At 40.0% G+C, this 57671-nt stretch carries 60 protein-coding genes (1 of these 60 cut by a window edge); 27 read left to right on the top strand and 33 right to left on the bottom strand.

What is annotated here, in order from left to right:
- From KUL10_RS01050 to KUL10_RS00955, 20 genes are all read left to right on the top strand, one after another.
- On the top strand, positions 1-45 hold the final stretch of the coding sequence (locus tag KUL10_RS01050) for a phage portal protein (RefSeq protein ID WP_110427061.1). It extends 1527 nt beyond the left edge of the window; 45 of the gene's 1572 nt are visible here — the last part of the coding sequence; its start codon lies off the left edge, out of view; it ends in the stop codon at positions 43-45.
- Between the two features lies 1 nt (position 46).
- A complete protein-coding gene (locus KUL10_RS01045; RefSeq protein WP_110427060.1) occupies positions 47-1942 on the top strand; it encodes a phage major capsid protein in 1896 nt (631 codons plus the stop codon).
- Between the two features lie 90 nt (positions 1943-2032).
- A complete protein-coding gene (locus tag KUL10_RS01040; RefSeq protein WP_110427059.1) occupies positions 2033-2287 on the top strand; it encodes a hypothetical protein in 255 nt (84 codons plus the stop codon).
- 3 nt (positions 2288-2290) lie between these two features.
- Positions 2291-2569 carry a hypothetical protein gene (locus tag KUL10_RS01035; protein WP_110427058.1) on the top strand — a complete coding sequence of 93 codons (279 nt, stop codon included), beginning with the start codon at positions 2291-2293 and terminating at the stop codon, positions 2567-2569.
- Positions 2570-2571: 2 nt separating this feature from the next.
- The gene (locus KUL10_RS01030) at positions 2572-3129 is read left to right on the top strand and encodes a hypothetical protein (protein ID WP_110427057.1); all 558 of its coding nucleotides are present in this window, start codon (positions 2572-2574) and stop codon (positions 3127-3129) included.
- Positions 3129-3524 carry a phage tail terminator protein gene (gpU, locus tag KUL10_RS01025; RefSeq protein WP_110427056.1) on the top strand — a complete coding sequence of 132 codons (396 nt, stop codon included), beginning with the start codon at positions 3129-3131 and terminating at the stop codon, positions 3522-3524. The genes KUL10_RS01030 and gpU overlap by 1 nt, the downstream gene beginning before the upstream one ends.
- Positions 3525-3527: 3 nt before the next feature.
- Positions 3528-3947 carry a phage tail tube protein gene (locus KUL10_RS01020; protein ID WP_110427055.1) on the top strand — a complete coding sequence of 140 codons (420 nt, stop codon included), beginning with the start codon at positions 3528-3530 and terminating at the stop codon, positions 3945-3947.
- Positions 3947-4408: a hypothetical protein gene (locus KUL10_RS01015; RefSeq protein WP_110427054.1), complete on the top strand. Its 462-nt coding sequence runs from the start codon at positions 3947-3949 to the stop codon at positions 4406-4408. Before KUL10_RS01020 ends, KUL10_RS01015 begins: the two co-directional genes overlap by 1 nt.
- A 29-nt stretch (positions 4409-4437) precedes the next feature.
- Positions 4438-4719, top strand: coding sequence for a hypothetical protein (locus tag KUL10_RS01010; protein ID WP_110427053.1), 282 nt, complete (start codon positions 4438-4440; stop codon positions 4717-4719).
- Positions 4716-6935 (top strand): phage tail length tape measure family protein, encoded by a 2220-nt coding sequence (locus tag KUL10_RS01005; protein ID WP_110427052.1) that lies wholly within the window; start codon positions 4716-4718, stop codon positions 6933-6935. Before KUL10_RS01010 ends, KUL10_RS01005 begins: the two co-directional genes overlap by 4 nt.
- On the top strand, positions 6932-7501 hold the full coding sequence (locus KUL10_RS01000; RefSeq protein WP_110427051.1) for a hypothetical protein: 570 nt from the start codon (positions 6932-6934) through the stop codon (positions 7499-7501). Before KUL10_RS01005 ends, KUL10_RS01000 begins: the two co-directional genes overlap by 4 nt.
- Complete coding sequence (locus KUL10_RS00995) at positions 7498-8100, top strand: hypothetical protein (protein WP_110427050.1); 603 nt, start codon at positions 7498-7500, stop codon at positions 8098-8100. The genes KUL10_RS01000 and KUL10_RS00995 overlap by 4 nt, the downstream gene beginning before the upstream one ends.
- Positions 8100-11630 (top strand): hypothetical protein, encoded by a 3531-nt coding sequence (locus KUL10_RS00990; protein ID WP_110427049.1) that lies wholly within the window; start codon positions 8100-8102, stop codon positions 11628-11630. The genes KUL10_RS00995 and KUL10_RS00990 overlap by 1 nt, the downstream gene beginning before the upstream one ends.
- The gene (locus tag KUL10_RS00985) at positions 11630-12322 is read left to right on the top strand and encodes a hypothetical protein (RefSeq protein WP_110427048.1); all 693 of its coding nucleotides are present in this window, start codon (positions 11630-11632) and stop codon (positions 12320-12322) included. The genes KUL10_RS00990 and KUL10_RS00985 overlap by 1 nt, the downstream gene beginning before the upstream one ends.
- A gap of 46 nt (positions 12323-12368) precedes the next feature.
- Entirely contained in the window at positions 12369-16913 is a 4545-nt protein-coding gene (locus KUL10_RS00980) for an immunoglobulin-like domain-containing protein (RefSeq protein ID WP_110427047.1), read from the top strand.
- 284 nt (positions 16914-17197) lie between these two features.
- Positions 17198-18061 (top strand): sulfurtransferase, encoded by an 864-nt coding sequence (locus KUL10_RS00975; protein ID WP_158525290.1) that lies wholly within the window; start codon positions 17198-17200, stop codon positions 18059-18061.
- A 3-nt stretch (positions 18062-18064) separates the two neighbouring features.
- Positions 18065-18697, top strand: coding sequence for a LysE family translocator (locus tag KUL10_RS00970; protein ID WP_110427045.1), 633 nt, complete (start codon positions 18065-18067; stop codon positions 18695-18697).
- Between the two features lie 21 nt (positions 18698-18718).
- Complete coding sequence (locus KUL10_RS00965) at positions 18719-19468, top strand: stress protein (RefSeq protein WP_110427044.1); 750 nt, start codon at positions 18719-18721, stop codon at positions 19466-19468.
- Positions 19461-20249, top strand: coding sequence for a glucosaminidase domain-containing protein (locus tag KUL10_RS00960; protein ID WP_110427043.1), 789 nt, complete (start codon positions 19461-19463; stop codon positions 20247-20249). Before KUL10_RS00965 ends, KUL10_RS00960 begins: the two co-directional genes overlap by 8 nt.
- Positions 20239-20889 carry a DUF2987 domain-containing protein gene (locus KUL10_RS00955; RefSeq protein ID WP_110427042.1) on the top strand — a complete coding sequence of 217 codons (651 nt, stop codon included), beginning with the start codon at positions 20239-20241 and terminating at the stop codon, positions 20887-20889. The genes KUL10_RS00960 and KUL10_RS00955 overlap by 11 nt, the downstream gene beginning before the upstream one ends.
- A gap of 10 nt (positions 20890-20899) precedes the next feature.
- Here the strand turns inward: KUL10_RS00955 and rssA are convergent, their stop codons facing one another.
- The 11 genes from rssA to ccoN form a co-directional block, all read right to left on the bottom strand.
- Positions 20900-21802, bottom strand: coding sequence for a patatin-like phospholipase RssA (gene rssA / locus KUL10_RS00950; RefSeq protein WP_110427041.1), 903 nt, complete (start codon positions 21800-21802; stop codon positions 20900-20902).
- Between the two features lie 16 nt (positions 21803-21818).
- Positions 21819-22718 (bottom strand): tRNA 2-thiocytidine(32) synthetase TtcA, encoded by a 900-nt coding sequence (gene ttcA, locus KUL10_RS00945; RefSeq protein WP_110427040.1) that lies wholly within the window; start codon positions 22716-22718, stop codon positions 21819-21821.
- Positions 22719-22831: 113 nt separating this feature from the next.
- The gene (gene fnr, locus KUL10_RS00940; RefSeq protein WP_110427039.1) at positions 22832-23569 is read right to left on the bottom strand and encodes a fumarate/nitrate reduction transcriptional regulator Fnr; all 738 of its coding nucleotides are present in this window, start codon (positions 23567-23569) and stop codon (positions 22832-22834) included.
- A gap of 28 nt (positions 23570-23597) precedes the next feature.
- Complete coding sequence (locus KUL10_RS00935) at positions 23598-24266, bottom strand: sulfite exporter TauE/SafE family protein (protein ID WP_110427038.1); 669 nt, start codon at positions 24264-24266, stop codon at positions 23598-23600.
- Positions 24259-24447: a cbb3-type cytochrome oxidase assembly protein CcoS gene (ccoS, locus tag KUL10_RS00930; protein ID WP_110427037.1), complete on the bottom strand. Its 189-nt coding sequence runs from the start codon at positions 24445-24447 to the stop codon at positions 24259-24261. Before ccoS ends, KUL10_RS00935 begins: the two co-directional genes overlap by 8 nt.
- A gap of 46 nt (positions 24448-24493) precedes the next feature.
- Positions 24494-26911 (bottom strand): heavy metal translocating P-type ATPase, encoded by a 2418-nt coding sequence (locus KUL10_RS00925; protein WP_110427036.1) that lies wholly within the window; start codon positions 26909-26911, stop codon positions 24494-24496.
- A 7-nt stretch (positions 26912-26918) separates the two neighbouring features.
- Positions 26919-27410, bottom strand: a complete 492-nt coding sequence (locus tag KUL10_RS00920) for a FixH family protein (RefSeq protein WP_110427035.1) — start codon at positions 27408-27410, stop codon at positions 26919-26921.
- Between the two features lie 121 nt (positions 27411-27531).
- A complete protein-coding gene (gene ccoP / locus KUL10_RS00915; protein ID WP_110427034.1) occupies positions 27532-28533 on the bottom strand; it encodes a cytochrome-c oxidase, cbb3-type subunit III in 1002 nt (333 codons plus the stop codon).
- Positions 28534-28537: 4 nt separating this feature from the next.
- Positions 28538-28711 (bottom strand): cbb3-type cytochrome c oxidase subunit 3, encoded by a 174-nt coding sequence (locus tag KUL10_RS00910; RefSeq protein ID WP_110427033.1) that lies wholly within the window; start codon positions 28709-28711, stop codon positions 28538-28540.
- Entirely contained in the window at positions 28711-29316 is a 606-nt protein-coding gene (ccoO, locus tag KUL10_RS00905; RefSeq protein ID WP_110427032.1) for a cytochrome-c oxidase, cbb3-type subunit II, read from the bottom strand. The genes KUL10_RS00910 and ccoO overlap by 1 nt, the downstream gene beginning before the upstream one ends.
- A gap of 11 nt (positions 29317-29327) precedes the next feature.
- Positions 29328-30761 (bottom strand): cytochrome-c oxidase, cbb3-type subunit I, encoded by a 1434-nt coding sequence (gene ccoN, locus KUL10_RS00900; protein WP_110427031.1) that lies wholly within the window; start codon positions 30759-30761, stop codon positions 29328-29330.
- A 221-nt stretch (positions 30762-30982) separates the two neighbouring features.
- On the opposite strand from ccoN, the gene KUL10_RS00895 reads away from it, so the two are divergent.
- Complete coding sequence (locus tag KUL10_RS00895) at positions 30983-31417, top strand: hypothetical protein (RefSeq protein ID WP_110427030.1); 435 nt, start codon at positions 30983-30985, stop codon at positions 31415-31417.
- Positions 31418-31439: 22 nt separating this feature from the next.
- Here the strand turns inward: KUL10_RS00895 and bfr (KUL10_RS00890) are convergent, their stop codons facing one another.
- From bfr (KUL10_RS00890) to KUL10_RS00870, 5 genes are all read right to left on the bottom strand, one after another.
- Complete coding sequence (gene bfr, locus KUL10_RS00890; protein WP_110427029.1) at positions 31440-31907, bottom strand: bacterioferritin; 468 nt, start codon at positions 31905-31907, stop codon at positions 31440-31442.
- A gap of 1 nt (position 31908) precedes the next feature.
- Positions 31909-32382, bottom strand: coding sequence for a bacterioferritin (bfr, locus tag KUL10_RS00885; protein WP_110427028.1), 474 nt, complete (start codon positions 32380-32382; stop codon positions 31909-31911).
- A gap of 128 nt (positions 32383-32510) precedes the next feature.
- Positions 32511-34112, bottom strand: coding sequence for a cation:proton antiporter family protein (locus KUL10_RS00880; protein ID WP_110427027.1), 1602 nt, complete (start codon positions 34110-34112; stop codon positions 32511-32513).
- A 70-nt stretch (positions 34113-34182) separates the two neighbouring features.
- The gene (locus KUL10_RS00875) at positions 34183-35043 is read right to left on the bottom strand and encodes an alpha/beta fold hydrolase (protein WP_110427026.1); all 861 of its coding nucleotides are present in this window, start codon (positions 35041-35043) and stop codon (positions 34183-34185) included.
- A 47-nt stretch (positions 35044-35090) separates the two neighbouring features.
- On the bottom strand, positions 35091-36578 hold the full coding sequence (locus tag KUL10_RS00870; protein ID WP_110427025.1) for an NAD(P)/FAD-dependent oxidoreductase: 1488 nt from the start codon (positions 36576-36578) through the stop codon (positions 35091-35093).
- A 125-nt stretch (positions 36579-36703) separates the two neighbouring features.
- Here KUL10_RS00870 and KUL10_RS00865 point away from each other — a divergent pair, with 125 nt between their 5' ends.
- Positions 36704-37348: a leucine-rich repeat domain-containing protein gene (locus KUL10_RS00865; RefSeq protein WP_110427024.1), complete on the top strand. Its 645-nt coding sequence runs from the start codon at positions 36704-36706 to the stop codon at positions 37346-37348.
- A 1-nt stretch (position 37349) separates the two neighbouring features.
- Here KUL10_RS00865 and KUL10_RS00860 read toward each other — a convergent pair whose 3' ends face one another.
- The 4 genes from KUL10_RS00860 to KUL10_RS00845 all read right to left on the bottom strand — a co-directional run bounded on the left by KUL10_RS00860 (position 37350) and on the right by KUL10_RS00845 (position 40737).
- Positions 37350-38615 (bottom strand): alginate export family protein, encoded by a 1266-nt coding sequence (locus KUL10_RS00860; RefSeq protein ID WP_110427023.1) that lies wholly within the window; start codon positions 38613-38615, stop codon positions 37350-37352.
- Between the two features lie 26 nt (positions 38616-38641).
- Entirely contained in the window at positions 38642-39421 is a 780-nt protein-coding gene (locus KUL10_RS00855; protein WP_110427022.1) for an anti-sigma factor domain-containing protein, read from the bottom strand.
- Positions 39406-39963 (bottom strand): RNA polymerase sigma factor, encoded by a 558-nt coding sequence (locus KUL10_RS00850; protein WP_158525289.1) that lies wholly within the window; start codon positions 39961-39963, stop codon positions 39406-39408. Before KUL10_RS00850 ends, KUL10_RS00855 begins: the two co-directional genes overlap by 16 nt.
- 522 nt (positions 39964-40485) lie before the next feature.
- Positions 40486-40737, bottom strand: a complete 252-nt coding sequence (locus tag KUL10_RS00845) for a hypothetical protein (RefSeq protein WP_110427020.1) — start codon at positions 40735-40737, stop codon at positions 40486-40488.
- 125 nt (positions 40738-40862) lie between these two features.
- On the opposite strand from KUL10_RS00845, the gene KUL10_RS00840 reads away from it, so the two are divergent.
- The 3 genes from KUL10_RS00840 to KUL10_RS18575 are packed head-to-tail and all read left to right on the top strand — an operon-like array spanning position 40863 to position 44015.
- A complete protein-coding gene (locus KUL10_RS00840; RefSeq protein WP_110427019.1) occupies positions 40863-42182 on the top strand; it encodes a site-specific integrase in 1320 nt (439 codons plus the stop codon).
- 36 nt (positions 42183-42218) lie between these two features.
- Positions 42219-43847 carry an AAA family ATPase gene (locus KUL10_RS00835; protein ID WP_110427018.1) on the top strand — a complete coding sequence of 543 codons (1629 nt, stop codon included), beginning with the start codon at positions 42219-42221 and terminating at the stop codon, positions 43845-43847.
- Between the two features lie 15 nt (positions 43848-43862).
- Positions 43863-44015, top strand: coding sequence for a hypothetical protein (locus tag KUL10_RS18575; RefSeq protein ID WP_158525288.1), 153 nt, complete (start codon positions 43863-43865; stop codon positions 44013-44015).
- Here KUL10_RS18575 and KUL10_RS00830 read toward each other — a convergent pair.
- The 9 genes from KUL10_RS00830 to KUL10_RS00790 form a co-directional block, all read right to left on the bottom strand.
- Positions 44005-44604, bottom strand: coding sequence for an isoprenylcysteine carboxylmethyltransferase family protein (locus KUL10_RS00830; RefSeq protein ID WP_110427017.1), 600 nt, complete (start codon positions 44602-44604; stop codon positions 44005-44007). The genes KUL10_RS18575 and KUL10_RS00830 overlap by 11 nt on opposite strands.
- Positions 44605-44729: 125 nt before the next feature.
- Positions 44730-47840, bottom strand: a complete 3111-nt coding sequence (locus tag KUL10_RS00825) for an efflux RND transporter permease subunit (protein ID WP_110427016.1) — start codon at positions 47838-47840, stop codon at positions 44730-44732.
- Between the two features lie 78 nt (positions 47841-47918).
- Entirely contained in the window at positions 47919-48860 is a 942-nt protein-coding gene (locus tag KUL10_RS00820) for an efflux RND transporter periplasmic adaptor subunit (protein ID WP_110427015.1), read from the bottom strand.
- Positions 48857-50212 carry a TolC family protein gene (locus KUL10_RS00815; protein WP_110427014.1) on the bottom strand — a complete coding sequence of 452 codons (1356 nt, stop codon included), beginning with the start codon at positions 50210-50212 and terminating at the stop codon, positions 48857-48859. Before KUL10_RS00815 ends, KUL10_RS00820 begins: the two co-directional genes overlap by 4 nt.
- 67 nt (positions 50213-50279) lie before the next feature.
- The gene (locus KUL10_RS00810) at positions 50280-50678 is read right to left on the bottom strand and encodes a hypothetical protein (RefSeq protein WP_110427013.1); all 399 of its coding nucleotides are present in this window, start codon (positions 50676-50678) and stop codon (positions 50280-50282) included.
- A 74-nt stretch (positions 50679-50752) separates the two neighbouring features.
- Entirely contained in the window at positions 50753-51664 is a 912-nt protein-coding gene (locus tag KUL10_RS00805) for a cation diffusion facilitator family transporter (RefSeq protein WP_110427012.1), read from the bottom strand.
- Positions 51645-52016, bottom strand: coding sequence for a DUF3703 domain-containing protein (locus KUL10_RS00800; protein ID WP_110427011.1), 372 nt, complete (start codon positions 52014-52016; stop codon positions 51645-51647). The genes KUL10_RS00805 and KUL10_RS00800 overlap by 20 nt, the downstream gene beginning before the upstream one ends.
- Complete coding sequence (locus KUL10_RS00795) at positions 52013-52648, bottom strand: cation transporter (protein WP_110427010.1); 636 nt, start codon at positions 52646-52648, stop codon at positions 52013-52015. Before KUL10_RS00795 ends, KUL10_RS00800 begins: the two co-directional genes overlap by 4 nt.
- A 55-nt stretch (positions 52649-52703) precedes the next feature.
- A complete protein-coding gene (locus tag KUL10_RS00790) occupies positions 52704-52898 on the bottom strand; it encodes a hypothetical protein (protein WP_110427009.1) in 195 nt (64 codons plus the stop codon).
- A 115-nt stretch (positions 52899-53013) separates the two neighbouring features.
- Here KUL10_RS00790 and cadR point away from each other — a divergent pair, with 115 nt between their 5' ends.
- Entirely contained in the window at positions 53014-53403 is a 390-nt protein-coding gene (gene cadR, locus KUL10_RS00785; protein ID WP_110427008.1) for a Cd(II)/Pb(II)-responsive transcriptional regulator, read from the top strand.
- A 307-nt stretch (positions 53404-53710) separates the two neighbouring features.
- On the opposite strand, the gene KUL10_RS00780 is transcribed toward cadR, so the two are convergent.
- From KUL10_RS00780 to KUL10_RS00770, 3 genes are all read right to left on the bottom strand, one after another.
- Positions 53711-54577, bottom strand: a complete 867-nt coding sequence (locus KUL10_RS00780) for a hypothetical protein (protein ID WP_110427007.1) — start codon at positions 54575-54577, stop codon at positions 53711-53713.
- Between the two features lie 136 nt (positions 54578-54713).
- Positions 54714-56108, bottom strand: a complete 1395-nt coding sequence (locus KUL10_RS00775) for a DEAD/DEAH box helicase (RefSeq protein WP_110427006.1) — start codon at positions 56106-56108, stop codon at positions 54714-54716.
- Complete coding sequence (locus KUL10_RS00770) at positions 56108-56620, bottom strand: hypothetical protein (protein WP_110427005.1); 513 nt, start codon at positions 56618-56620, stop codon at positions 56108-56110. Before KUL10_RS00770 ends, KUL10_RS00775 begins: the two co-directional genes overlap by 1 nt.
- Before the next feature lie 120 nt (positions 56621-56740).
- Between KUL10_RS00770 and KUL10_RS00765 the strand changes: the two genes are divergently transcribed.
- Positions 56741-56947, top strand: a complete 207-nt coding sequence (locus KUL10_RS00765; RefSeq protein WP_110427004.1) for a helix-turn-helix domain-containing protein — start codon at positions 56741-56743, stop codon at positions 56945-56947.
- Positions 56948-57291: 344 nt separating this feature from the next.
- Here KUL10_RS00765 and KUL10_RS00760 read toward each other — a convergent pair whose 3' ends face one another.
- Positions 57292-57525: a hypothetical protein gene (locus KUL10_RS00760; protein WP_110427003.1), complete on the bottom strand. Its 234-nt coding sequence runs from the start codon at positions 57523-57525 to the stop codon at positions 57292-57294.
- Between the last annotated feature and the right edge of the window lie 146 nt (positions 57526-57671).

The following is a 57671-nucleotide window of genomic DNA, read 5'->3' as shown; positions in this document are numbered from 1 at the left end:
AATTTAACAAACCCTCCGCCGTCAGACGCTGAAAGTAAGGAATAATATGTTTGAACAAAGTCAAATCACCCGCGACATGCTTGTCGGCGGTCAGATACCTATTGCCTATCGTTTTGCAGAAGTAAAACCAGATTCAGTTGACGTGGAAAATCGAACTGCTGTTATTTCATTTTCAAGTGAATATGAAGTTGAGCGTTATGGATGGTTTGAAACACTTGGTCATAATCGTGATGAAGTCGATTTATCCAGGATAGAACAAAACGGCCCCTTCCTTTGTGATCACGATTGGAAAGACCAACGCGGTGTTATCACCAAAGCGTGGGTTGAAGGTGGTCGAGGTCATGCAGAAATTAAATTGTCTCGTAACCCAATGGGTGAGCAATTGCTCATTGATATGCAAGACAGTATCCGCACAAACATCAGCGTAGGTTATCGCATCTTAGAAGCTACGCTCACAAAAACCAGTGGCGATGATGAGCACTACCGCATCACGAAATGGCAGCCACTTGAAATATCTTCCGTTTCTGTACCAGCCGACCCCACTGTCGGGGTGGGACGATCAGATGAAAACCGCAACTCTGTAAAAATAAAAGAGGAAAAACCAATGGATGAAGTAATCCAAACTCAAGAAACCCCGACAGATGAAATTGAACGTTCTGTGTCGGATGTCGAAAAACCGCAGATTCGTAGCGCAAGCACTCAGGAAACTTTAGTTCCTTCTGCCAGCGTTCCTAGTGATGCACAACGCATTGCATCTACTGGTGCGCAATATGGTGCTGATGCTCTTGCAAACGAACATATTAGAAATAATAAATCGTATGAAGAGTTTAACAGCGCATTGTTAAGAACTATGCAAGAAAAGCGTAAATCACCAGATGCAGAAAGCACCATGTTTGACATGGATGTACCTGCTCAAGATTTACAGCGCTACAGTGTTGTTAATCTGTTTCGTGCAATTGCAACAGGCAACTTCAAAAAAGCAGGCCTTGAGCGTGAAATTTCAAATGCATTGGCTGAGCGTTCTGGAAAAGATCCCGATGGTTGTTACATTAGCGCCGAAGCATTAGGGTTTGGTATTCGCCAACAAATGCAACGTCAAATGATGTTCCGTCAACAAGCTGCGGGTACATCCGGTAAAGGTGCTGAGCTTGTCGCAACTGAATTGCACTCAGAATTGTTTATTGAAGCACTTCGCTCAATGGCAATGTTAGGTGGTTTAGGTGCGCGTTTTATGTCGGGCCTTGTTGGTAATGTCGATATTCCAAAGCAATCTGGAACTTCAAGCTTCTACTGGGTAGGCGAAGACGGTGAAGCAACTGATTCAGATATTAGTTTTTCTACTGTTCAACTATCACCACATACAGTTGCAACAGCGGTACCTATGACCCGTCGTATGATGATCCAATCTACTCCAGATATTGAAGCATTAGTCCGAAATGACATCATGCTTAACTTGGCATTGGCAATGGATAGCGCAGGCATTAAAGGTAGCGGTTTGAGTAATGAGCCTACAGGTATTATCAATACATCGGGTATTGGTGCTGTTGACCTAACTGGCGGTGTGACAAACGCGAAGATTGTTGAGTTTGAAACCGATGTAGCAGAGGCCGATGCATCAGCTGAGTACATGGCTTATTTGATGCGTCCTTCGATGCGAGGAACACTTAAAACAACTGAGCGTGCCACTGGAACTGCAAAGTTCTTATGGGGTGACGATAATCGCGTTAATGGTTATGACGCATTTGCAAGCACTCAGATGGATGCAGGCAACATACTATTTGGCGACTTTTCACAAGTCATGTTTGGTATGTGGGGCGCATTAGATGTAGTAGCCGACAGAAGCACTAAAGTTAAGTCGGGTGGTTTAGTGATGCGTTTATTCCAAGACGTCGACGTTGCAGTTCGTCATGCTCAAGCCTTTAGTCTTGGCACAACAAGCTAGGTAAACAGCTTAATTTTTCCAACAAGTAATTTATACATAAGGCGGTACAACTGCCTTGTGTATTTAAAATTTTTAAAAAGGTACATAGTTATGGCTAAGCAAGTCAAAAAAACATCTTTTAAGGTGTTACGTGGTATTCGTATAAACGGTGAATCAATCTTTCCTGCAAAGGGTAAAGCTAAGCCGGTTGTCATTAGCATCAGAGAATCATTAGCGCTAGAGCTTCAAACGGCTAATAAAGGCGTGATTGTAGATGCGAAAGCAAACAAAGAAATCAAAGAAGTGAATGATGAAGACGCAGAACTAGACGCTATCTTTGGTTCTGAAGATTCAGACGGAGAGTAACTTGTGTTTTCCGATGACCTTAATACTGATCTTGAAAATGTGTTTTTTACTGATTTTAAACACAGTGCAACGATAGATGGTAATGAGGTTGTCGGTTATTTAGATACAAATGCTTATCGTTGGGCAGACATCGATAGTACTCAATATATTTTTATTGCTAGTCAAAACATTACACCTCAGTTAGAGCGTGGTCAGGAATTAAATATCCAAGGACAGCAATACAAATATGTTCGACATTATTACCAATCACAAACTACTCATATAGTTGTTGCTAGGGACTAAATATGGCTGCGGTATCATTAAATCATCGAGACGTTAGTCGTTCGCTTGATAAGCATAGCGCTGCGCTTAATAAAATGAAAAGTGGTGAAGCGGATAGGGCACTGCAGTCAGTCTTAAATCGTGGGATTACAAAGATACGTAAGTCTGCACTCAAACAAACCTCTAATGAACTTGGTGTTCCGCAAAAAGTAGTAAAAGGTAGGTTTGCAAAACCTAAACGAGCAAGACCAAAAGATTTAAGTGTTAGGCAAAATGCTTATTCTCGCTCAATAAATGCAGTCGCTTTAGGTGCCAAAAAAGTAGATTCAGGCCTTTCCAAAGGGCCTTATCACTGGGATCAAGCTTTTATTGTTACTTCTCCATATAGCGGTCGTGATGTCGCGATTCAGCGTAAAGGAAAAAAACGATACCCAACAAAAGCAGCTGAATTAGATAAACGTTTTGTTGGTCGAGTTACAAAAAAAGCACTTAATACTGCAGGTGACAAATTTGTTAGAAGTGAGTTATCACGCGACTTAAAACAAGAATATGAAAAACGATTTAATAGGCTGGTTAGATAATGGCAACACGTCAACAAATAAGACTGGCAGTTAAGCGCCTTATCGCAAATAGAGTAAAAACGTGCTTTGACTTTAGACCAGGACAATTACACGAAACCGAATTACCTGTTGCGTCAATATTTTTTGAAAACGGTGATACTGACCGAGACTATCAAGAACAAGGCGTTACGACTGGTCGATTGCTAATTGAAATCAATGCAAGAACATCTGGTGCGATAGATATTGAATTGGATCTCATGGGCTCACTAATTGAAAGTGATATTCGCTCTGTTGTAAATCTAGATGGCCTTGTTCACCTTATTCAGCGAAACGGATTCCAATATGATCGCGATCCAGAGTCGCTGGACGCATCACTTACACTATTTTTTAATGTCATATATGACGACGAGGACTAAAACATGTTAGGTAAAGAGATCACACTTCATCGCTCTTCTGATAGCGGCAGTACTTTTGGCAGTGCCATTGCAGATGTCTGGAGCATTCAAATTGGCGAGATAACAGCAGAAACTATTGAAAACCAAGCTCATGGTGCATCTACTGATTTTAAAGAATATGAATATGGCATGAAAGACGGCGGTGAAACCGCTATTGTCATCAGATATAAAGCGGGTCAGACAGATGCTGAAGCACTAGCAGATGCTTTACATAATAGCACAAAAGAGCATTTACAACTTCAGTTTCCTGCCCCAATTAATAAGTCTGTATCGTTTAGATGCTTGGTTACAAAGGTAGGTGTAGCCACTGAACAAGGTGCTTTGGTAGAGCGAAGCTTTACTCTAAAAGTAGACGGCGCACCAACTGAAGCAACAATAAGCTAATGATTAGCTATATCAAGCAATTAATAAAAGGGTTCTTTTTAACGAAAGATCCCCTTTTTTCAAGACGGCCAGTCTCAGACGTAAAATTTGGTGCTTGGCTACTTGTTGAAATTAGCGCCAATGATTACACAATTTTATTGGATATGCTCAATACCATTAGGCTTAGTGACAGCGATGATGAAACGAAAGGCCGTCAAATTATTGGGCTTAGATATTGTGCACTAGCAATGTCGTTAAGAACTAAATCAGGTCGAATACCGCTTAATTATAATGAGCAAAAAGATTTATTGTGGCTGGGTTCGTTGCCGTTTTCTCAAATTGATATCGCGCTGCGTGCCATTGCTGAGCTTTCTGATATCCCATGGTTAACGCCTGATATTGAACAAACAGCTAACACTGAAAGCAACGAGACAACTCAACCTGTAATTGATAAAGAAGCGTTAAAAGCAAACCCCTCTTAGGCCAACCCAATCGAAGGTTCGCAATTCGGTTGGCCGTCAAATTAGGTAATCACAATGTTGATCACATGCTGTCAGATTTGCTGGCAAGTGACTTTGTGGAGTTTCAGCGATTCTATGCGTTAGAGCCCTTCGGTTCAAAGTTTGAAGAACTTCACTTAGCGGCATTGCGTTGTCAATTAACTAATTACTTGCGTTCCAAAGAGCAGCCTGCTTATTCGTTCAATGACTTTTTATTGAGCGCTGTTGAAAAAGTCGAAACTAGAAAGCAGTCGATTACTGAAGCCTATCGAATATTGAGTAGCTTAAAATGACCAAACATACCGTCGAAATAAATGCGAACACAAAAAAGCATCGCGTTGAATTTGGTAAATCGGTAAAAGCAAACAAAGCTTTTTCTGACTCATTGCAAGGAGTCGCGCAGGGTACTGCTGCCATAGATGGTCCTTTAGGTGGTGTATCCAGTCGAATATCAGTAATGACGTCAATTGTTCGCGGTGGCAATTTGGCTATTGTGGGGTTTGGTGCAGCGATTGCGGGTTTGACGGCTGGTACCATAAAATCGATAAAGGTATTTGATCAATACGAAAAACAACAATTAAGAACTGAAGCACTTGTTAAAGCGACCGGAGCTGCTGCTGGTTTTAGTGCCCAACAACTGGCTCAACAAGCAGACGAGGTTGCGTTAAATACTTTGGCGAGTGTTGGCGGTATTGTTGAAGCTCAAAATGTACTACTGACCTTTAAAGCTGTAAGTGGTGAATCATTTAAGCAAGCAATAAGACTTTCACAAGACATGGCTGCTACGTTCGGCGGCAGTGCAAAAGATAAAGCGTTGCAATTAGGTAAGGCGTTAGAAGATCCCATTAATGGACTAAATGCATTGAGACGTTCAGGGGTAAGTTTTACCGAATCTGAAAAAGACATGATTCGTTCAATGCAAGAAGCCGGAGATATAGCAGGCGCCCAAGCAGAAATTTTATCAAAATTAGAAAGCCAAGTTGGTGGTGCTGGCTCTGCAGAAGCGGGAGGACTATCAGGCGCTGTTGATACGTTAAGCCAACGTTGGGATGAGTTACTGCTTAGTTGGTCTGAAACCAGCTCATCAGGTTCAATTGTAACGTCTTGGATTAATGATATTGGCAATGGCTTAAAGAGTTTGCGTGGCGAAATAGCACCAACCGTAAGTGAGTTAGAGCAACAGCTTGCTAAGCTTGAGGCTTCACGCGGTCAATCAAAAATGACGAAGCGCGGCAGAAGAGGCCAATCAGACGAATCCTTAAATGCTGAAATCGCTACTCTCAAAGAGCAAATATTAATAGCAAAAGCTGAAAGCGAAGACTTAGATGCTATTCAGCAATTAATTTCTGATCGTCGTCAACGAATTGCTGAGCTTGATGAAAAACTTGAAACTGCATCTTCCAGAAGAAAACGGGGAGGCGAATCTGACAAAGTTATTTTGCAAAGACAAAAACAAGCATTTGAAAATGAAATTGCTCTATACCAGGAACAAACTAAACGTATAGAAGAGCTTGAAGAAACCAAAGCAATTACACAACAAAAAATCAAAGATGAACAAGCCATAGACGCTGAAAAATCAGCAGCAAAAAAAGCAGAAGTAGCCGCGAACACTGAAACAAAACAGCTTGAATCTGATGCCAGAGAAATTGAAAGAAGACGTAGTCTTTATGATCAGATTCATCAAGAATCACTTGCTGTTCTCGGGCGTGAAAAAGAGCTTGAAGAATTTAAGTATCAGCGCAAAGTTGAACAAATGGAAAAAGAACTTCAGCTGCTTAGAGATAAAGGTTTATTAACGCAAGAAATTGAAGCTGAACATAAGGCAGCACTTGAAGATTTGGAAACCGCACACCTTGGTCGAATCTCACAAATAAGACTGGATGAGCAAGAAAAGCTACTTGAAGCAGACAAAGAGAAAAAAGCACAAGAACTCGCAGAGGAAGAAAACCGACAAGGCGTAATGACAGAGAGTTATCAGAACTTACTTGGTGTAATGGGTAACTATTTTGATGGCATGGAAGGTAAGCGCGCGAAGTATGCAAGTGCAGCGGTATCTATCGGTCAAACCTTGTTAGATGAAGAAAAACGAAATTCAATACAATCAATATTTGCTAACACTTATGAAACCGCAATGAAAGCCTATAAGTCACTGGCACCTATTCCTGTTGTTGGTCCAGCATTAGGTGTAGCTGCGGCGGGTCTTGTTATTGCAGCGGGTACTGGTTATGCGGCAAAAGTAAGTGGTCTTGCTTCATATGACGGCGGCGGATATACCGGTGATGGCATACGTTCGGGTGGCTTAGACGGAAAAGGCGGCATGCTTGCTATGGTCCACCCAAGAGAAACAATTATTGATCATACCAAGCAACAAAACCTTGCATCTCAGAGCAATATCAATATGAATTTATCTATTGTGAGTCGTCGCGAGGGTGACATTATGGATGAATTCAACATGGTTAAAAAGCCGATGATGAGAATGATTCAGTCTCTTCTAGGGGCGCCAATATGAATTACCCTTATCACCCAAATAGTAAAATTGAAATTACTCAAGTCAATGATACTCGAATATCAAAAGCGAGATACTACCGCAATAGAGCAAGGGGCAACCGAGCTAGCTATTATATGATTTCAATTACAAGTCCTTCATTGCCCTATGATCAATATATGGAGCTTTGCGCTTTGTATGAGAGTCTAGAAGATGGTCTTGAAATATTTAAGCTACCCAATCCTCTTAGGCCACTTGCGGCTTTTAGCGGTCACACTGTTGAAAGTGCAACTCAAGCCGGTTTAAAACAAATCAATATTGATACAAACGAACCATACAAAGTGGGTGACTTTATTCAGTTTGATAATCACGTCAAAGTCTATCGTATCGCTGGTGTGCTCGTTGACGGTGCCATACTTACTATCACATTGGCATGCCCGTTATATACCTCTGTTCCTGCAAATACGCTTGTGAAGTATGGCGCTGATGTTGAATTTCAATGTTCTTTATTAAACGAATTTAGATCAACGATTAATGCAAATAAATCCGATCGCGGAGTCATCGACGTGGAGTTAATTGAACAAGCATGATTTCTCATACAACAGAGCAACTAGTAGCATTGAAAGGAATTACTAAGATTGTCTATTTATTGTCATTTGAAATTGGGAATACAACGTATCGATTCAGCTCGGGTGATGCTGAGGTGTACCATGCAGCGAATCCATATTACCCAGGTTTTATTGATGAAATGCCAGATATTGAAATAACTTCTCAACCAACAACAAACGATATCTCAATTGATTTTTATGACGAAAGCAAAGTCTTATCAACTGCGCTTCTCTCTCAAAATTGGATGAATAAACCGTTGAAGGCCACAAAGCAGATACTTGATGCTAATGGTAATGTGATCCTAAATAAAATAGCGTTTCAAGGGTATTTGTCTGACTTCTCAATAGATGCTCAAAAATCGATTACAGAAATCACTGCATCAAGCATCTGGGCTGACTTTGAAAAAACATCTGGCATTAAGACAAACGCAAAATCACAGCAACGATACTATCCAAATGACACTGCGTTTGAGCATAGCCAGTCAGCTGTAGATAAAGTTTATTGGGGTAAAGACGGACCTAAAACACAAGGTTCAACGGTGCCCAGTTCTCCATACGGTTCTCCAAGAGTACAACCATAATGGTATTAAAAATATTAGGTGATTTATTATTTGGTTGGTTAATACCAGAAACGCCAGAACCAAAACTTCAAGGTACAGAGCTAACAAAGGCAGCCACGGATAATTATATTCCTAAAATATATGGAAAGGTGAAAAAACACACTGGCACCATTATTTTTAAATCAACAAATGATGATGATAATGATGATATTAAAAACGATCTTTTTCATCTGGTAATCGTTTGGTCCGAAGCTGTTCATAGTATTGATACTGTTTATGTTGATGACATTGATATTGAAAGCAACAACAGCTTGTTTGTTGCGGATAATGGTACTAGATATGCTTATGCTAGAAGCTTTCCAAATGGCATGGCAGGGTATGATGATCCTATTTTAAGAGCAGCTGGTTGGCGCCCCTCTGATATCTGCGAAAATAAAGCATGTACTTATATTCGTTTAGAGTATGGCAGCGGTGAAAATTTGCTGCGCAGTGAGCCCGAATTCACTGCTGATATTACCGGTACGACATATACAAATAATGTTACCGCGCTAAGTGATTATCTTAGAGCAAGTAAATATGGAAAGGCACTTGATTCAAATCTACTTAATTTAACTGGACAAGCATCGGTTTGCGATACAGTCACAACTAATCCTGATGGAAGTACACGCCCTCTATTTAGTATTAATACCGCAATTGACACGAGTAACACTGTTTTAGAAAACACCAACACGATACTTAAGTCGATGCGTGCTTTGCTCCCTGTAAGCAATGGAAAGCTTAGATTGGTTGTTGAAAAAGATGATCCGCCAGTTTCACTCGATATTGTAGAGCAAGATATTATTAAAATTGCGCCGGTAACCAATTCAAACAAGTCAAATCGTTATAACCGTGTTGTCGTTTCTTATAATGATGCTGACGCGAACAGTACGTCTCAGGACGCAGTTTACCCACCAAAAGACAGTGATGAAGAGGCGCTTTGGCTAGAGCAAGATAATAATATTCTGCTTGAAAAAAGTATAAAACTAGATACTTGCGATAACTACTTTGAGGCTTTAGCGTTTGCAAAATCATTTGCGCAAATATCTAGAGAGCAACTTTCGACATCTATTACGATGCCATTGTGGGCTACATTATATGAAGTAGGTGACATCGTTAATGTGACCCATTCATTATTAGGCTTTGAAAGCAAGCCCTTTAGAATAATTGCTACTACTGAAAATGACTCGCAAGTAACATTAAAAGTAAGAGAGCATCAACCGTACGTTTATGACCCTAGCAATACAGGCACAAAACCGAGCTATCCCGATACCACCAATATTATTACGCGCCCTGCAAGTGTGACAGGCTTAACCGCAACGGCTGTTTATTCAAGTATCGCTCAATATCGCGTTTCATGGTCGAGCAATACAACAAGGCATGAAGTCGCAATCGTCAATAGTGATTTAGAGTTGGTCTTTTTTGATGATAACGTCAGCACAAAATATATTGATATTCGCAACCTACCTTTTGATACTTACTCGGTTGGAATCAAGGCGATAAACACTATTGGTATGAAATCCAGTGTTGAAACTGTCCCTATGGTGATTGACCAAGTAATCAATAGTTTTATTTGGCGTGTTTATACAGACGATACTAGTGGTCTAAATCCCAGTCTCACCGACACATCAAAACCATTTATAGCCTTATTGTTGAATCAATCAGAGGAGCTTACGGATTTAACACAAGTAACTGATTTTAGTTTATTTACGTTCATCGCCGTTTCTGCAGCAGGTTTTTTAAGCGGTGATACTGACCCAACTGCAGACTTAGGTACCGAGGGTGCGACTTATTTAAACAATTTAACAAAAGAATTATTTAAAAAAGTTGGTGGTGTATGGGTAACCAAAGGTTTTTTAAGTGGAAACTCGATCGTCTGGAAAGGTGCAAGCTCAACGCCACCAAGTGATCCGGAAATTAATTGGGTATATCGAGATACTGACGATGGAATTGTTTACATCTGGGATGGCGCCTCATGGGAGGTTATGAGCCAAGATGGTCAACGTGGTCAGGATGGTCAAAATGGAATAGACGGTTCCAATGGTGTTAATGGTCAAGACGGTACATCAATCACGTGGCTTGGTTCATTCAATACCTTCCCCAGCGGCGCTACTGATGGCAACGCTTTTTATCACACTATTAACAAGCGCTCTTATGTACGATTTGATGGTACCTGGTATCAGATGTCAGTTGATGGGCAAGATGGGAGCGATGGTTCTGACGGCCAAGACGGAGTTGATGGTGTTCCAATTGTTTGGAAAGGTGCAAGCGCCACTCCCCCCTCAAACCCACAAGTAAACTGGGTATATCGAGATACTGATAACGGCATTGTATACATTTGGGATGGTTCGTCTTGGGAAGTAATGAGCCAAGATGGTCAGCGTGGTATCGACGGCTCTAACGGCGTAAACGGTGAAGACGGAACCTCCATTAGGTGGTTAGGCACCTTTGGCTCTTTTCCTTCTAGTGCATCAAATGGCGATGCGTTTTATCATTCTAACAATCGTCGTTCTTATGTGAGATTTGATAATACTTGGTACCAAATGACCGTTGACGGCCAAGATGGTCAGGATGGCCAGGACGGTGTTGATGGCCTCCCAATTGTTTGGAAAGGTGCAAGCGCTACTCCCCCCTCAAACCCACAAGTAAACTGGGTATACCGAGATACTGACAACGGCATTGTTTACATCTGGGATGGTTCTTCTTGGGAGGTTATGAGTCAAGATGGACAGCGTGGTATTGATGGTTCTAACGGTGTTAATGGGCAGGATGGGACATCGATTAGGTGGTTAGGTACCTTTGGCTCTTTTCCTTCAAGTGCTTCAAATGGTGATGCGTTTTATCACAATAACCAAAATAGATCATATGTGAGATATGACGGTACCTGGTACCAAATGACTGTTGACGGTGAAGATGGCTCTAATGGACAAGACGGATTACCTATTGTTTGGAAAGGTACCTCATCCTCACCTCCGTCAAGCCCTCAAGTGAACTGGGCGTATCGAGATTCGGATAATGGTAGAGCCTACGTTTGGACAGGGAGTGCTTGGGCGCTAATGGTTGAGGACGGTCAAGACGGTAGGGATGGACAAGACGGGGCAGATTCCCCCGACGCATATTCAGATGAAGAATCTAAATCAGGCTTCACTTCTACCACTAATTGGCAAGATATCGTTGAAGTGACCGTTCCTTCCGGACTTGGGACTTTTACTATTACTGCCGTAGGTAATATTAGTGGCTACGCGGAGATTAATAATACAGGTGAACCTGTAGAAACAAACTCTAGAGTCGAAGTGAAAATCATCAACAAAGTCACCCGCTCAACAATATCTGGAAGCCACAAGTATTTTCCGAGCTCCTCAGGTTGGAGTAAAGGGAATTATGGTACGTATACATACAGCAATGGGGGTGCAGGGGCTGCAACATACTTACTCCAAGCAAGAATACAAAAACAGTTTAGTTCGGCTTCGGTGGAATTTGGTTGGAATATGTCGCTTAAATCGAGGCGTAATTAATGAAATACACAATTATTGATGACGCAACAAATGAAATCATTAGGGTTCTAAAAATCCCTAATGCAGTGCTTGATGTCGAAGCGGACAAGGAAGCATTTATAAGTGACGTGTTAGAGCTTGAGCTTGAAGATGGGCAGATTGCAATTGAAGGAAACTACCCCCCTGAATTATTCACTTATGACGGCTTTGATTTTCACGAAATAGAAGAAACCGAAACGCGCGATCCGATTCTATGGACGCCAGAAAAACTACTTGTGCAACTCATTAATGAGTTACGTGATGAAGGTTATATGCTCCCTCTGCATCGAAAATTCATGAAAAACAAAGAACACGCAAGGGATTTAATAGATTTAGCTGCAAGCCAAACATGTGAAAAATATGTCAGCAAAGGCAAATTTACACTTACAGAATATATGCTTGTAAGTGACGAAGTGAAGGCTTGGCGAACAGCGGGAAGCCCTTCAGATGCGATTCCAGAAATGTTAGCTGATTGGTTGGAAGTTTCTGATTTCTCTACTGCAGAAGAGGCGGCTGTAGATATTGAAACTCAATCTAGTGTGATGAAGCATGTAATCAGGAATACTCGCAAAAAACGTCTCGCTGGCAAGAGAGCAGTGACAGCGGCAACAATAGAAAACTTCAAAGATATTGCAATAAACGTTATTGCAGAAATTGAAAATATTCAGCCCTAACTCCGATCAAAACAAGATTTTAACTAATAGATAAGGATTAGCAAAAATGAGCGTAAACACGTTTGACTTCACTGGCGCGGACGGTTCAGCGATACCCGTTGAATTAGACATACAAAGCGGTGCAGCGTTTGAAATATCGTCTAATAAGCTAAAGGCTACAGCTCTAGCTAGTTCATCAGCGGTAGCAACAATTGATACGGGCGATAACAATGGAGTTGTAGAAGCGACGGTTTCAAGAGGTAGTGATGGTGAAGTCGCGTTACAAATACGTCAAACAACTACGCGCACAGCGGTAAGATTAATATTGCGCAGTTTGGGTATTCTGATTCTAAGAACCGTAGATAACGGCATTTCAACAAATATTAATAATAGCTACACAATACCGAATTATAACGACAGCAACAGCTACAAGTTAAAAGCCGAATTTCGTGACGATAATATTAAGTGCTATTTAGATGATGTTTTAATCTATGACGAAACCGTTACTTTTAATCAATCCTCAACGGTACATGGTGTAATACATTCAGCGCTTGATAACACAACCGATCATTTAACAATCGCTGATTCATCTTTATTACCCGCAGTTGGTGAAGCGCCAGTATTAACGGTCAGTGGTTCACAGTCACAAACGCTTTATTTAAATGGCCCGATACCGACATTTACTGCAACCGCAACCGATGCTGAAGACGGTGATATAACAGCAAGCATCATCGAGTCAGGCGATACAATTGATAACACTACCGAGGGTGCATACACAAGAACTTGGACAGTAACCGATAGTGACGCAAACGAAACCACTGTAACTCGCACGGTATCATTTGTTGCTAGACCAGAACTGGTTGTAACAGGTGATACGGAATATACAATTGTACGGGGTCAAACAGCCCCTAGACCTAACGTTAAGTTTGAAGATATAGCAACAGGCCAACATGGTTTTGCAACAAAATCAGGTTGGGATTACGACACTAGTGCAACGGGTACGTTTGAAACGCATTTCGATTACACCAATGAGCAAGGCGCAAGTGCTGAACGTGTGACAATCACTTACACAGTCGTTGAAGTACCTACTATTACAAGCACAGGTGTTTATAACTTTGTTGAAGAATATGGCGCAGAAACAATCACAGTGGACGGGTACACGCTTAAGCGCTTTGATAGTGCAGACGGTGAAACGTTCGGCTATGGCTTTGAAAATGATGTTACTGTTTCAGCAACTAGTTTAAATCTGATAGATAATACTGAATTAGACCCCGTACAAATTGCAAGAATAGAAACGCCTTTCGACTCTCTTTCACTTTGTAAAAAAGCAACTGTAAGTGTCGAAGTGACCACCGATATTGAAGTTGAAAACTCACAAATTCAAGTTGCGTTTGGTGATTTTAGAAATGAAGTAAAACAGCGAGTACTGAAAGACACAAACGGTTTAACCACGCGATTAGAGTTTGATATTTTCCCGCTTCACGACTCAATGATCCGTATGGAGAATAGCGGCAACGGTTATGATGCAGATCGCTTTATGGACGGTGACTCAAAGTTTTTTGAAATCGGTTTATCTGCAAACATTGACTTGTTGGTGTTCTTTAAATTTGGTGCAAACGATGTAGTTGCTAATATCACTAATATTGATGCAAGTATGGTTATTGGTAAATCAATATTTGGTGAAGATGGTAAGTTTCTTCGTGGTAAGGATAGTTTCGATGTTACACCTTACCGCTTAGATGACCCTGTTAACAAAGGACTGCCTGAAAACCCTGTTATCTCTGAGCCAGTTTTTACTTATGATATTGCAAATAAAAACGCAAGCCACCTAATCACTGTCGCGGGTGATGATTGGGTGCAAGTAGCCAGTGTTACAGGCGTTAAAATCGGTCATTTATGTGTAATTGGCAGAGTGTCACATAACAACGGTGCAACATTTAACGATATTAGCCTTACACCAGTAAGCAGCTATGACCAAGTGCGAACTAGAGATAATATCGGGACTGCTAGATATGTTGCTGAAGTAGATAGCGTAAACAACAGAATTAGAATGAGCGCACCTGCAATTGCAAGTTATGACTCAATTGCGGATGACGGGGTTGATTACGCGGATAGGCTCTATTCGCTAATATGTTGCAGTGCTGAGTATGCATCACTTGCTATTGGCGGAAACGATGCGGAAGATTGGCGCTTTTCACCAGTTAACGGAATCACCAAACGCAGGGTTAACGCCGTCGATTATGGCAACCACACTGGCTATTATCGCGTTGATAACGTTAAGGCTGATGTAACTATCGGCTTTAATTATATGATCCCACAAAACAACTTTCACACGGACTACAGCAATGGTGAACGCATTGATTACGGTGAGCGTGTAGCTAATGCGACATTCGCGCTACCTACACCAATTGATTTTACGGGCTTAGATGATGGCCCGAACAACGCTGATGACAACCACATATTAATGTTGCCAAGCAAGCGTCATGCAGTCCACACGTATTTAACAAAACCAGTTGGTCATGATGGCGTAAATTATATAACGTGTTCGCGCATTGTTTCACACGACCTATCACAATGGTCGGTAAGCCCTGCCGTTTACAGACCTGATAAAGAGCGCGGCCTAACTAATTCACCTCGGGCATCGGGTTTTAGCGCGGCGTGTATGGTGCGTAAAGAAGAGTTAGATGAATGTTTATATACAGGGATTGAAAGTGCAGATATTCAAGGTGATTTAGATCGTGCTGAAACTGCAATACCTCATGCAATCATGGGTTATGCAACAGCCGATCAATTTATGGCGCATGATTTCTTAACTGACTTAGACGACCAAACCAGCAAAGAAAACTATTATTTACATCAAATGTTTAACCAATTCCCTGTGATTGTAAATGGGGGTAGTGGTTATACAGTCGGTGATACTTTAGAGCTAACATGCACAAACAGATTAGATACTCACTCTGCAACAGTATATGCAGTTGAAGCAGTAGACAGTAACGGGGCAATTACTAAAGCATTTACTACTCGCAACGGTCAACACAAAACCGACCCAAGCAATGCTAACCATGTACCACACTCAACTAGCGGAACGGGTACGGGCGCAGCATTTAACACTGTGGGCTTGTTCAATAAAGACGATCACAGCATTGGCAATGTATTGAGTTACCCAGCCGCAGCAGCAGACAGCGGCTTTGAAGATGCCTATGCGGGTTCAATCCCAATGGGCGCAGTATTTACCATTCCTCAAAATTGGGATTTACGCGCAGAGTGGGAGCGCGGCATTGCTGAAGATATAAGCAGAAACGGTAAAATAACGCAAAAATGGTCTTATGAGTTTTATGCTGTATGTTGTGCCGTTCAAAAATACGGTTTGATATTTTGTGATGCAGGTTCATTTACGCCAATAATTGCAGATAAGCGAATACAAGGTGACCAAAGGGATAGGCTGTTAAATGCAGGTTCAGCCACTTACCGAAATGTAACAATACTTAGGCGCATAATACGACCTGTTTTAAACTTTACACCTACGCATCACATTAAAACTGAACAAGAGCTAAAACCAGAAATTGAGTTAATCGGTGATAGCACAATGACAGTTTCTAATGATTGGCAAGATGCAGGGGCTTCGGTGTTTAGCCCGTTACACGGATATCAAACAGTATACTCAAACGATGCTATTGACCGAGCAAGCGAGCAGCCACAAACGCTCAATTATGTCGCTAATGATGATAGCGGGTATGTAAGTGATATTCTCCAAAGAACGGTCACATTGCTTCCACCACCTGACACAACAGCACCAGTAATCACCCTAACCCCAAGTAACACAACTTACAATCTCACTGTAGGGGATGCGATACCAAGCATTGATACAAGCACTGACGATGATAGTGCGGTTACATTTAGCGACGATGTGCAAAGTGTAAATCGGACAGTGAGAACTTATACAAGTACTGATGCGAGCAATAATACAAGTACGGTTGTGGTGACATTTAATTTTGCCTATGCATCGCCCACACTAACACTATCATCAAGTACAACTAATGCTAGTGCAAGTGAACAAGTGACTATCACAGCAACAGCGACAAACGCTGATACATTAGTGTTTGGTTCGAGCGAAGTTGCGCTATCTGGTACGGGTGCTACTAGGACGTTTGCAGCCCCCTCATTGACAACTCCAAGCTCAGTAACAATTAGTGTTACTGCTGAAGGTGAGGGAGGAGCTATAAATGAAAGCATTACAGTACATGTCGCGGCCGAAGTAGCAAGCTTAAATGAGACAATCATTCTTAATGAGTTTGGGGCTGACGAACTATACTTAAACATTGACAATGTATTTGCCGTTCCATTGCAAGATAAGCTTGGTGATGTGTTAACTGCCGATGCAATTCAAAATATTGAGTATTTCATTGGAGATAAAAGAGGAAGTGCGAAGCTATCGCTATCTTTAAATAATGGAGTTCAAATTCAAGATAAAGATGCAATAGTATGCATACATAATTCAGCCTTAAATTTTGTGGGCGAATTTACACACCAATTGGTCGTTACTAATAATCTAGGTCAAAGGCTACCACCACTTCTAAGTAAAAAAGTAAAAATCAAACAGGTTTTTAATTGATTACTAAGGTCAATTGAGGTTGTATTAATGCAAGGGATTTCTTTCCTAACTAAAAAAATTAAATAATTGAAATTACTAAAGTAAATTTTTCTAAAAACTTAGGAATATACGGCGATAGGGCTTTATTTAATTAACTTTTGTGAATGGATTTAAAATCCCTCGTCAGTAATGACGTGCCGGTTCAAGTCCGGCCCCGGGCACCATTTCTTTTTATCATATTGATAACAATAGAATTCCCCACTAAAAAATATTACCCTAATAAGACAAAAATAAAGGTAATACTCATGTTTAAAAGCTTTATCGCTCCATCTGATGCAAAGCAAAAACTCAGCGAAGACCCCGACGTTAAGGTCTTGTTTACTACCCTCAATAGCATGTGTAACAGCAAGCCATCAGACATTTTAGAATTAAACATAACTCACTACATTCCCAATTCGATATTGTTTGATTTTGAAAACAGCATTTGTGACACGACCAGTCGTTTGTCAAATATGATGCCTCCTTTTTTGCAATTTCAGACGCAGGTTAGTAATTTAGGAATTAGTAATTCAGATACGCTTTTTGTATATGATGATTTTGGAAATCTCTGTGCCTCTCGTGTTTGGTTTATGTTTAAAACAATGGGTTTCGATAATATTTTTGTAATAGATGGTGGGTTACCAAAATGGTTGGATTTGGGGTATGCAACAACTGAACAATTAAGCGATATAAATCACTCAAATAAATTCACAGTTAGGCCCTCAAAACAGTTTCAATTTGTCGATGCGCATCATGTTACCAATAGTATAAATCACCCCGATCGATGTATTATTGATGCCCGAGGCGAAACAAGGTTTAACGGATTAACTGAAGAAACAAGACCAAACTTAAGATCCGGCCATATTCCTTCAAGTATCAACATACCCTACGCTAGTCTCCAATCACGACAAGGGATGAATGATCTTGTTCAACTGACAAAAGCTTTTGAACCATATTTACATAAAAAAGAGCTGATATTTTCATGCGGTAGTGGTGTGACCGCGTGTATCTTAGCGCAAAGTGCCTTTGAAGTATTATCATCAAAGACACAACTTGCTACAGTCTTAAGTGTTTACGATGGCTCATGGTCAGAGTGGGGTGCTGATAATAAATTTAAAGTTGAGAAATAATAGATGGAATTTAATTGGGCCGAATTTATGACAATTGCTATTGTGCATTTTTTTGCAGTAGCCAGCCCAGGCCCTGATTTCGCGGTGGTGCTTAAGCAAAGTATTCAAAAGGGTAGGACACCCGCTATTTGGACGAGTATAGGCATTGGCAGTGGTATTTTATTGCATGTAACCTATTCTTTAGTTGGCATCAGTATTTTAATAAAAGCAACACCTTGGTTGTTTAATGTCCTTTTATACGCAGCTGCTGCATATTTGTGTTGGATTGGGGTTAATGCAATTAGAAGCCAACCAGATACTGATTCACACAACCAACCTATACATATGACGACAAACACATATTCAATATTTAAGTGCTTTTCGTTAGGGTTCATTACAAACGGACTTAATCCTAAAGCTACCTTATTCTTTTTGTCTGTATTTACAGTCGCCATCTCAACTACTACGCCGGTCGAACATAAACTTATCTATGGCATTTACATGGCGTTCGCTACAGCGGTTTGGTTTTGCGCCTTATCTGTTTTTATCAGTAGTGAAAAAATCCGAAAGTTTTACATTAAGAAAGCACATATATTTGATCGCGTTATGGGTTTGGTACTCATTATTATGGCAGCTATGTTAATATTAGGTAATTAGTTTTATTGTCTTAAAAAAGTAATGAATAAACACGATAGTCAATTTGAAAAGGCGTTATCTGGACGCTACCAGTTGAGCATAAAAAATGTTTTTGAACGTGCTAATGACTTAACTAAAAAGAATTTTACAAGTATGGTACAGGCAATATTTGTATTGTTCTTTGCTTTGACCGTACTGGGTATGCTAATTGTTGAAGTGTATGGCATTCAAACTATTGAGGACTTCAATTCACTAGAACAAAGTGAATCCTCTATTATCAATATTATTTTTACCTTGGCACTAGCTCCTTTAATTGCTGGTATTATCATGATGGGTATTAAAAATGCGAGAGGACAAAAGACAACTGCGGGGAATGTTTTCTCACTTTTATCTTTAAGTCTCTTGTTAGCTCTGGGCTCACTTGTCACATCAATTCTTATCACACTTGGTATTGCACTGTTTATTCTGCCGGGTTTATACCTTTACCTAACCACTAAATTTACACTCCCACTGATTGCCGATAGAGGTTTAAGTCCAATAAGCGCAATTATTATGTCGATCAAAATTCTACATAAGTACGTGTTTCATATCTTATTAATTACACTAGTTTTCGCACTTTTAATGATGTTGGTAATCATGACCTTGGGCTTGGCGTTTGTATGGGTGGGGCCTTTGTATTTCAATGTGTTTGGTATTTTGTATCAAGATATTGTAGGCGGTGAAGAACAACCAACACAGCTTGAAGAAGATAAACAGACTCAAAACATACGAGAAACCCATTTTGATGCATAAGATAAAGGTTATATCGGTAAGCTTATCATCGATCGCATTAGTAATACTTGCGATAGTATTGTCACAACCTGAAAAACCAAAAGTGCTCGATCATCCTATTTCTGAAGAAGCATCTGCACCCGTTCCAGATTTTTCGATGTATTCCAATGTAAGAGATAAAAAGAAGGCTTTTTTCTCTTATTTACGACCAGAGGTGGAAGCTCAAAATACTTTTATCCTAGAGCAACGTGACTTTATTCACGCGATGAGGGCAAAACACATTGCGAATGAACAAATCACTGAACAACAGCACAAGCAACTATCTCAGTTATTAGAAGACTATAGAGTAGAAGAGACACAAGACAAAAATTTAATGTTTTCAAATTTATTGAGAAGAGTTGATATTATCCCCGTGGAATTGGTACTTGTGCAAACCGCTAATGAGTCTGCTTGGGGTACCTCTCGGTTTGCCCGGGAAGGTTATAATTTCTTTGGATTGTGGTGTTTCCAAAAAGGTTGTGGGTTTGTACCCAAGCGTCGAAATAAAGGCGCAACCCACGAAGTCGCTAAATTTAATGATTTATCTAGCGCTATGCACAGTTACATGCTTAATCTTAATAGACATAATGCGTATACCGACCTTCGACGAATTCGACAAAATCAAAGAGATAATATGAAAGCCATCTCTGCAATTGCTCTGTCAGAAGGCTTACAAAAATATTCTGAAAGAGGGCATGAGTATATCAAAGAATTACAGCAAATGATTAGAGTAAACAAGGGTTTAATGAACGATGAAGCTTAACTACTTAAAAACTTTTTTAATATCGGGTTTACTTGCATTAGGTAGTAACGACATAAAATCAGAAGAAATTGAAGTCAGCTATAAGTCGTTTTATAGCCATGTCCGAAAATTAAACAATGAAGATACCAAGGGTTTACAATTTGCCTTCGGGTTTATGCATATAGAAAGTGGACGCCTTTGTACAATTAACTCGGCTCGCATTAGTACGCAAAAGCAGCAAATTCCGTTGATTGTAAGCCCTGAAAACCGTTTTACTATTCAATCAGAAAAAGCACTAAGACTAGCCAATGCCTTGGTGGTAGTTGATATTCAAGAAGCTGCGAACAAGTGCGATATGTCTGTTCAATTAGAGACAAAGCCTGAGTTACTTAAAGCGACTTATACGAGTCAGGAATTAACTAGTATCTATCAGCAATACCAAGCATTTTTCAATGAAATGGGCAGTTTTTTATCGTTCATGATGCCGACAGTTAAAGGCCTAACCATTCAATTTGCAGATCAAGACCTCTCAGTCATACTTGGTGACCAAGATCGCATCATAGCTGGAACAATGAATTTAAGTGAGGGAAGACTCAACGAACTTGACGTGCTTGAGCTTCCCTCAATGCCACTTAGAATAACTGCATTAGCGTCAAAGTAGGTTAATGTAACTAAATTCCCAATTGATAAGCAATTTGAGCGGAAAGTCTATCAACACTTTCCGCACCTTTTTCATTTAACTCTTTCGCCCGATGAAATTCTAATAAGCCGACGTTTCGCAATTGCGGCTCAATTAAAATGTCAGGTGGATCACCTGCCAATCTAGAGCGTGTAACTCGAGCTTGAAGTATTTCTAATGAGCTACTCATCACACCAATGATACTGGGGGGAGGGTTTTGTTGGCTTGAATCACGTTTATCACTTGCGAACCACTGCTTGACGAAACTGGAGGCATTTCTTTCAACGACTTCTTCACTTTTTTTGAGATTTTCTTCGTGTTCTTTTGCAAACTCAGCAATTCGTTGAGGTCTAAAGTCGGCACTTAAGTTGATGGCGATAACGAAGTCAGCACCTAACTGCCGGCATTGGTTTACTGGAACTGGATTTACAACTGCTCCATCCACCAACCAGCGGTTTTCATATTGAACAGGGGAGAATAATGCAGGTATCGCGCAGCTAGCTTGAATGGCTTGACCAATAGCTCCTTGATTGAAAACAACTTCTTTACCCGAGTAAAGATCAGTAGCAACGGCTGCAAAGGGAATATTCATTTCTTCAAACGTTTGCGCACAAAAATCTTTTTCTAATTTATCAAAGACTTTTTCGCCGCTTGCTAAGCCACCGCGCTTGAAACCAACACCAAGTAGCCTAAACACTTGCCACTCAGTAAGAGAGTTTGACCACGCTTCGAGTTCGTCAAGTTTACCACTAGCGTAAGCCGCACCGACATATGCACCGATAGAGCAACCAGCGACTACATCAATTTTGACTCCCGCTTTTTCCAATGCCTTGATAATACCAATGTGGGCCCAACCTCGAGCAGCACCAGCCCCTAATGCCAAACCAATTTTCATATTCTTAAACTCATTATTATTTCAGCTCGACTATACTAATCTCGTCTTGTATCGATATAGTATGATTTTCAGCTTTTAGATCTGGTTGATCAAAAGCAGTATCACCTTCGCTTTGTGAGCTTGAAATTATGCTCATTTCATTAAAGTCAAAGAGTGATTTATCAGCAAGATGTGATGGCACAACATTTTGCAAAGACTTTGCCATTGATTCAATACGACCAGGAAATCGTTTTTGCCAGTCTTGAAGCATCATTTTTATATTTTTTCGCTGCAGGTTTTCTTGAGAGCCACATAAATTACAAGGAATAATGGGAAACTTCATCTGTTGAGAATAGTTATTAATATCTGACTCGTTACAGTAAGCAAGTGGTCGAATAACGGTATGTTCACCATTATCGCTAATCAGTTTTGGGGGCATTGATTTTAGCCTGCCGCCATAAAACATATTTAAAAATAGTGTTTCCAGCATATCATCTCGATGGTGACCTAAAGCTACCTTTGTCGCACCTAGTTCTTTTGCAGTTTTATACAAAATACCGCGTCGCAATCTCGAGCATAACGAGCAAGTTGTTTTACCCGCTTCAATTTTATCTACAACGATTGAATAGGTATCCTCTTCTACAATTTTAAAATCAACACCAATTGATGATAAATATTCAGGCAGGACATGTTCGGGAAAACCGGGTTGTTTTTGATCCAAGTTTACCGCAACTATAGAAAAGTTGATTGGCGCTACTTTTTTGAGATAGAGTAGGGTATCTAACAGGGTGTAGCTATCTTTGCCGCCTGACAGACATACCATTACATGATCACCATCTTCGATCATTGAATAATCAATAACAGCTTTGCCGGTGTCTCTTCGAATTCTTTTTTGTAATTTATTAAAACTGTATGTTTGCTTTGATTTAACTGACATTTTGTGTGTTTTATTTTTAGATATTACACGAGATTATACAGTATAAATAAACACTAGCACACCAACAGTGCAACTACATATCGGTTCTTAGATATCAGAATGGATTTTTGAAATTATCGAACTGCTTTAACAGGAATTTCCATATCCGGTAAGCGCTGATAAACCCCATCTAAATCTAGAATTGTGATGAGCTTACCTTCGACATTTATAAGGGCTTCTTTTTGAAAGCGTGTTAATAAACGAGAAATCGTTTCGACAGTAAGCCCCAAATAATTACCAATCTCGTTTCGTGTCATAGATAAATTAAATTGCTTGGCAGAAAAACCGCGTTCTTCAAAGCGCTGAGATAGGTGACTTAAAAAGTGTAATAGTCTTTCCTCTGCGCTTCTTTTACTCAATAACATCATTAAATCATGATCATGTTTAATTTCCGCACTCATAAAACGCATAATTTGTTGGCGCAATTTAGGAAACTTAACTGACATTGTATCGAGCGTTTCATATGGAAGTTCACACACCATTGCGGTTTCTAACGCCTGAGTAAAACTTTGATGAGCATTATCTTTTAGCGCATCAAAACCAACGATATCACCCGGAAAATGAAAACCAATGATTTGTTCAGCACCGTCTTTATCACTTACATAAGATTTGAATGAGCCAGTTCTAACGGCGTATAGAGACTTGAACTCGTCGCCACTGCTCACTAACTTGTCGTTTTTATGGAGTGGTCTTTTACGTTCAATGATATCGTCCAGAGAATCAAGTTCTGATTTATTTAAACTAACTGGAAGACACAGGTGACTAAAACTACAACTCTGACAATGAATGGATAGTTCTGATCCCTTGGACATGGTTTAACTCTATTGAATAATTTACAACTTATGTTGTACGCTTTATGATATTGAAAAGCAAGTAAAGCGATGAAAAAATAAGACTAAAGGATAGTATTTTTCTCGTAAGGCTATTTGTTAACAGACTCTTAATTAAATCACTTCCAATACCCGTTGCTAATAAAGCAGGTAGGGTACCCAAACCAAAAAATAGCATAACAAGTGCACCTTGTTGTGCCCCCCCAGAGCTCATTGACCAGACAAGCGCTGAATATACTAATCCACAGGGTAACCAACCCCATACACCACCATAAAAATAAGCATGAAAAACTGTTCTAAATGGCAGAAATCGCTTACTTAATGGACTTATATAACGCCACAAATACTTACCGATTGCTTCTAAACGGCTGAGCCCCATCCACCACTGGCCGATGTATAAGCCCATCATTAACAAAAACAATGCACTAATAAAGGATAAAATTGGGAACGCTATATTTAATCTCGCTTCACCTAAACTACCTAAGTAGCCAACTGCAGTGCCTGCTATTACATAGCTACTTATACGCCCAAAATTATAAGCCAGATGATAGTAAGTTCGATTAGTAGATTTAGGGATTGCAGTCGAGAAAGCCATTGCAACACCACCGCACATACCCACGCAATGAACGGTACCTGCAAGACCAATTAAAAAAGCCGATAAGATATCTAGGTTAGTCATTCAATTGCTTTTTATCTTCTGATTTCGGCGTGTCTTTTTTTAAATCATCATCAAAAAGAATGCTGTACCCCTGCCTTTCGAGGTCATCAAATTGATTGGATTTCACCGCCCAGAAGAAAACTAATATTGCTATTCCTACAATAATAATCGCCAAGGGAATTAACACATAAATGATGCTCAAACCTGAATCCTTATTTTAAGCTCGATATTAACTATACATATGCAGTCTAGCGCATTAATCGAGTTGAATTATAAACCACAATAATTGAGCTTAGGGACATACCTAATGCCGCTTGCCATGGTGTCAAAACACCCATCATAGCAAAGGGTAAGACTAATAAATTGTACGAAAGTGCCCATGCAATATTTTGCTTTATTTTGCGTTTTGTACGTTTTGCCATTGCAATAACATCTAATAATGTTGGTAAGTTTCCACTGATTAAGATCACATCGGCTGCATTTCGTGCTAGGTCTGAAGCATTTCCGACTGCAACTGAAACGTTCGATGCTGCCAAAACAGGCGCATCATTTATACCGTCACCAACCATTAATGTGACTTTATTTTCTATTTGTAATTTAGCAATATAATCTAGCTTTTGTTTCGGCGAACACTGACTAAACTTATTTTTAATACCCAAGTTCGTAGCGATACTCTCGACATTGTTTTTGCTATCACCACTTAAAATTGTTGTTGTATATTGGTCTAGATTTTTAATTACCGAAGAAACATCTTTTTTAACCGCGTCACACACTGAGAAAGCGGCTATTAATTGCTTATTTACAGAAAAGAACACGTTTGCTTCCTGCGGTGAATCTAAACCAAGCTGTTGTACTTGACCATTAAAGTCTGATAGGTGTTTGCTCAAGAAGCTAGCCGAGCCAATTACACAAAGTTTTTGGTCAATTATTCCTTTGATACCATTGCCAATGACTATTTCAACTTGCTCAACGGCTTTTGCTTGTTCAACGGGAAAAGCACTTGAAATAGGGTGCTCTGAACACTGTTCGAGACTGCTTGCAAACAATAAGATTTCTTCCTCTGTCATTGTGTTGGTATCTAACCATTTACTGACTAAAGTAAACTTACCTTCGGTGAGCGTTCCAGTCTTATCAAAAATCACATCTGTTACATGAGTAAGCTGCTCCAATGCATCAGCTCGTTTTATCAAAATACCAGTGCGATTTAACTTTGCCATCGCGCAGGTCAAGGCGGATGGTGTAGCTAATCCAAGCGCACATGGACATGTCGCTACAAGTATAGAAATACAAATCCAAAAGGCTTCAGGGTTACCTTGGCTAGACCAGTAAGTATAGGTTAGCGCTGATATTGCTAAAACTGCGATAACAAAATATCGTGATAACTTATCGGCAACCAGTGCTACGCTCGGTTTTGAGGCTAGGGCGGTTTCCTGCAAGCGAAGGATCTGATTTACCATCGCATGTTTAAGTGTACTGGTAACCTTAAGGCTAATCTGTCCATCTTGGTTCAGAGTCCCACCATAGACCATTGAGTTTAGCTGCTTTTTTACTGGTTCAAATTCACCCGTTAACATGCTTTCATCGACATGTGCGATTCCACCAGTAACAATTCCATCAATCGGAATTGTCTCACCCGCTTTCACCAATACAAGATCACCAACTTTTAATTGCTTTGCTAGGACTGATTCAATCTTTTCACCCATCCATTTATTTGCCGTTACCGGAATGTACTTAAGCATGTTTGATGATATTTGCGTGGCTTTATGACGCGAACGATGTTCTAAAAATCGACTGATCAATAAGAAAAATATAAACATGCAGATTGATTCAAAGTACACTTCACCAGTATCTTTATTGACTGCGATAATGCCCGCAATGTAGGTTGCCACAATTGCAATTGTGACTGGAATATCCATATTGACCGTTTTAGCTAATACGGCTTTTAGCGCGGAGACATAAAATACACTACCACTAAATAAAACTACTGGCGTCGTTAAGATTAAGCTTATCCAATTAAAATATCGCTGCATTTCATTATCGATATTCCCAAATAAATCAAAGTACTGTCCCATTGCAAGCATCATAACCTGCATGGTCATCAAACCCGCTAATCCTAGCTTTTTAAGATAAGACTTCTGTTCACTTTGATAAGAAGCTTCATGCTGATCAGATTGAAAAGGTAAAGACTCATAACCAATTTGTTTTAGTCGATTCAAAATCGAAGATAGCTTAACCTCAGTATCATCCCATGTAACTAATGCTCGTCTTGCAGCCACGTTTACTGAGACTTGCTTTAACCCTTTAACTTTTGAAAGCTGCTTTTCGATTAACCAACCACAAGCAGCGCAAGTAATACCTTCCACTGTAAGCCGTATTTCTTTATGTTTTCCAACATCGAATACAAATTCTTCTTGAAGTTCGGGTTCGTCATAAACAGCTAGTTGGGACAATGCGTTATCTAGCGCTGCATCGCCTCTAGCCGCTGTTTCGGTCCGAAATTCGTAATAACTTTCAAGGCCATTATTAACAATTGCTGTGGCAACTGCTTGACAGCCGGGACAACACATCAAACGTTCAATTTTTAATATGGTAGCGGGGTAGCGGTCACCTTCTACATTTGGCAAGCCACAATGAAAACAGTGCCCCTCTGGGATTTGAATACTCATTAAAGTGTTAAGGCTCTAGCGTAATCTTGCTACTTTGTGGCAAGACCACCATACGTTGTAGTTTCCACTGTTCGTCCATTGGCGTTAACCGGATTCTCCATTTGCCAGAATTTATAAACTCTTTACTACTGCGATAAACACCACTGGCATCAGCAGTTAACAAAGTAGAGAAGTCTTTTTCAGGTTGAGTAACATGGTAAAAATCCAATTTTAAAGCTTCACCCGTTTTAGGCGCTCCGGAAAGAAACTCAACTACAAATCCAGACTCATTAGTTGTTAAGGTTGTACGAATTCCCAATTCTTCAGCCTTAGCAAGCTTGTCTAAGCGGGCATTTATTGATTTACCTTCTTTATAGTAATCATCAACAACTAAGGTATTCGTCCCATCAGTGGCAAATTTAATGACAAAACCACCCACAATAAAGGAGGATAAAGGAATACAAATAAGCATCCATGGATAAAATTGTTTATACCAAGGCTTAACATCAGATTCTTGCATAATATTCTCTAAAACCTTATTTTATTCAGGGATATAACCCAATACAGACTTAGTAAATCATGTTCGTAATATACATAAAAAAGCCTCGTATGTACGAGGCTTTTGGGCACTAATCGCTTAATTAGTTTTGCTTGTTTTGAGACAAACTGTAAACGTATGCTGCAACTACGTGAACTTTATCTTCACCAAGTGTTTCTTTGAACGCTGGCATCACACCATTGCGACCATAATTGAGTGTTTCAGTAACGGCGCGTTTGCTTCCGCCATACAACCAGATATTGTCTGTCAGGTTAGGTGCACCAAGCATTTGATTACCTTTTCCATCCATGCCATGGCATGCTGCACAAGCTGCAAATCTTACTTTACCAGCATCAGCAAGAGATTGATCAACGTCTCGACCGCTCAGGCTTAATGTGTAAGCAACAATTTCTTCAATGCCTTGCTCGCCAAAGGGAGCTAACCATCCAGGCATGGCACCACGACGACCTAGAATAAGCGTTTCTTTAATCTTGTCACCAGTACCACCATATAACCAATCATTATCTGTTAGGTTAGGGAAGCCCGTTGCAGCACCTGCTGCGTTAGAACCGTGGCATTGTGCACAATTCTGAAGGAATAAACGTTTACCTACCTGAAGTGCCTCTGTGTTTCTAGCCAAAACTGCTTCAGGAAGTCCTTCATCAGTGCTTGCTAGATCTTCAACAGGAACTTTTGCATATTCAGCAAAGATAGGGTCAAATTTTTCATTCGCATACTTGATTTCTAATGCGTATTCATTCCATGCGCCATTGTCGATATCTTCTTGTAGCGCCTGTCTTGACTCTTCAAGCGATAACACACCTTGGTTTGAACTTTCCCAACCTAGTAATCCTTTAAAGGTAAAACCAAGCCCAGGATACATCGCAAGGTAGACAAAACCCCAAACGATGCAAATGTAGAATAATATTGTCCACCAACGTGGAAGTTGATTGTTGATTTCTTCAATGCCGTCAAACTCATGACCCATTGATTCGCCTTCAGGAACACCGGTCTTGTTAGCCAATGTCCATCGAAGTATAAAGTAACACCCTATTATAGTGCCCAGTGTGATTACAGAAATCCAAATTGTCCAGAATGTAGTCATCTTCTTATGACTCCTGATTATCTTTATTTAAACTTTTTTTATCTTCATCGTCGAAAACTAGGTTAGCGGCTTCATCAAACTTCTGTTTGTTCCGCCCGCTAAATGCCCAAAAACATGCTCCGACAAATGCAACAAATACGATTACAGTGAATATACTGCCAACAATACCTTGGTCCATTATTTTAGATGTGTCCCAAGTGATTGAAGATATGCAATTAGCGCTTCCATTTCACTTTTACCCTTAACGGCTTCTTTTGCACCAGCAATATCTTCGTCGGTATATGGCACACCTAACATACGGTTAACTTCCAATTTTTTAGCAGTGTATTCACCGTCCAATAAATTAGTTTCTAACCAAGGGTAACCAGGCATGTTGGATTCTGGAACAACGTCTCTTGGGTTGATCAAGTGAACTCTGTGCCACTCATCGCTGTAACGACCACCCACGCGTGCTAAGTCTGGTCCTGTTCTTTTGGAACCCCACAAAAATGGACGCTCCCAAACAGATTCACCCGCAACAGAATAGTGACCGTAACGCTCTGTTTCTGCTCTAAATGGTCTGATCATTTGACTGTGACAACCGACACAACCTTCACGGATGTAAATATCTCGACCTTCCATTTCAAGCGCAGTGTATGGGCGTAATCCTTTTACTGGCTCAAGTGCTTGCTGCTGGAACATTAACGGTAAAATCTGCGCCATTGCTCCAAAGCTGATTGCGACAAGTACTAAGATGGTCAGTAAGCCGACGTTTTTTTCAATTAACTCATGTGGATTCTTCATCATCGTGCTCCTTATGCTACTGCCGCTGAAGGCTCTGCCGCCAAGCTATTTTTTGGTGCAGCTACCGTGCGATAAACGTTGTAAGCCATTATCAACATTCCAGCTACAACAAACACACCACCGATGAAGCGCACTATATAGAATGGTTTAGAAGCTTCTAAAGACTCTACAAATGAGTAGGTTAAGGTACCGTCTGCATTTACTGCTCTCCACATTAAACCTTGAAGAACACCTGATAACCACATCGCTACGATGTATAAAACTACACCAATTGTTGCTAACCAGAAGTGAATGTTAATCAGTTTGGCACTGTACATTCTAGGTTGACCGAACAATATTGGAACAAGGTGATAAATAGAACCGATAGAAACCATCGCAACCCAACCTAAGGCGCCAGAATGAACGTGACCTACAGTCCAATCTGTATAGTGAGAAAGTGCATTGACTGTTTTTATCGCCATCATTGGACCTTCGAACGTTGACATACCATAAAACGATAGAGAAACGATCAAGAAACGTAAAACAGGATCAGTTCTTAGTTTATGCCAAGCACCAGATAAGGTCATGATGCCGTTTATCATTCCACCCCATGAAGGAACAAATAATATGATTGACATTACCATGCCTAATGACTGTGTCCAATCTGGTAGTGCAGTGTAGTGTAAGTGGTGTGGGCCAGCCCAAATGTATAATGAAACCAATGCCCAAAAGTGAACAATTGATAGACGATAAGAGTACACTGGACGGCCAGCTTGTTTAGGTACGAAATAATACATCATGCCTAAGAATCCAGCTGTTAGGAAGAACCCAACCGCGTTATGACCGTACCACCATTGCATCATCGCATCTACAGCACCGGCATAAATCGAATAAGACTTAAAAAAGTTAACTGGGATAGCCATGCTGTTACCAATGTGTAGAACAGCAACGGTTAACATAAATGCACCCAAGAACCAGTTAGCAACATATATATGTGAAACTTTTCGAATCACCATCGTGCCAAAGAAATTGATGATATAAGCTACCCAAACCAAGGTAATAAGAATATCGATTGGCCACTCTAATTCAGCATATTCTTTACTTGCTGTTACACCAAACGGAAGCGTCACAACAGCAGAAACGATAACTGCTTGCCATCCCCAGAATGTAAATGCTGCAAGTTTGTCACTAAAGAGCCTTACCTGAGATGTTCTTTGAACAATATAGTAAGAGGTTGCAAAAAGTGCACAGCCACCAAATGCAAAAATAACTGCGTTAGTATGTAAAGGACGTAAACGAGAGTAGGTCAACCATGGAATGTCAAAGTTCAGTGCAGGAGCAAATAATTGCGCTGCAATTAAAACCCCTAGTGACATACCAATAATACCCCAGACAACCGTCATTATCGTGAATTGCCTGACCACTTTATAGTTGTAATCAGGTTGTACTTGGCTTGTTTCGCTCATGTTGTAAATCTTCCGCGTAGAGAATAAATTTCATGTAAATTCTTGTTAGTTGCTTAACTTGTGCGTTCCTAGTTGAGAGGTGCAATATAGTCACGTAAGCTAACGAAGTTTTACAGGAGCGATGTTAATCGTTTTAAATACAAAAAGATACATTACTTCAATCGCATTTGATCGAGGTCAATAAAGGATTGTTTACGGTAAAATAATTGTGAATATTGTTAATGGATAGATCGAAAGCACGGCAAGTAAATTTGCTTGTAAGCCTTATATTTATAGTGTTAGTGGGCATTTATTACGTAAATGTAAATGGCACCTCTGATATAACAAGTGAATGTGAAATCACCGAAGAATCATGTGTTTTTAAAGGTAAAAATGGCATTATTAACGTGAAATTTTTACAAGCACCAGTTATCGAAGAAGAGCTACGGTTAAAATTTACCGTTTTTGGTGATGTAAAAATAATCAATGTATGGGTTGAAGGCATTAATATGTATATGGGAAAAACGCCGGTTATTTTTGAAGATAATCCAAATATTGGTATTACATTTTTGGGAGCTTGTCATTTATCAGAGATGAAGTGGCGCTTAAATATCGAGGCAGAAAACAAAGAAGGCGAAGTACTTAAGTATTCCGCCTTCTTTTTCACAACCCAGTAGTTAGAGATATGAAGTAATGAATTTATATTTGAGATTGTAAATAGTTAGGCAGCCCCAAACGATCAATCAGCCCCAGCTGCTGTTCAAGCCAATGAGCGTGGTCCATTTCAGTGTCATCAAGCAAAATCATAAGCATATCACGTGTAACAAAGTCCTTTTCAGTCTCTGCAAGAGAAATTACTTCACGTAGTTTATCTGCTACTTCATATTCAACTCTTAAATCGCTCTTAAGCATTTCGGGAACGTCTTTACCCATCTGATACCCAACACGTGTCACCATGTCGGGTGTTCCACCCAAAAACAACATACGTTCGATTAGTTTTGTTGCATGTCCTTTTTCGTCATCGAACTCGTGATTAATTCGTTCGTATAACTTATGTAGTCCCCAGTCCAAGTACATTTGAGAGTGCACAAAATACTGGTCCATTGCGGCGAGTTCATAGCCTAATAATGTATTTAGGCCATCTATAACTTTTTGGTTACCTTGCATATTAATCCTCCTCTATCTGAGCTTGTAGATAATTTTGAATACCCATCGTTTCGATTTGATGCTGCTGTGTTTCAAGCCAATCGAAGTATTCTTCTTCATCATCGAGGATTGAAGTAAGTAGGTCACGGCTTACATAATCGCGTTTCTCCTCACATAAAACGATGGCATCTTTTAAAGCTGGAATTTGTTCTTTTTGAAATTTTATATCGCAGGCAAGCATTTCTTCGCTTTCTTCACCAATGTAAAGTTTACCAAGCATCTGCAAATTGGGTAGCCCTTCGAGAAACAAGATACGTTCGATAAGCTTGTCGGCTTGTTTCATGTCTCTAATTGATTTTTTGTACTCAGCTTCATTTAAGGCTTCAAAACCCCAATTTTTAAACATGCGAGCGTGTAAAAAATATTGATTTATTGACGTCAACTCAATGGTTAATACGTCATTTAACGATTTTAATACTTCAGGATTACCTTTCATGGCAACTTCCTTTTTTGTTTAATTGGGGGAATTATATCGCCACAAACAAAATAATCAATAAAAACCGTTAATATTCAATGAGATACAAAGGATAATGATTTTCATTAAGGCTTCTATTGCGGCTAAGCTTAAGCTTTAAGCTTAGCCGAAGTTTCTGCTGTATTTATCGCATCAATCATCTCAAGGCTTTCTTCTGCAAAACCAAGTCCGGCTTCGGTAAAGAAGTTAAAAACTCTATCGACACCTTTTTCCATCAATGGCTCAACTTCATCTTCATAGCGCGCAATTGCTGCAATTTTTCCTTCATAACCCGCAGCCCTGAGCTGATTAGTAATATTTGAAGAATCTTCTATGGATGGTAGGGCAAGCATCACAAGTTTAACGTGCTGGATATCAAGGTTTTCCCATAAATCAATGTTTTCACCATCTCCAACAATCGCATTAAAATCATTTCGTTGTAGTTTTTGAACCTTTTGAGCATCGGCATCCATCCCATAGACTCGCTCTCCCAGAACTCTTGACAACGAAGTGAATGCACCTTTACCCACTCGTCCCATGCCAACAACGAGTACTTGCGCATTTGTTAATGTTGGATAAATGTCTTCTGGTAATGGTTGGTCTTTACTATATCGCTTTATGATTTCTTTATGTTTGTTGTAATGATCGTGAGACTTTTTATACAACAGGCTAGTCACAACAAATGAAAATGAAGTACTCATCGCAAGTATCACTAGCCATGTATCCGCAAGCAGACCAATACTCACAGAAACAGCACCAACAATTAGGCCAAACTCACTGTAGTTATTCATAATTAAGCTTGCAAGATAACTGGTTCGAGCTCGCAATCTAACTTGTGTAAATAAAATGAAAAACAAACCGAATTTGATGGGCAACAATAATGTAAACCCAAGTGCAATGAGGGTCATCTGCAAATTTGGAAGTGCGGTTAACCCGATCGTTAAAAAGAACCCTATTAAAAATAGGTCCTTAAAGCTTAATAATGATTTACTTAATTCGTTTGATTTAGCATGACCCGCTAGCAGTACACCAAAAATAAGTGCGCCCAAATCGCCTTTGACACCGACCAATTCAAATAGGTGATAGCCGCCAAAGGCCATTATTAAGCCGGTTAAGGGAAGCAACTCTCCGTGTCCAGATTGACTTAACAATTTTTTTAGCAAAGGCGCTAGTGGGATCAATGCAAACAATCCTAACGCATAAATTGAAGGGATCTTGCCCGTCGCGAAAACAAGAAACAAAACCGCTAAGATATCTTGAACAACTAAAATACCAATCGCAATCTTCCCGTGGCGAGTTCTCATTTCACCACTTTCTTCAAGAATTTTTACAACGCAAACGGTAGAACTAAAACTAAACGCAAATGCAATTAATGCACTAGAAGTTAAAGACAAATGAATGAAATAGGGAATTCCGAATACCGAAAGCATAACCAGAATAGCGCTTATGGAGGTAACCCAAATTATGGTATGACTTAAGCTTGTCACTAAAATTTCGGGTTTTAATAAATCCTTTACGTTCAATTTAAGGCCGATAGTAAAAAGCATAATAGTAATGCCGGTATCGGCAAATGCTTGTAGCGTATCGTTATTTTCAAACCCCCATGCATTTAAGACAAAACCAGCAAGCAGATAGCCTATCAACGGTGGTAAGTTTAAAAACTTAAAGCCTAGACCAAATATAAATGCAAATAATAAAAGTATGTAATCCATAGGCGCCTAGTCGCTAATTTCCTGCATGAAAAGTATTAAGATTAACACGTGTTAAAAATAGTACTTTGATTTAAATCGTATTTAAAAATAACTTGATATCATTTGCACAAACCTCGGGGCATTCAACCATCGGCATATGCCCAATATTTTCATATATCAATGCTGACGAATCTAATATTTTTTCCCATAGTTTGTGATCGTCTAAGGGTAACAATTCATCTTTTGCTCCCCAAATGAGTAAACACGGCTTTTGGTTTTCAAAACTCTTATCGGTAAAGAAATCATCAATATTAAAAAAATCGGCAAACATGTGGGCATACTGATCTTTATTGTTTATATATTTTTGACCAACGTGATTAATAACATATTTAGGAATGTAAGGCGGCCTATGCATTGAGCTTTTATAGAAAGCCCAAAATTGATTAAGGTCACTGTGAATAAATGGATTGTGTTTAGACTCGTGCATATATTGCGCAAATTCGGTTTTTGCGCCTGCAGGATCGATTAATACGGCTTTTAATACACGCTCTGGTGCAATTTTTAGCATCTGAGCTACCATCATACCGCCCATTGAGTTACCGATTGGGATACAAGTTTCAATGTTTAGTTCATTTAACAGCCTTATTAAATGTTGGACTTGCTGAGGGACTGAATAATTACTACTTCTATTATAGCTATTATTTCCGTGACCCAGCATATCCGGAACTAACAGATTAAACTCTCCCGACACATGTTTCGCAAAACGATTCCAAATGTATTTATCAGCGCTAAAACCGTGAAGCAACACAAGAGTAGGGGCCTCTGGTACTTTTTTCGATTGCAGAAAATGTGTTGGTATACCGTTTATTGTCAATCTACCTTTTTTGAGCCCAGCTAACATAGATTCAAATTTATTGGCTACATTAAGTGTAACCTCACCAAGACTAGTCAATGCTATATACCCCTATTATTGTTTTGAAATTCATAGCGTTTAATCACTTAGTATTTAAACACATGATCATCGTCTCTCCATTTTTTACACATTAGGCGATATGTAAAACTGAAACCAGGGAACATGGCGATGACTTTTCCATTTTCATTCTGATACCAGCTCTTGCAGCCTCCGTGAGCCCACACAGTTTTGTCCATTTCGGAATGAATCATTTCTGAATATTTTGATTCTGCTTTTACAGTAGGCTCAATACTCTTACACTTATCGTTAAGTAATTTATTTAATGCTTGCTTGATGTATCTCATTTGCGATTCAATCACAAAAATTGCCGACGTATGACCAATCCCAGTATTGGGACCAGTGACTACAAAGTAATTTGGGAAGTTTGGCATGCTAGTGCCCAAATATGCCCTAGGGTATTCTTTCCATTGTTCATTCAATACGATGTTATTTCTACCTATTACTTCACTTGACACCATGCTGTCTGCAGCTCGATACCCAGTAGCTAATACAACAATATCTACCTCTATCTTATTTTTTGTTTTACTCACTATGCCATTTTCATAAAATGCAGCAACCGAATCCTCTATGTCATGCAAAACACAATTAACTTTTTGTAGAGCAGGGTAGTAGGTATTGGAAAGTAAGATTCGTTTACAACCTATTTTGTAACTTGGCGTTAGTTTTTCACGAAAGCCTAAATCAGAAACTTGCGACTTAAGGTGTTTCTTTGCGGGCATTTCGGCTAGAAGCTTTAAAACGCTAGGAATATACTTGAATCCGATTACGCGTAACTCCAAAATGGCGTATATAATCGATTTTATCGATTTATATATATATTTGTTTTTAAAGGCGTTTATCTGAATCCTACTTAAAACACGGTCTTTTCTAGGCATTACCCAGTGTGGGGTACGCTGAAACACATCCATACGCTTTACTTTATCAATTATGGCAGGAATTATCTGAATAGCACTGGCACCACTGCCTATTATTGCGATTTTTTTGCCCTCAAGTTCAAGATCTTTAGGCCAATCATTTGAATGAAAAACTTTTCCTTTATAAGCCTCCATGTTTTCAAAAAATGGAAGCGAAGGGGTACTTAATGGACCTGTGGCGTTAATCACGATACGGCTTCTAAAGCTTAATTTTTCTCCATTATGAGTAACTTCTAGCAACCAATAATTTTCGTCTTCAAGCCAGACGGCTTTTTCTAGATTGTGTTGCAACCTTATATGTTTATGCAACTTATGTTTATTTAACAAATCATTTGTATACGCAGCTAGCTCTGGTTGCTTCGCAAACATTTCAGTCCAAGCGTATGGTTCATCCTCTAGTGAATAAAGAACAGACTGAACATCAACAGCGGCCCCTGGATAGCGATTTTGCAGCCACGTTCCACCTGGAAATGAACGACGTTCAAGCATAATGAAATTGGGATGTTCATATTCATCAAGTTTTAACTGTTTTAGATTAATAGCGGCGCTTATGGCGCTGAAGCCTGTTCCAACAATAACAACATCAAATACTTTATACATTTTATCTTATTATTTAGTGTTCATTTAAATACTCAGCCAATTTATACTCTAATGCTTAAGGTTCACATTAAAACAATTTGATATAGTTTCAAATAGTTATTGGTTAATGAGTAAGGATCAGTTTTATGGCACTCGGCAGCAAAGTGATACGTATGATGTCATTAACGCTATTGATCACATTTACACTATGTGCAAATGCAAGCTTTAGAGATAAGGCACTTTCAACATGTGTAAACGATACTATGGCCAAGCTAAATTTGTCATCTTTAAGTTCGGTTACTAAGCTAAAATGCCATAATAAAGGCATTAAAACACTACAAGGTATAGAGCAACTTAGCTCTTTACGTTATCTATCTGTTTTTGGAAACAAATTAACAAGTCTGGACGTAACCAAGTTAAATCTGCTTACTCACCTTAATGTAGCAAAAAATAACCTTTCAACACTTGAAATAGCTGGACTATCCAATCTCACGGAGTTGTTTGCATTTAAAAATAAGCTCTCAACGGTTGACCTGAAGGGCCTAGGTTCGTTAGTCAAGTTAAGAATGATGGATAACCAACTTCAATCGCTAGATATTGCACCGTTAGTCTCGCTTGAGGCTGCATATTTGTGGAATAACCAACTAAAAGATTTGGATATTAGCGGCCTAGCAAATCTGAAATTTTTAGATGTAAAACAAAACCCAATGCCAGATGAATTATATGACTTTTACGATGAGCAAGTAGGTATCACTATTAGCCATGATGGAAATGCGGATGATTGGAAATAAACTAGAGATTATATTTTAATGAAAACGTAAGCGTAGATAAGTCTGATTTAGATGGCTCAATTCCCTCTATACCGCCTTTAGTTATATATCGTGCAGCGACTATATTTCCCTCAAGTTTTCGGCTGAACCTATATGCTAGTTCAAAATCAAGCTCATAACCTGCTGTATTACCCGTGCTGTATGATGAAAATTGGTTAAATACTGTTCTCCACCTTAGCTTTCCGCTTCTTCCTCGGTAAGTAATCAAGTGGTGAACAATGCCGTCAGCATTAACATAGCTATTAAAAACATCTGCCCAGCCTAAATAGCGGTGGTTATCCCCTAATGAAGTAGCAAAAGCGAAGCCGTTATCTTCGCTTAATATTTCTGAACCAAGGCTAATACGATGACTTTTGTATTGAGCACCTATTTCATAACGATAGTAGAAACCTGAAAATTGCCAAGGACTATCACTAGATGTTTTTTGATGAGCAACTTCACCTTCGTATAAATATCGAATGGTATTTGGCTTATAGTCTCCCGCAAACTTTACCCCAAACGTGTCACTTGAAAACTGTGGCGCAGTTTCATTCTCTAATAATAATGCGTAAGTTGAAAAGCTAAGGTAATTATTATACTGATAGCGTACATTTATAAGGTGACTATTATGAGTGTGATTTCCAAGTTCAAATACTGGCCTAGTATCTAAAGAAGTAAAACGAATATCTTTTGAACTCAGCTGCCTAGTTGCAGAATCACCAAAAATCCGATGGACTTTGTCGACATAAGAGTAGCTAAACTTAAGATAAGAATTGTTATCGTACAAAAATGTAAGAGCGTCCATACTCTGGTCATTTTGCCAAAATTCAAGGGCACTGACATGTCGTTGCGCGTCAAAATTTAAAAGTTGACGTCCCAGTTTTATATTAAGGCCATTATCGAATTCATATCTAAGCCAAAATTGATTCAATTCACTTCCTTCGACATCAGGTATCGGGCTTGTATTCCTCGTAATAGTGACGGAGTTATAGCTTTCATCATTGAACCCATGCACAAAATCATACTCTGAAAAAAACCTGATTTTGTCAGAAAAATCTATTGCAGAATTAAGTCTAAATTTAAGTGTTTTTGCAGTAGCATCGCCACGTACATCGTCGTTTATCGTTTGATAACGAACACGTCCAGCAGTATCAAAGTCTACTTCCATCGCGTGAACAGTATTGTTAAGTACCAAAACAATAAATGTAATGGCACCATATAATTTTAATTTTAAATTAGTTACTTGCATACCTATCCATGTTTGATTGGTTCAAACTAAGACGTTTTATCATTTGACTCTAATCTTATACAAAGCCCTCGAGAAACAATTAACTCGCTAGGCTCGCCTATTGCTGAACCACCTTCATCTTCGACCGACAATTTCAAAGAAAGCGAATCTTTAATCAGTCTCCACTCTGCTTCACTGAGCATGCGTTTAAAAGATTTCTCATTTCTAGGCACTTCTCCAAGGCTTCTAACTTGCTGGTCTGTTTTAGAGACTACCCATAACTCAAAGGTTTGGTCTTCTTCTAATGCAGGAAGGTCTATGATATCCAAAACTAACTGCTTAGATTCACCATATGTAGAAGCTACTATTTGCGGCCTCTCAGTTTCATCCTCAAGCACGGCGACGTAGCTTAGAGGACCAAGCGCTTCTTGGTTCAACAAGTGAAAGCCGAGTAGGGCACACAACATTAAAGAGAATACACTTGATATCTTCCAAAAACCAAACCCATTTAAAATATGAAAAATACTAAAGCTATTTGGTCTTTCAAGTTTACTTTGGTCTCCAATATTTAATTGTGCTTGTATATTGGTCCACGTGTTTAAATGTGGATCTAACTCAGGTGTTAAAGTGTCCAAAGGTGACAGTTTACTTTCCCAATAAATTATCCGTTTATCTAACATTTGATAGTCCAACGAAAGTCTAAGTCGATCGATTCTAGATTTAACAGATGGACTCAATACACCTAGCACATAATTTGAGGCTAAGTGCTCAATTACCTTATCGTTTTGATAGCGTTTAATTATATTCTGCTCTAATTCGCTAGACATAATTGCAACCTCTCAATTCCGCGTCTCAACCAAGACTTTACAGTGTTTATTGGCGTTTCAAACTTATCTGCAATTTCTTCACGGCTAAAACCATAGTAATAGGCTAATAATACTGATTTTCGTTGTTTGACCTCTAAGCTAGACAAACACAATGATAATTGTTGGTCTAATTCTGCGTTTTTTAGTCCGTCACTTGCACGAGTTTCAATTTCGTCAAGACTGTCCAAAATTGTTTGAAATTGAGCGCCTTCTATTCTTCTTTTTTCAAGTCTCAAACGATCGTAGGCACGATAACGCACAATAGACGCCATCCAAGTCATAGGTTCAGCTTGTTCAGGCCGAAACTCGCCAGCGTTATTCCAGATTTGCACAAAAGCTTCCTGAAGAACTTCATTGGCACTTTCTATATTGTTTATGATTCGATAAGCTATTCCGTTGAGCTTTTTGGATACACACTGATAAAGCTCTGCGAATGCCTGCTGATCATTTAAAGAGCACCTCGCAAGTAACGTTTCAAGATATCGAACATCTTTTTCATTCATATTTTGACTGTCCATAAACAAATATCATACAACTAAAACAAATTACGCCTTTAACTTTTAAAAGTTGCAGTGATGAAAAAATATTATTGAAAACTTTACTATGTATTTCATTTGCACATAGAAATATTGAAAAGAACGATTCAATGAAAATGAGACCATCCTTTAACTTATTCTTTTATAGCCCAATTTGAGTAACAAAAGTAGGGGATTGAATTTCCTTTATTTCATTAATAATTATTCAATCGCTCTTTACATATATTATTTATTTAACATAATATACATTATGCGCAATATAAAAACACATAACGCTATAAAATAATATACTTATCAATTACTTAAATTCCATCACTAACGCGGACAACCTTCTAAAGTGGTAAAAATATGTCTTCTAAAACAGTAAAAATACTTCTATATCAGTAAAAGTGTCGTAATGAACATATTGGTCGCACAACAGGTTTATTAAACCTCTATCAATGAATGGCAAATGTGCAAAAAGGACAGTAATAATATTTCTTCCAATGTTTAATTGTTTTTGGTTAAACGTTCGATGAATGTTTTTAGCTCAAAGATACTAAAACTACCTATATCTCCTTTGGTTAGGTTCCGAGCTTGAGACGGTGTAACGCCTAATACATTTACTGTATTCTTTATAGGCTTGTTAAAATCTAATAGAGCATGTATCTCAATCATTGCATCTGAAAGCTCTTTATCGACGGCAGCTTGTTTTGATGACGTTGATGTAACATCAAAAATGTTTTCATAGTCTAATTTCATAGTAGTGGTACTTTGTAAGGCAATTTAGTTCAATTTAACTTAATTAGTTTGAATAGTATGTTCCTTAAAATCAATGTTTGATTAATTCGTAATAATAAACATTATTACGATTTGACTAGAAGTTAATGTCCCTCTATTCTATGCAAATGCAATATCATCCACTTACCGATGCTACTAAACTTCAAGCCGTTCAACGCAGACTGCTATCGACTTCTGAGTTTTCATCGGTCTACCCTACATTAAAAGAATTTCTTGAATTCAAAGAAGCTGAAGGTATTCGAGCGCGAGCTGATGTGAGTCATTTGTTGGATTTTTTAGTCACTAACCTAAGTAACGCCAAAGGCACACAAACTCGCTTTCGCAATGAAGCTGAGCGATTTATACTTTTTTGTTGGAATGAGCGTGGCAAGTCAGTGTTAAAAACTACTTTAGAAGATATCAAACTGTATATTGATTGGATCTGGAAGCCACCCAAAGGGCTTGTCTCTGACACCACTATAGCTAGTAGATTTAAAAGCAAACCGAAATCTGAAGTTCGCTTAGCCAACCCTGAATGGCGACCGTTTGTACTACGTAAGCCGAAAGCTAATCGTAAAATCGAAATGCTAATCGAGCCTATTACGACTAAACCGAAATCAAAACAAGCCTATCGATTAACACAAACATCATTGCAGAACTCTTACGCAGCGTTAAACGTTTTCTTTAAGTTCTTATTTGACGCTGAGTTGGTTCGGCGTAATTACGTGTCTGATGCAAAGAAAAACTGTAAGTACTTGGTTAAAGGTAAGATATACCAACCACCACACACACTTGATGATGATACATGGGGTCTATTCATTGATTGTTTAACCAAAGCTGCTAATGAAAACCCGAAGTTTGAAATACATCGTTTCGTGGTATTAACACTCAAAGTTCTTTTTTTACGTATTTCTGAGTTATCACATCGTGATTATTATACACCCTTGTTCAATCATTTCAGACCTGACCCAAGTGGTGAAGGTTGGGTTTTAAACGTCATTGGTAAAGGTAAAAAGGAGCGACTGGTTACGGTACCTGACTCATACATTGATAGTGTATTATCTCGCTATAGGGAGTATTTAGGGTTAACTCCCCTCCCCCGAATAGACGAAGATACACCAATGCTCTCATCTCAGAAAACGGGTGCTCCTCTGCATCAAGACAGCTTGAATAATATTGTAGAAGAAGCATTTGATTTAGTTATAAAAGAGCTTGTGAAAGTAGGTAAAAAGCAGCAAGCATTGGACATTGCCGGCGCGTCTTCACATTGGTTGCGGCATACAGGAGCAACTCAGGCATTAGATGAATTAAATGAGACTATGCTTGCAGAAGAACTTGGCCACGCAAGTGTTAAGACCACTGTCGAGGTTTATGTGGCTCCGGCTCATAGAGATAGAATTAGAAAAGGCTCAAAACGGAAGCTTTGAGCCCTTTATTTGAGCTTTGTATTCATAAGGACAAAAATGAAATTAAAAACAGTACATTTAACTAATTTTAAGCGGTTTACAAACCTTAAGATTGAAGACATTCCTAAATCTACAAAATTAGTTGTCTTGACAGGGCCTAACGGCAGCGGGAAATCATCACTTTTTGAAGCTTTCAATTTTTGGATGAACTGGGCTAAATCTAGAATTAATTTTGACCCTGAATACCATTCAAAAGGTTCTGAAACAATAGATAAAAATTGGAATGAAGCTTTTCAGAAAATTAAGTTGGAATTTCACGATCACGAAGGCAACAATATTCCTCAAAGTAATGACAGAAAAGAGTTTTACATTCGCTCTGCTTATAGGCATGAGGCTGACTTTACAAGTAATGGGATCCAAAATACTGACTCTATTCTCATTGATTCTAGAAGGCCTTTAAACTTACTTCAATCAGAACACCGTGTTTCAGATAATTATCAAAGGATTATTGGAAAAGCTGTTGATGTGCTTTTCAATAGTAAAGAGGCAAAAAAGAAATCAGGAGAAGACATTTCGGATGAGTTAATTGGTAAAGTTAGAGAAGCTGTTCTAAAAGTCTTTGATAACTTAACGCTTAATGGTCCTGGCAACCCCACTGAAAACGGCACTTTCAGGTTTTCAAAAGGGAGTAGTGACGGTTTTCATTATAAAAACCTTTCAGGTGGGGAAAAAGCTGCGTTCGATCTCTTGTTGGATTTCGTGGTCAAGCGAGAGGCCTTTAATGACACTATATTTTGTATTGATGAACCTGAATTGCACATGCATACTCGTCTGCAGGCGAGATTGCTCGAAGTAATATTCGAACTAATCCCCGATAATTGCCAACTTTGGTTAACAACTCACTCGATTGGAATGGCTAGAAAAGCTGCAGAACTAAAGGCTAAAAATGACAACGAAGTTCAATTTATTGATTTTCACGGGATTGACTTTGATGATTCAAAAACGCTTGCTCCTAGCTTACCTGACAGAGATTATTGGAAGAAGATTTTTGATACCGCATTAGACGACCTAGCTCAATTAATCGTCCCTGAAAATATTGTATTTTGTGAAGGAAGAAGAATAGGTGATTCGGGTAAAAAGCCAAGTTTTGATTCCGAAATATATACGAAAATATTTGGCGTTGAGTTCCCAAATACTGAATTTGTTCCCTTAGGAGGTGCTAACCAGGTTGATATAGATGGTGACACCTTTAAGTTACTCTTAGCTCGAATCGCACCTGGCGTCAAAGCATGGAAAATTTTTGATAGAGACGATAGAAATGAGACTGAGATAGAAGAAATACGATCATCAGGTGGTGTTGTGCTCCCGAGAAGAGACATCGAAAGCTACTTATGGGACGATCAAGTCATAGAGCAATTATGTGCTGATCATGGTAATCCTGAAGTTGCAGAGCAAATAATTTCGAATAAAAAAACTTTTTTAGCATCGTTATCTACTAGAGGAAAACCAGTTGATGATGTTAAGGCAATTTCCGGCCAATTATACAATGAAGTCAAAGCTGGATTGAAACTTACTCAAGCAGGAAACAATCCTGAAGCATTTGCAATTGAAAATTTGGCTCCAATAATCAAAAGAACAAAGGTTTATTGTGAGTTGAAGAAAATAATTTTTGCACCTGTCCTGTAATTAGCTATCTACTCAATGTCTAATACAAAACAGTATTGGACATTGAAACAAAAAAACGATGGAGGTAGTAATCGCCATCACAAAGGTTGGTTCTCGTTGAAAGGCTTTATTCTTGATAGTGCATTACCCTCCCCTAGCTTACTCAATTATTTAAGCGTCACCGCTTAGATCTCAAATGCTTTGGTATATATCGGTTGGTATTGGACAGATATTTTAGAAAATCATCGCCGTGCACGTTCTTTAAATAAGGCTCTTCAATTTTTCGAACAATCACTTCAATGCAAATCCAACATACAAAAGCACATGCCCAAAGCAGTATATGAGGGAACGTTATACATACTCCAATCCAAAGTAGGAAAATACCGAAGTAAATAGGGTTGCGAGACTTTGCGTAAATCCCATGAGTAATCAGTGAAGTCCTTTCTTTCGGGTCAACCCCAATACGCCATGAATCTCCCATTTGAATTTGAGACAACAAGGTTACAGCAATTCCGCAAGCGCCAATCAAGGAGCCGAGAAGTTGAAATGGAGTTGAAGGAACAAATATGGGGGGAACGCGTCCTAAGTAACCAAAAAGAATCAGACCAAATCCTAGGCAAAATGTAATCACGAATATCGTCCCCGGCAAAATTTCTACTAACGGGGCGTTTCTAGATGCTGCTCTGATACCAAAATCACCATTTCTCTTGTATTGTACAAAGCTCCTACCGAGGACGGCTAGCAGTAAAAAACTACTGATTAAAATAAGCGAAACCATATCAATCCTTATCGTATATGTCGTTAAGAATATGATTGTAAAGTCTATACTTAATATAGAGTCAATAGGTACCTAAAAATCGTTCTGGTAAAAATTGGGCATTTATGAATAAATGCCCAAGAACACTACTGTTTCCCTTTACTATGCACAAGTCGATAGAGTACGGGCAGCACTACCAGTGTAAGCAAGGTTGACGATATTATCCCTCCGATTACCACTGTTGCCAAAGGCCGTTGTACCTCGGCGCCAGTACCCACGTTGAGCGCCATGGGCACGAACCCAAGGCTTGCTACCAATGCGGTCATTAAAACAGGACGCAATCTCGTAATGGCCCCTTCAACAATAGATGTGATGAGCTCCCCTGTTTCTTTGAACTGTTGCTTTATAAACGACAACATCACAAGACCATTTAGTACCGCAATACCAGAGAGCGCAATAAACCCCACGCCTGCGGATATCGACAATGGCATGTCCCTCAGCCACAGTGAGAACACGCCGCCCGTCAATGCAAGCGGAACACCGGTGAATATAATAAATGCATCTCGCAGCGAGCCAAACACCACCACTAAGAGCACCAAGATGACGAACAAGGTAGCAGGTACCACCAGAGATAAACGCTGACTCGCGCTTTCTAACTGTTCAAAGGTGCCACCATAGTCGAGCCAGTAGCCTGCTGGCAAATCCACTTGTTCAGCTATTTGGGTTTTAGCTTCATCAACAAAGCTGCCCAAATCGCGGTTTCTCACATTGGCGGTGACGACCACTCGTCGCTTACCATTTTCTCGGCTAATTTGATTTGGGACGCTTGAATAGCCTAATTCAGCTACCTCCGACAAAGGCACAAAACCGCCATCGGGTATCGCGATAGGAATATTCCCAATTGCCTCTAAATTACTTCGCGTTTGTTCATCAAAGCGCACCAGTAATTCAAAACGACGGTCACCCTCAAATATCAGCCCTGCACTATTGCCTCCCACTGCTGATGCTAACCACGCTTGCAAGTCAGTGACATCCAATCCATATCGCCCTAGAGCAATGGATTTAGGGTTAATGGTAAATAATGGAATGTCGTCGACTTGTTCAAGCCGTGCATCTGCTACGCCATCTATGGATTGTAATACGCTGAGAATGTCGTTAGCCGAGGCGACCAAAGTATCTAAATCGTCACCAAATACTTTAATACCTAAATCTGAGCGAACACCGCTTATCAATTCGTTAAAACGCATCTGAATAGGTTGAGTGAACTCATAGTTATTACCTGCCACTCCTTGTAAGTCTTGCTCTAACATTTCGACAAATTCGGCTTTCGAGAGATTGGGGTTAGGCCATTCATCACGTGGATGTAACATCACAAAGGTGTCGGTCACATTAGGCGGCATAGCATCGGTCGCTACCTCGGCTGTGCCGGTTTTGGCAAACACGGTTTTCACTTGCGGATAGCTCATGATTTTATCTTCAAGTGTTTTTTGCATCGACACGGCTTGTTCAATCCCGGTGCCGGGGATGCGCATGGCATGAAGGGCAATATCACCTTCATCAAGTTGCGGGATAAACTCTGTACCCAGTCGCGTGGCCATAAAAATGCTGACCACCACAAGTGCTGCCGCGCCCGCCAAGACAAACCATCTGAATTTAAGTGCGCCGCGCAAGATAGGTCGATACACCGACTTGCCCGCTACTATGATGGGGCTTTCTTTTTCGCTGACTTTACCTGTCATAAACATGGCAACCGCCGCAGGCACAATGGTGATTGAGAACACCATCGCTGCTAGCAGCGCCATAATGACGGTCGCGGCCATGGGATGGAACATCTTGCCTTCTACGCCTGTTAATGAAAACAGCGGAATGTACACGACCGTGATGATGAGCACACCAAACAAACTAGGCCGTATCACCTCATTCGTGGCTTGAAAGACCAACTCTAGGCGCTCTTTTAATGGCAACACGCCACCTGTGCGTTTTTGGGCTTCTGACAATCGCCTGATACAGTTTTCCACAATAATCACAGCGCCATCGACAATCAGGCCAAAATCCAGTGCGCCTAGGCTCATTAAGTTAGCCGATACACCATAATTGACCATACCCGTGATGGTCGCAAGCATCGCAAGTGGAATTACGGCAGCGGTAATTAGCGCCGCACGAATATTACCCAGCAATACAAAGAGCACCACAATGACCAGTAATGCACCTTCTACGAGGTTTTTATGCACTGTATCAATCGCTTTATCAACAAGTTTTGTTCGGTCATAGACTGGGTCAATCACGATCCCACTGGGCAAACTTGCTTGTATGTCACCTACCTTGTCAGCGACTGCTTGTGCGACAGCGCGGGAATTACCGCCCACAATCATCATCGCGGTGCCCAGCACGGTCTCTACCCCTTCTTGCGTTGCTGCGCCGGTTCTAAGCTCTTTGCCAATTGCCACGTTGCCAATGTCTTTCACCGTGACAGGAATCGAATTAACGCGTTTGACCACCACATTTTCAATATCGCTAATGGTTTGTAACTGCCCTTGCGAACGAACGAGTATTTGCTGCCCATTACGCTCAATAAAGCCTGCCCCTTGATTGGCATTATTGCGCGCTAAGGCTTCATGAACATCAGCAAGACTTACCCCAAAGTTGAGCATTTTGAGTGGCTCAGGGTTGACGTGATATTGCTTCACATATCCCCCGATAGCATTGACCTCAGTAACGCCTTTTACTAATGAGAGCTGCGGTTTTACAATCCAGTCATGGATTTCTCGCAGAGCCATGGCATCATAAGCTTCGCCATTTTCTTGCCGAGCGTTTTGTTCGGCGCGAAGGGTATACATGAATATCTCGCCAAGGCCAGTGGCAATCGGTCCCATTTCTGGCTCTAAACCTTGCGGCAGTTGGCTTTTTATCGCACCTAATTTGGTATTGATAAGGTTGCGCGCAAAGTACAGGTCGGTGCCTTCATCAAACACCACCGTGACTTGCGATAAACCATAGCGTGATAACGAGCGGGTGTAAGATAGATTAGGTAAGCCTGCTAGCGCAGTTTCCACCACAAAGGTAATGCGCTGCTCAGTCTCAAGCGGTGAATAACCTGTTGCTTGGGTATTGATTTGCACTTGCACATTGGTGATATCAGGTACTGCGTCAATGGGCAGTTTGTTATAACTGAAAAAGCCCAACCCCATCACCAAAAAGGTCAGCATCAGCACCAAGCCTTTGCGCTCTATGGAGGTCCTTAATATGGATTCAATCATACAAGTACTCCTCTATCGCAATTGCCAACACTATAAACAAGGTAAGCGCTTATGCGTTGGATCAGAAAGTTCAGATGATTAATGATCATGTCCGGCCTCCGATTTTTCCAAGTCGGCTTTAAACAGAAAACTGTTGTTCACAACCACTACATCCGATACTGCAATACCGCTTAGCACTTCAATGTTATCAGCGTCTTGTTTCCCTAGACTGACAGGCTCAGGGTGGTATTCATCCCCCTTTTTAACAAAGACCACATTGTTACCCTCGTATTCTTGTATCGCTGTTTTAGGCACAAGCATAGAAACATCAAGCGTATCAATCGTGATATTACCTAACACAGCAGCACCAACCGGCCAATGTCCGGAGGTATTGTCAATGTTGGCGTAAGCAAGCACATAAGGTTGCTCATCAGGTGAGGGCAAAATATGACTGATAACGGTGTCAAATGTTGAATCGGCCAGTGTGAGTTGCACAGCCTGTTGCTCTGCGACTGAACGGAGTTGATTAGGAAACACTTTAAGCTGCGCCCACACGCTGTCGTAATTCGCTAATGAGAAGAGCACTTGTCCATTAGACAATTCACCTTCGTTTGCATGTCTGGCAATGACAGTGCCAGCAAAGGGGGCGGTAAGCGAGTAGCTTTTCAGGCTTTCATTGGATTCAACGACTGCCAGTGCAGCGCCTTTTTTGACTTTGTCGCCTAAATTGGCATTAACGCGTGTGACCACGCCATCAAATCTGGCGCGAATATGACTGAGCGAGGCAGGATCGGTCACAACATTACCATACACTGTCTTGGTAATGTTAAGGGTGCCTGCACTTACCGCTTGCGTCGTTACACCCACTTGTGCTGCCATTTCTTGGGTCATGGTTACAAACTCATTGCGATGCTCATCTTTTTTCTCATCGTCATGGTCGCCCTCGCCACTGATAGCAGCAAAAGAAATGAGTAATGCGCTTGCCAATAAGGCAACTCTGCATGAGGATAAAATAGTGATGGTTAGTGTTGAACGTTTCATTTTGACACTCGCTGAAAATTAGGGACTGATGATGTGGGTAAAGCAGACTGCGCCGATGTTGCCGAAGTGCTAGATAACGGCGTTGCCGTTAACGATTCAATATCAGCGGCTCGCTGATGGGCTTGTCTTGCTGAGTGAATAAGGGCTTGTTTTGCATCAAGCAGTTCTTGACGTGTACTCACCCACTCAAGGTAGCTAAAGCGACCATCAAGGTAAGCCTGCTCCACCAATGTCAAGGCTTGCTCAAGTGGAGGAATAATTTCACCTTGTAAGGTTTGCACATTAAGCAGTGCATTATTTCGTGCCATTAGCGCGGTATTGAGTTGATGATAGAGCGCTAATACTGCGCCTTCTCTTTGTTGCTCTAATTGACCAAGCACAGCTTTTTGTTGCTCGTACTCACCCAAGTTTCGCTCGCTAGCGAACAAGGGCATGCTGACCCCTGCCACAAAGGCGGTTTCATCAATACCGTTCATACGCCGAATGCCCGCTGTCCAACTCAAATCAGCTTGATTGGCCGATTGCGCTAGCCTGACTTGCGCCTCTTGCAGTCGATATTCCTGTACAAACACATCAATGTTTGGGCTTTTGGCGACTTGCTCAAATAAAACCGAAAGAGAGGGCGATGGTGACAATGCAAACAAATTGCCTTCCACTTTAGTAAAGCGCGGTGCTTGCTCGCCCCACATAATGGCGAGACTTTTTATCATCGCCACATGGGTTTGTTTGACCGTGAGTACATCTAGTCTTGCACGCGCCAGTGCCGCATCGGCGCGTTGTTGTTCAAACGCGGGGGATGCGCCTGCTTCAACGCGTTTTGCAACCGATTGATAAGTGTATATCGCTAATGCTTGTGCTTCTTCATACGCTTCAATTAAGGCTTGCTGCGCCAATACATCCACATAGCGGCGGGTGACCTCAGCGAGGATATCCAAGGTGCGGATTTGCTTTTGTGCTTCAATCACTTGTGATTTGGCGCTAGTAAAGTTACTTCGCGCTTGCAGTTTGTCTCCAAACTCAATCACTGATGATAAGCTTAAGGTAAGCTCGGTATCTTTTATGCCAGAGACCTCACCAGTACCCAAAAAGTTTTCAAGCTCAATACTGGCGTTTAATTCAGGTTTGAGTGCCGCTGTTTTTAACTCGCCTTTGAGCGCTTGCTGCTTAAAGGCAAATTCATGCAAATAAGGTGCATTTGCCAAGGTGCGCTTGATGGCACTTTCTAAGCTTATCGACTTTGTTTCGTTGCTGCTTTGTAGCTGCGCATGGGCAGGCAAATAGGCAAAAACAGCTATGCTATACACGCTCAAGGTGCAGGTGCGCACCGTGCGTTTCAATGATAAAAATGTCATTGTTTACATCCTACTATTTCAAAAAATATTTCCCGCTACCGAGATAGCGAACCAAGATTTGATATAACTAGGAGGTGTATTTGGGCGGCCTAAGTAAGCGCGAGATTGGGGCGTCAATGACTTTTGACAGGTAGAAAAAGGCGTGACCTTCGTTGACTAAAAATGGTTTGAGACCTGATGAATCCCCCACCCATTGGGTATGAGAGCCATGGCAATGACCGCAGTGATGGCAATCTGCTGGATTGTGGATATTATCTACTGATGAAGATGAATCTTGTGACGGCGAGTTGATAACAGCTTCAAGAAGTGATTTTGCGTTGTGCCCATCGTGCTCATCATGATTGTGCACTTCAGACAAATGCGTAACATCAAGCGTATGAAAGTCCAATAGACTGGCGACAGCCGTGAACGACTGACATAAAATCAGCATGATCACTAAATAACTCGTCGCTTTTGTTTTAAACATCTATTACTGTTCTTCCATAGTTTGGCGTGTGAAGCATAGCATAATGCACAGGATTTATCTGTTCACGAAAATCGCTAAAGCGCATCTGCCTCATCTCTGCACGCCTCATCAGCAAATTCAAATTCGATGGTCGTATGCACAAAATCATAGTTAGCAAGAGACGCCCTAAGCGCCTCTTTTAACTCGCTCATGGTTTGCAATGAAATATTCTGCGTTAACTGTATATGTGCAGTCATCACATTGTGCTCACCGTCGAGTGACCAAATGTGGAAATGATGCACACTGTCCACGTTATCACTTTCTAATAAAATATTGCGCACCTCTTCCAATTGCTTTTTATCGGGTGTGGCTTGCAAAAACAATAGTACGGTCTCTTTTAGATTACGGCCTACATTAAATAAGATAAAGAGTGTAAAACCAATCGATAATATCGGATCGAGTATCGCCCACGGCTTAAACATCAACACAATAGAGACGATGAGCACGGCTACCCAACCCAATACATCTTCTAACAAATGCCAGTTAAGCACTTTTTCGTTAAGCGTACTGCCACCACTCAGTTTGTACGCCGCGAAACCGTTGACGGCAATACCAAAAATAGAGAGCAGCAACATACCTTCAGCTTGTGGCATTTCAGGGTTAGATAAACGCGGAATGGCTTCAAATAAAATCCATACCGAGCCTGTAATCAAAACCAGTCCATTGATTAATGCACCTAGTAATGAAAAGCGCTTATAGCCATATGAAAAAGTCTTGTTAGCCTCTTTATCACTCAGTTTGTTTAAGCCCCATGCCGTGCCGATTGACAAGCTATCGCCTAAGTCATGCACCGCATCGGCCATAATGGCCGTGCTATTGGTGAGCCAACCACCAATAAACTCGATAATGGTAAACACCACATTAAGAAAAAACGCCCAACCGATGCGTTTGGATGCTTCACCCCCGCGTGAGTGATTGTGGTGATGACTATGATTGTGACTGTGCATGCTTGATCTTATCTAATATTATTTGGTTACTTTGGCTGATAGGTAGCGGTTTAAATGGGCTAATGTTGGCACCGCCTGTATTGCCATTTGGAATAAAACCTACGGCAGTTTTTGTAAATGCGCCGATAAGCCTTAAGATTTGACCTAAGGATTCTTTTACGTCGCCATGTTTGAGTCCGTGTTTGAGCATGTAAAAATGCGCCACGCAATGAAGCTTTGTCGAATGTTGTCCAATCACATGTGCATCTTCTAAATGTCGAAATGCGTCCTTAGCTCTACCTTCGGAAAGTGCGTTCGAATATGCGTTAAGCTTTTTTTGTACAAATGGTTTAGCTGCTTGATAAAAAGTCACGACTGGCCTCCTGATAGTATTTTCGCATTTTGATTTTCATTTAATTCTTTTGTGGCGTCTTTGAGTATCATCCAAGCACCGCGCACTACAACGATAGAAACAATCATACCAATGATTAAATCTGGCAAACGACTATCAAGCCATAGCACTAATACACCTGCTGCAATCACGCCCATATTGGCAATCACGTCATTGGCAGAAAATATCCAACTGGCGCGCATGTTTACATCACCGTCTTTGTGCTTACGAATAATCAATAAACAAATCACGTTTGCCACCAAGGCTACTGCTCCCATCCACATCATAAGATTGGACACAGGCTCGCTTCCCATAATCGAGCGACGAATAATGTCGATGAGAATAATCATGCCAAGCATTAATTGAAAATACCCACTGACTTTGGCTGCGTTGGCTTTGTGAATAATGGATTTACCCACGGCATAAATCCCAATGGCATATATAACGGCATCTGCAAGCATATCCATTGAGTCAGCGATTAATGCCGTGGAATCAGCCAACAGCCCTACGGCTAGCTCAATGATGAACATGGCAGCATTGATAGCTAATAGCCAATAAAGTACACGTTTTTGTGATTTATCATCAATCGTGACTTCGCATCCACATCCACTCATATTGCCCCCAGCGCTATTATTTAGACACAGTGTAAAGTCTACACATGGTATAGGGTCAAGCCTTCTTAATCATTTCTTTGTAATTTGGTTTTTTAGCACCTTTCAAGCCAAGCGCAACAAACAACAGCCCGAATAACACGGTGATTGGATGCACTAGCAAGCTATGAAGCATATTGATATCAGAGAAGAAACCGTGCGTGAGTGACACAATTGTTATTCCCAATCCTAGCGATACAAAAAATACTTTCATAATGAGTCCTCTTGTTACTGACATAACTTGTTAATAGAAAAAGTGCGCTTGCTTTACAAGCAGTAAAGCAAAGTATAAAGTCTATACTTAGAATAGAGTCAAGAGTGGATGTGTGATGAAAATTGGTGAATTGGCAAAACGCTCAGGTTGCAGTATTCAAACAATCCGGTTTTATGAGCGTAAAGGGCTACTATCCAAGCCTGAGCGCACACAAGCGAATTACAGAACTTATGATAAGGCCTTGTTAGATGAATTGATTTTCATCAAGCAGTGTCGCTCGCTAGACATTTCAATGAAGGAAATTGAAACCTTGATCCACAATAAGAATAATCCTGAGCAGAGCTGTAGCAGTGTTAACAAACTCATAGACGAGCACATTTGCCAAGTGAAAGAAAAAATAAAGGAGTTATCCTCCCTCAAATTAACACTTGAGCAAATGGCTCAGTCCTGCGATGCCAACAAAACAATCAAAGAGTGCGGTATTTTGAATGAACTCAGTCATTAACCCACTCGTTGTTTTTGTCACAAAAATTCTCAGCAAGTAATTGATAAGTTCTTTGCTGTGTAATAAGTTAAAGACTTTGAAGGGCGTTTTAAATAATTAAGTTTTAGAATCGAATAATGTACTTCTAGAGCCGTTGCAGCCTCTTTTCAGTGAAGCGATCTCGGCATTTGTAAATAAACAAAATAATATATGTGTCCCAACCCTTTTTTCAGTGTTTGAAGGAGCACTAGTCAACTTGGCGAATCAAGGAGATCGAAAAGCGATTCGATACAAAGAAGACATTGATGATGCGGTGCTCAATGATAATTTAACATCTTGTTTTATTCCAGAAGCTAGTGGGGTTTTTACCTGCCCATATAACTTTATCTATCATGATCATATCGTTATTAAATTGTGATAGTTGGCTTTTCATAACAGTTGTGATTATTGGTGCTATCGTCCTACGATATAATGCTTCATCAAACATTAGAACGTTGCCTGTACGAGAGACAACATCAGAACTCAACGCGACGTAACTATTTTCACCGGTGCCTTCTTGGGTATTTTTATAAGAAAATGATGAGTATTTATGTTTAAGACTCCATTTTCTCAATTCTAACGTTAAATGTACCCAGACAGCTTCTTGGTACTTTGTTTTATGAAAGTCTTCCCCAACATATCGAGCGCGAACGCGCCTTTCTCTATACTCAGCTGCGCCTATTTTATCTTTTTTAAAACCTGCAATAAGCGACTTTATTTCTTTTCTAGAGTATTTTAGGCATAAGTCGTCTGGAAAGATGGGGCCTCTAAAAGGTTCAAATATTGGCCAAATGTTTGCTAACTGTTCTGCGGATATTGCGTTTCTATCAAAAATAGCCATGCCACCACTTCCGATTGGGTCATCCATCCACACATCATTGAGTGCTAGCGCCTTACTTTCATCAAACTGATACTCCATTATTGAAACACTTTTCATTAATGCACAGAATTCGTCGAGGATTTGAGTACTATTCATTGAGCGGGGCTCAACGGAAGAATATGGCATATAAATGAAGCTACCATCGCTTCCTTTCGTTAGGCCATTCTGTCCACTAAACATAGTCACCATCCGATATATAGCCGCTTGTAAAGTGCCAAAATGTTTTAACACTGTTGGTTTGCCATGATCTTTGGCGCCATGATAAACAATAGCCACTAAACGCTCCTAAAAAGTCTACTAAATAGATCAAATATGAAGAAAAAACCGAACGGATAGTCAATGACTAACCAATACTTCTAAGAAGTAGTCGTAATTATCGAATGCCTTAATTAGCGTTTACTATTTATTCACGTTAACTATTAGATACATTGTCGATTCTAGTCCTTGAAAAAGCACCTTTAAATAGTAGAGAATTATAAAATGATTCTGAAAGTGAAGGATTACCACGCACTTCATCTACATTAATCCTATCTTTGAAAGACTCATTTAGGTTGGTATTCTTCTCATGGCTTGGTATCGTAGCTTCCTTATTTTTCTGATTCCCTATTCGCGCCAAAATATTATCTTTTACTGTTTTCACTGAACCAACCCCCGGAACATCATCGGTTAGCCGTTTAGAATACTCAATAAGTTTAGGCTGCGCAGGCGTAAATAAATGAGCCTCACTACTCTGTTCTCCCCCAATTACTCGCATAATTCGACCTAACACTTGACGAAAATGCAATTCAGTTTTTATGCGAGTGAGATGACAGCAAACTTGCAGTCGCGGAATGTTTGTTCCTTCACTTACCATACCGACAGCGACTAACCAATCTGTTGTCGAGTACTGAAAATTACTAATAATCTCTGCACTGTCATTATTATGATAAGTGACAATGGTAACCGAACATGAAAACTTACTATTTAGAATGTCTGATATCTTGTGTGCATGTTCAACAGATGTGGCAACTACCAAACCAGCTGCAAGTGGGTTCTTTCTTTTTATTTTAACTAATTGCGATAACGATTGTTTGAGGCAAAATTCGATAATTGAAGGTGTTTCGACGATATTCTGATAGGTAACCTCGTATGATTCGAGAGCGAGCTGAATACTTTTATAAGTTTGCTGAGGCTTTGTGCCCTTCTTTAACACTATACGATCATTATCTATTACGGTAATAAAGGGAGTTCTGCATACTGAATCACGAATTGCTTCTGCAAGCCCATATTCGTAGTCACAATAGATTTTACCGTCTCTATCGCTATATTTTGATAGTGTTACCGGCTTGTTATCAGATCGCCAAGGAGTACCCGACAACGCGAGTGTAAAACGCGCGTAATTTTGAACGTTAACGAGTATGTGTTGCGCCCATATATTGGAATCTAGAATGTTGTTACCTCCACAGTGATGAATTTCATCGAATACAGCAAACACTCTATGTGTTTTGAATACGTTCCAAAAATCACTATCTTTATGGCTTAGAGATTGATAAGTGACGCACATTCCTTTGGCCCCTATCCTTCCATTTAACGACGCTCCAAGAAAGGTTTCTATTGTTTTTTGCATTCCGTTAGCTGTGACGACAGAAGGTGCAAAACAAATAACGAAATCAATCTTATTATTGCTAAATAGCTGTTGGACAATCTCTGCTGCCATTCTGGTTTTGCCAGCTCCGGGTGTCGCTAAACATAAAAAGTGTTCGCCATTCTCCATGTACTTGTTCAGGGCCTTTGCGGAGCATTCTGTCTGCCACTTTCTTAACGCCATCAGATATTATCTGCAATAAGTGATTCGATTGCGCTTACCCTACCCAGAAACTCAATATTCTTTTCTTTCGAAGTGTTGAATTTGCTCTGCAAATGGTCACGCTGATCTGGCCATAATTTACTTAAGTCCTCAAACTCTTTAATTTCTGCTGAGCTAATTAACATTTCAAATTTATACTCGCGGAGGCGTAACTCCAGTATTTTGAGTTGGTTTTTTGTCAGAACCTTGCTTTCGGTATGTGAGCTTTCTACAAGGCCTACATCATTAAATATTTTATCTGTATTCTTAAAAGTGGTTCTAATACCTGACTTTGAGGCAACACTCAGAAACTCGTGCTTAACTAGTGTTTTAAATTGCCCATTTACCCAACGCCTAGCATCACTCATATCGGTTTTCTTATCGATGCACGTTACTACTACATCACGAATATCAGTAACGGTGAATTCGGATTGTTCTTGCTGTTTAAGTATTTCAAGTAGTTGTGCGTTCGGTTTATAAATACCCTTTGGCATATTTATTCCTATTGGTTGGGTTCCTAGGAAACTAAGAAGGAAAATCAATGTGCGGATTATAGTCCGTGGATACTTAAGCCGCAACTAGAGATATTACTGGTTTTTACAGAAAGAACAGTGATGAATGATTTAGCCGCTAAAGTTGGTGCCAAAATTAGGACACTTAGAAAGGAAAAAGGTTACTCGCAGGAGCGTCTTGCGCTAACGGCTAAGCTAGACCGAAGTTATGTTGGTAGAATTGAGCGCGGAGAAGTAAACATTACAATAGAAACATTATTTCAGCTAGCTGATACTATAGGGTGCGATGCAAAAACTTTGCTTCCATAAGGAAATCTTAGAATATACAAAAGACTATTAGATAGAGTTATTTATACAATACTGTCCTTGGGCTCCATGAGCGTCAGCTCATGATTTATTAATTGATAAATCATGGAGTGAAATGCGTCTATCTAGTTTTTCTATTTGTCCCATCCTCTTACAAGTTTAATTAGTGCCTTAATTATTGAATCTACGTTTATATGACAGATTTTCTTAAAATCTGAGATTTGCACGGATTGTACCTCAAATATGCTTGATGCCGAATTTAGCAAGAAAAATAAGGGTTATCTCTAAAGATCTTATAAAATCATTACTCTCACATATGTTGAACTTAATAGTAAGAGAGTAGATCGCTACCGACCTAGGTTATCGAATGCGTGGTAATGGTCCTTCACTACGTGGCTCAAATCTAAGTGAAACAAATCCAGATTATAGGTATCGATTGCCCTGTTTTTATCTTTAATAAGAAAGTTATTATCGAATACGTTTACTTCAATACATTTTTCTAAAAAATATCTAGCTTCATATTCTGCAAAAGTACGAAACCAAACCTGCAATTGTTGCTCGGCTAGTTGCTGGACACTCATACCTCGCCGTCTTATTAAAAATAGAAAAACCCTAAATGTAAACAATTCAGAAGAGCTAAACTTTTTTTGTTCCCCAGATGGATGCAAATGACAGCGCCAGTACCTAAAAGTTTGGCTCTTTACGCCTAGCAAAGACGCACAGAGGG

The organism is Glaciecola sp. KUL10 (assembly GCF_003203515.1).
GTDB lineage: Bacteria > Pseudomonadota > Gammaproteobacteria > Enterobacterales > Alteromonadaceae > Glaciecola.
The sequence above is the reverse complement of the archived record's forward strand: the minus strand, read 5'-3'. Positions and strand labels throughout refer to the sequence as shown.

Bases quoted from the DNA above. Each gene is read 5' to 3' on its own strand.
- KUL10_RS01045 (WP_110427060.1), top strand. From the start codon at position 47: ATGTTTGAACAAAGTCAAATCACCCGCGACATGCTTGTCGGCGGTCAG.
- KUL10_RS01040 (WP_110427059.1), top strand. From the start codon at position 2,033: ATGGCTAAGCAAGTCAAAAAAACATCTTTTAAGGTGTTACGTGGTATT.
- KUL10_RS01030 (WP_110427057.1), top strand. From the start codon at position 2,572: ATGGCTGCGGTATCATTAAATCATCGAGACGTTAGTCGTTCGCTTGAT.
- gpU (WP_110427056.1), top strand. From the start codon at position 3,129: ATGGCAACACGTCAACAAATAAGACTGGCAGTTAAGCGCCTTATCGCA.
- KUL10_RS01020 (WP_110427055.1), top strand. From the start codon at position 3,528: ATGTTAGGTAAAGAGATCACACTTCATCGCTCTTCTGATAGCGGCAGT.
- KUL10_RS01015 (WP_110427054.1), top strand. From the start codon at position 3,947: ATGATTAGCTATATCAAGCAATTAATAAAAGGGTTCTTTTTAACGAAA.
- KUL10_RS01005 (WP_110427052.1), top strand. From the start codon at position 4,716: ATGACCAAACATACCGTCGAAATAAATGCGAACACAAAAAAGCATCGC.
- KUL10_RS01000 (WP_110427051.1), top strand. From the start codon at position 6,932: ATGAATTACCCTTATCACCCAAATAGTAAAATTGAAATTACTCAAGTC.
- KUL10_RS00995 (WP_110427050.1), top strand. From the start codon at position 7,498: ATGATTTCTCATACAACAGAGCAACTAGTAGCATTGAAAGGAATTACT.
- KUL10_RS00990 (WP_110427049.1), top strand. From the start codon at position 8,100: ATGGTATTAAAAATATTAGGTGATTTATTATTTGGTTGGTTAATACCA.
- KUL10_RS00985 (WP_110427048.1), top strand. From the start codon at position 11,630: ATGAAATACACAATTATTGATGACGCAACAAATGAAATCATTAGGGTT.
- KUL10_RS00980 (WP_110427047.1), top strand. From the start codon at position 12,369: ATGAGCGTAAACACGTTTGACTTCACTGGCGCGGACGGTTCAGCGATA.
- KUL10_RS00975 (WP_158525290.1), top strand. From the start codon at position 17,198: ATGTTTAAAAGCTTTATCGCTCCATCTGATGCAAAGCAAAAACTCAGC.
- KUL10_RS00970 (WP_110427045.1), top strand. From the start codon at position 18,065: ATGGAATTTAATTGGGCCGAATTTATGACAATTGCTATTGTGCATTTT.
- KUL10_RS00965 (WP_110427044.1), top strand. From the start codon at position 18,719: ATGAATAAACACGATAGTCAATTTGAAAAGGCGTTATCTGGACGCTAC.
- KUL10_RS00960 (WP_110427043.1), top strand. From the start codon at position 19,461: ATGCATAAGATAAAGGTTATATCGGTAAGCTTATCATCGATCGCATTA.
- KUL10_RS00955 (WP_110427042.1), top strand. From the start codon at position 20,239: ATGAAGCTTAACTACTTAAAAACTTTTTTAATATCGGGTTTACTTGCA.
- rssA (WP_110427041.1), bottom strand. From the start codon at position 21,802: ATGAAAATTGGTTTGGCATTAGGGGCTGGTGCTGCTCGAGGTTGGGCC.
- ttcA (WP_110427040.1), bottom strand. From the start codon at position 22,718: ATGTCAGTTAAATCAAAGCAAACATACAGTTTTAATAAATTACAAAAA.
- fnr (WP_110427039.1), bottom strand. From the start codon at position 23,569: ATGTCCAAGGGATCAGAACTATCCATTCATTGTCAGAGTTGTAGTTTT.
- KUL10_RS00935 (WP_110427038.1), bottom strand. From the start codon at position 24,266: ATGACTAACCTAGATATCTTATCGGCTTTTTTAATTGGTCTTGCAGGT.
- KUL10_RS00925 (WP_110427036.1), bottom strand. From the start codon at position 26,911: ATGAGTATTCAAATCCCAGAGGGGCACTGTTTTCATTGTGGCTTGCCA.
- KUL10_RS00920 (WP_110427035.1), bottom strand. From the start codon at position 27,410: ATGCAAGAATCTGATGTTAAGCCTTGGTATAAACAATTTTATCCATGG.
- ccoP (WP_110427034.1), bottom strand. From the start codon at position 28,533: ATGACTACATTCTGGACAATTTGGATTTCTGTAATCACACTGGGCACT.
- KUL10_RS00910 (WP_110427033.1), bottom strand. From the start codon at position 28,711: ATGGACCAAGGTATTGTTGGCAGTATATTCACTGTAATCGTATTTGTT.
- ccoO (WP_110427032.1), bottom strand. From the start codon at position 29,316: ATGAAGAATCCACATGAGTTAATTGAAAAAAACGTCGGCTTACTGACC.
- ccoN (WP_110427031.1), bottom strand. From the start codon at position 30,761: ATGAGCGAAACAAGCCAAGTACAACCTGATTACAACTATAAAGTGGTC.
- KUL10_RS00895 (WP_110427030.1), top strand. From the start codon at position 30,983: ATGGATAGATCGAAAGCACGGCAAGTAAATTTGCTTGTAAGCCTTATA.
- bfr (WP_110427029.1), bottom strand. From the start codon at position 31,907: ATGCAAGGTAACCAAAAAGTTATAGATGGCCTAAATACATTATTAGGC.
- bfr (WP_110427028.1), bottom strand. From the start codon at position 32,382: ATGAAAGGTAATCCTGAAGTATTAAAATCGTTAAATGACGTATTAACC.
- KUL10_RS00880 (WP_110427027.1), bottom strand. From the start codon at position 34,112: ATGGATTACATACTTTTATTATTTGCATTTATATTTGGTCTAGGCTTT.
- KUL10_RS00870 (WP_110427025.1), bottom strand. From the start codon at position 36,578: ATGTATAAAGTATTTGATGTTGTTATTGTTGGAACAGGCTTCAGCGCC.
- KUL10_RS00865 (WP_110427024.1), top strand. From the start codon at position 36,704: ATGGCACTCGGCAGCAAAGTGATACGTATGATGTCATTAACGCTATTG.
- KUL10_RS00860 (WP_110427023.1), bottom strand. From the start codon at position 38,615: ATGCAAGTAACTAATTTAAAATTAAAATTATATGGTGCCATTACATTT.
- KUL10_RS00855 (WP_110427022.1), bottom strand. From the start codon at position 39,421: ATGTCTAGCGAATTAGAGCAGAATATAATTAAACGCTATCAAAACGAT.
- KUL10_RS00850 (WP_158525289.1), bottom strand. From the start codon at position 39,963: ATGAATGAAAAAGATGTTCGATATCTTGAAACGTTACTTGCGAGGTGC.
- KUL10_RS00845 (WP_110427020.1), bottom strand. From the start codon at position 40,737: ATGAAATTAGACTATGAAAACATTTTTGATGTTACATCAACGTCATCA.
- KUL10_RS00840 (WP_110427019.1), top strand. From the start codon at position 40,863: ATGTCCCTCTATTCTATGCAAATGCAATATCATCCACTTACCGATGCT.
- KUL10_RS00835 (WP_110427018.1), top strand. From the start codon at position 42,219: ATGAAATTAAAAACAGTACATTTAACTAATTTTAAGCGGTTTACAAAC.
- KUL10_RS18575 (WP_158525288.1), top strand. From the start codon at position 43,863: ATGTCTAATACAAAACAGTATTGGACATTGAAACAAAAAAACGATGGA.
- KUL10_RS00830 (WP_110427017.1), bottom strand. From the start codon at position 44,604: ATGGTTTCGCTTATTTTAATCAGTAGTTTTTTACTGCTAGCCGTCCTC.
- KUL10_RS00825 (WP_110427016.1), bottom strand. From the start codon at position 47,840: ATGATTGAATCCATATTAAGGACCTCCATAGAGCGCAAAGGCTTGGTG.
- KUL10_RS00820 (WP_110427015.1), bottom strand. From the start codon at position 48,860: ATGAAACGTTCAACACTAACCATCACTATTTTATCCTCATGCAGAGTT.
- KUL10_RS00815 (WP_110427014.1), bottom strand. From the start codon at position 50,212: ATGACATTTTTATCATTGAAACGCACGGTGCGCACCTGCACCTTGAGC.
- KUL10_RS00810 (WP_110427013.1), bottom strand. From the start codon at position 50,678: ATGTTTAAAACAAAAGCGACGAGTTATTTAGTGATCATGCTGATTTTA.
- KUL10_RS00805 (WP_110427012.1), bottom strand. From the start codon at position 51,664: ATGCACAGTCACAATCATAGTCATCACCACAATCACTCACGCGGGGGT.
- KUL10_RS00795 (WP_110427010.1), bottom strand. From the start codon at position 52,648: ATGAGTGGATGTGGATGCGAAGTCACGATTGATGATAAATCACAAAAA.
- KUL10_RS00790 (WP_110427009.1), bottom strand. From the start codon at position 52,898: ATGAAAGTATTTTTTGTATCGCTAGGATTGGGAATAACAATTGTGTCA.
- cadR (WP_110427008.1), top strand. From the start codon at position 53,014: ATGAAAATTGGTGAATTGGCAAAACGCTCAGGTTGCAGTATTCAAACA.
- KUL10_RS00775 (WP_110427006.1), bottom strand. From the start codon at position 56,108: ATGGCGTTAAGAAAGTGGCAGACAGAATGCTCCGCAAAGGCCCTGAAC.
- KUL10_RS00770 (WP_110427005.1), bottom strand. From the start codon at position 56,620: ATGCCAAAGGGTATTTATAAACCGAACGCACAACTACTTGAAATACTT.
- KUL10_RS00765 (WP_110427004.1), top strand. From the start codon at position 56,741: ATGAATGATTTAGCCGCTAAAGTTGGTGCCAAAATTAGGACACTTAGA.
- KUL10_RS00760 (WP_110427003.1), bottom strand. From the start codon at position 57,525: ATGAGTGTCCAGCAACTAGCCGAGCAACAATTGCAGGTTTGGTTTCGT.